Genomic DNA, 57,384 nt, shown 5'->3' on the forward strand with positions numbered 1-57,384 from the left:
CGTCGCCAGCAGGAGTCTGAAGATCTGCTCCTCAGTAACTAGTTTGTTTTTCTAAGAGTTGGTTTGGCCCCGCGCTCTTTGCGAAAAAAGTGCGGGGCAATGCCTTGTTTCCGAAAGGGAAAAAATGGCCGACGCAAGTACATTTGATAAGATTCGTATCGGGATCGCTTCTCCCGATCAGATCCGCACCTGGTCCTACGGCGAGGTGAAGAAACCTGAGACCATCAACTACCGGACTTTTAAGCCGGAGCGTGATGGGCTTTTTTGTGAAAAGATTTTTGGCCCCACCAAAGACTGGGAGTGTCACTGTGGGCGCTACAAGAAGGTCAAGTTCAAGGGCGTCGTCTGTGATCGCTGTGGTGTCGAGGTTACTCGCGCTAAAGTTCGCCGTGAGCGCATGGGGCACATCGAGCTCGCCTCGCCCGTCTGCCACATCTGGTATCTGAAAGGCGTGCCCTCGCCGCTGGCTCTCCTGCTGGACATGACCCCACGTCCTCTGGAGAAAGTGCTCTACTTCGCCAGCTACATTGTCACCGATATTGATAAGCAGCGCATCAATGCGGGGATGGAGCAGTTCCGTCAGGCCGTCGAGCAGGAAATCCAGCAGATCGAGGAAGACCGCGATGTCGCCATTATCGAGTGGCGTGAAGAAATCGCCCGTGAGATCGCGCTGGGCCGCCCTGTCAATCCGGAGCGGATGTACAACGAAGAGGGCGAAGAGCTAGAAGTTGAGCGCGTCCCATACACGGAAGAAGAGATCGCGGGCAAGTACAAGTATCTTGAGGATCGCATCCAGCAGGAAAAGAAAGACGCCGAGGAGCAGGCGTTGCTTCTGCGTGCTAGCCTGGATAGCCTGCCCAAGGTCGAGAAGAAGATGCTCGTGGCTGAGGACGACTGGCGCGCTATTGAGCGCCTTGTCGAGGTTGTCAGCCGCCGCGTGGACGAGAGCCTTGAGGACGTGATTCTGGCGGGCCTTGGCGGTGCTGCGATCAAGAAGCTGCTCATGGAAATTGACCTTGAGTCGCTCCAGCGCCAGCTCAAAAAAGAGATTGAGGAGACGCAAGGGCCTAAGCGGTTGCGTGCCATCAAGCGCATTGAGGTGGTCAATGCCTTCATTGACTCCAAGAGCCGCCCCGAGTGGATGATCCTGGACGCCGTTCCCGTGATCTCGCCGGAGCTACGCCCGATGGTTCAGCTCGATGGCGGGCGTTTTGCGACCTCGGACCTCAATGATCTCTACCGCCGCATCATCAACCGTAACAATCGCCTGAAGAAAATTCAAGAGATCCGTGCTCCGGAGAGTATTGTCAACCACGAAAAGCGGCTTTTGCAAGAGGCCGTGGATGCACTGATTGACAACGGTCGCCGTACCCGCCCCGTCACGGGAAGCAATGGCCGTGCGCTGAAGTCGCTCTCGGACATGCTCAAGGGCAAAGAGGGCCGCTTCCGCAAGAACTTGCTGGGCAAGCGTGTGGACTACTCCGGTCGCTCCGTGATCGTGGTCGGGCCAGATCTGCACCTTCATGAGTGTGGTCTGCCCAAAGAGATGGCGCTGGAACTCTTCAAGCCGTTTGTGATGAAGACGCTTGTGGAGCGTGGTTTCACGAGCAACATCAAGACCGCCAAGCGCATGATCGAGCGGATGCGTCCCGAGGTCTGGGATGCCCTGGAAGAAGTCATTAAAGAGCATCCGGTGATGCTCAACCGTGCGCCCACCCTCCACCGTCTGGGAATCCAGGCATTTGAGCCTAAGCTCGTGGACGGTAAGGCCATTCAGCTACACCCGCTGGTCTGTAAGGCATTCAACGCGGACTTTGATGGCGACCAGATGGCCGTCCATATCCCGCTGTCGCCGTCGGCGCAGGCCGAGGCGCGTATCTTGATGCTCTCGACTCACAACTTGTTCTCACCTGCCGACGGCTCCCCGATTGTCTCGCCGCAGCAGGACATCGTTCTGGGAGCGTTCTTCCTGACGATGGACAAGCAGACCGAGACGCCTATCAGCGGGGACATGCAGGAGCACATCGGTCGGGTCGTGGCAACCGACATCATTGATAAGAGCACCGGCGCGGTTCTTGTGAAGGCAGGGCGCTACTTTGGCCCTGATACCGCAGTGGCTATCGCGACGGCACCGGAGAACTTCGCTCCGATGATGCTGGGTGCAACCCACGCCCCGTTTGCGGGTGCGGTGGATGCGATCCAGGCCTACGACAATGGGCTACTGGACCTGCACGACTACATCTCCGTTCGGCTCAAGCGGGGTGAGGGGCTGACGGCGATTACCGTGGGCCGCCTGATCTTCAATGAGATTGTCCCTGAGGCGGTGCAGTTTGTGAATGCCGCGCTGGACAAAAAGACCATCACGAGCACCATTGCGGCGGTCTACCAAAAGTGCGGGCACGAGCGGACGATTCAGTTCCTCGACGATCTGAAGGCAATTGGCTTCAAGTGGGCAACCAAGGGAGGCATCTCCTTCTCGCTCACCGACATGAAGTCGCCGGAGAGCCGGGCGCGTATTCTGAAGAACACAGAAGATGCGGTTGTTAAGACCAATACTCAGTACCGTCGTGGCGTGATCTCGCCCGCCGAGCGCAAGCAGAAAGTGCTGACGCTCTGGACGGATGCGACGACACTGATCGGTGATGAGATTGTTAAGGCCATTGAGCCGTTTAACCCAATCTCGATTATTACCACCAGTGGTGCTCGTGGTTCTAAAAAGCAGATCTCGCAGCTCTCAGGGATGCGCGGTCTGATGGCCGACCCTTTTGGAAATATCATTGACTCGCTTCCGGTAAAGTCAAATTTCCATGAGGGGCTGACAGTTCTTGAGTACTTTGTGACCACGCACGGAGCCCGAAAGGGACTGGCCGATACCGCGCTTCGAACCGCAGACGCTGGGTACCTTACTCGCCGCCTTGTTGATGTGGCGCAGGACGTGATCATTCGTGAGATTGACTGTGGTACCGAAAACGGGATCTTTATCGGGGAGATCGCGGATGGAAAAGATGTCATCGAGTACCTGTGGGAGCGTCTCAAGGGCAGGACATCGCTTGAGGATATCCATCATCCCGAGACGGGCGAGCTCCTTATCAGTAAGGGATCTATCTTTACGGATCGCCTCTCCGAGAGTGTGGGCAAGTGTGGTGTCAAGCGTATCGGGCTGCGCTCGGTACTGACGTGTGAATCTCGGCAGGGAGTCTGCGCAACTTGTTACGGCAAGGATCTGGCGATTGGTAAGCTGGTGGAGATCGGGGTGGCGGTGGGGATCATCGCGGCTCAGTCCATTGGGGAGCCGGGTACTCAGCTGACGATGCGAACCTTCCATACGGGAGGGGTTGCCACTGCGCACTCCCTAACCGGTGTAGCAGGAACCAAGCGTCAGCGCACTCAGAACCTGGAGACCCTCTTCCGCGATCAGCAGAGCGGCCATATCTCCCTCGACACCGAGGCGGGCACCGAGCGCGAAAAAGCGCGTCAGGTGCAGGCGCTGCTGAAAGTGGCCGAGGAGCAAGTGGGTGGTCTTTTGCGCGTTGTCGAGCTCTTCGAGGCACGAAAGCCCAAGGGCCAGGCGATTATCTCCGAGTTTGGCGGCACGGTGGCAGGCGTCCCGATGGAAGGTCTGCGCAAGGTCGTCATTCACTCACCGCTCAAGGTGGGAGAGGACAACAAGCCGCTCACCAGCCAGGTTGCCGCGATTGCCATTGTCAATCCCTCAACCGGCGAGGAGATCGTCCCCGCCGGCAAGGAGCAACTGACGGATCGCGATCTGCGCAAGATCCGCGAGGCTGGTATCGAGAGCATCTTAGTTCGCAAAGAGATCGTCGTGCCTTACCGTGGGGAGCTCAAGGTTCAGGAAGGCGATGTCATCGAGCCTGGTGACCGTCTGACCGATGGCCCGTTGGATCCGCAGAAAGTTCTGGAGCTCCAGGGCCTACGCGGTATTCAGGAGTATCTGGTTCGTGAGGTACAAAAGGTCTACAAGCAGCAGGGTGTGGACATCAACGACAAGCATATCGAGGTGATCGTCCGCCAGATGCTCAAGAAGCGCAAGCTGGTGGAGCCGGGCAACAGCGAGTACCTGCACGGCCAGCTTGTGGACCGCTTCCAGATTGAGGATGTCAATCGCAAGATCGAGAAGCGTGAGCAGGAAGCCGGAGTGGTTGGTAAGCCTGCCACCTCGATTCCTGTGCTGCTTGGAATCACGGAGGCTTCACTGGCGACGGAATCCTTCCTGTCGGCGGCGAGCTTCCAGAAGACAACCCGTGTTCTTACTGAGGCAGCGGTGCGTGGAAAGCGTGACCACCTGGTCGGCTTGAAGGAAAACGTCATTATTGGGCGTCTGATTCCTGCCGGAACTGGGCTGGCACAGTACCGTGCGCTGGAAGTGACCAGTGCCGATGGCAGCGCGATTGGGCTGCTTGAAGTTCCTGACTCTCTTCTAGGTGGTGGCACAGAGAGCCCAGCACCACGAGCAGTACGCGGCCTGGACGATGCCCGACAGCTTCTCGGAGGAGATCTAGGCGGCACTACCGAGACAGCCAAAGAACTCGCGTAGCGGGTTTGCGATAGGAAACGCCCCGCTCCCAGGAACAATTCCTGGGAGTGAGACGGAAAGGATTTGTAGATGATTCTGAATTTGACTGTTGCGCTACTCGTTGGTATGGCACCCCAAGGGGCAAAGACTCCCCCTGTGAAGCCCGCCAAAGTGGTGGCAATGCCTGCAAATGTGGTTGCCCGTTACAACGGGGTGGATATTACCCTTGAGGCACTGAAGGCTCAACTTAACGCGACTATGGCCCGTAAAGTGGTTCCTGATCTGATTCAGCAGATTGTGATTGAAAAACTCGCCAAGACTGCCGGTGTGACAATCGCTCCCGCTGAGCTTGCGGCAAAAGTCAAAGAGGAAAAAGCGAAGATTGTCGGACAGATGGCGCAGAACGGGGCGATGATGGAGTTTAGCCAGATCACCCGTGAGTTTGGCCTGACGGAGGCGGAAGTGACGCAGACCGTTCGTCTGAACCTTCTGGCTCGAAAGGCATTTGAGAAGTCCATTGCCAAAGAAGTTCGTGGCCTCGACGGGCAGCTCAAACTTGCTCATATCCTTCTTGCCACCGTTCCGCTTGCGCCTGGTGCGGATGCGCAACAACCCCTGACCCCTGAGCTTCAGAAGAAGAGGGAAGAGGATCAGAAAGTACGTATTGACCAGATGCTCGTGGACATCAACGCGGGAAAGCTCAAGTTTGAGGATGCTGCCAAGCAGTTCTCTGATGACAAAGGCAGTGGTGCACAAGGCGGGGATCTGCCCTGGGCAAGCAAAGGAACATTTGTCCCGGAGTTTGAGACTGCCGCTTTTGCGCTTCAGAAACCTGGGGATATCTCGGCTCCGATAAAAAGCCAGTTCGGCTGGCACATTATCAAGCTTGTCCAAAAAGGCGTGAATGCGAGTCCGGCGGAGAAGGCAAAATTTAAGAAAGAGCAAATTGATCTGCGTGTCAATCAGCCTAACGCGGTGCAGCAGTGGCTGGGCGGTATGGCACGAGGCGCAAAGATCACGTTCAACACGAACTCCAAGCTCTTTAAGTAGAGTAGAGCGCATGAACACAAAACAGCCCCGCGACAAGACTTTTGTCGCGGGGCTGTTTTTTTAGTTGTCAGTAACCCGTGGGCTATTTAATAGCGTCGAGCTCCTTGAGCTGCTTGTCAACCATTTCGATTGTCTTTTGTGCCGTGAGCTTGCGGCTGATCAGCCCGGCTTTGGTGACGGTTTTGGTCTTGGCGGCATCATCTAGCTTCTCAAAAGCGCCTTTGCAGTTTACACAGCAGAAAAGTACTTTCTTGCCATTGAACTCCACCGACTCGGCCTTGGCCGGGGTCTTGAGAGCTTCGCCTTTCATAGCGCAGACCTGGACGGTATTGCGGCCCTGGCCACCACCCGCACGCTGCTGTGCCGGTTTGGGAGCGGCATCCTGAGCAACGGCAGCGACGCCGAGACTGAAGGCAGCGATTGCTGCTAGAAACGTAAGTTTGGTCATGGTTGTATTCCTTGTTTTTTTGGGGAGCGCCCCAAGGCATTGTACCCCACTCCGAGCAGGGATATAATCGCACAGACGATGACACGCGGGCAACTGTTCACTCAAAAGAAGGAAAAGGCACTGTCGCCTCTGGTTGAGGTACGCCTCGGACGGCGTACTAAGGTTCTGGCCCCGACACTGACCCCGGGTTGCCTTGTGGTTTTAGATCACCCTGACCTAGATGCAGTTGCCGCGCAGATGCTGCTGAGAGTACGCCCGTTTGCAGTTGTGAACTGCCAGCCCTTCGTGACTGGGCGCTATCCGAACCGGGGGCCGGGGGTGCTACTAGATGCAGGTATTCCACTCTATGAAGCGCCTGATAGTGAGCTTTTTACGCTCCTAAAAGATGGCGAGAGACTCTCTCTTGAAGATGTGCGCTTGAAGCTGCTGGCTCCAATGACACGCGCTCTGCTGGACGAGAGGCTGACTGCGGCACGGCAGAACCTGGACACTGAGCTTCAGCACTTTGCTCAGAACACTCTCCAGTTCCTCCAGAAACCAGAGGAGCGGGCGCTCTTGCTGGAGACGGGGGCGCTTCCAGAGCTCAAAACCAATCTCATGGGACGGCATGTTCTTGTGGTGGTGCGTGGTGAGGGCTACGAGGAAGATCTGGAGCGACTCTCGTTTTATCTGCGTGAGCAAAAGCCCGTCGTGATTGCGGTAGATGGGGCAGCAGATGCGCTGCTGGCTCTAGGCGTGCGGCCCGAGCTCGTGCTGGGGGACATGGACTCGGTGAGCGACTCGGCGTTGCGCTGTGGTGCCGAGATCATTGTCCATGCCTATCCCGACGGTCGCGCCCCTGGCAAGGAGCGTGTCGAGGCGCTAGGCGTGCCTGTCACACTCTTTCCCATGGCGGGAACCAGCGAAGATGCCGCGCTGCTCCTGGCCTACGAGAAAGGTGCTGATCTCATCGTGGCGGTCGGGACGCACTCCAACCTTGAAGATTTTCTGGACAAGGGCCGTGGGGGGATGGCGAGCACGTTCCTGGTACGCCTGAAAGTGGGCAGCCGCCTGGTAGATGCACGCGGCGTCTCGCGGCTCTACAGTAACCGACGTTCCTCCATGCCTCTGTTCATCTTTTTGACCCTCTCTGCACTTTTCCCCGTGATTGTGCTTGCTGCCAGCACCCCTTGGGGCCAGAATGCCTGGAAATTAGTCAGCTTCTGGGTGCGCTCTCTCTTTCGATAAACACACGGTAAACATAATGAAATTTATCTTCGATCATGTCGCGCAGGTTGTCCCCAATATCGCCGAGGCGGTAGCCTGGTATCAAGAACATATTGGGGCGACGGTACTTTATCAGGATATGAGCTGGGCATTTATGGAAGCGGGTGGGGCACGGTTGGCCTTTGTGGTCAAAGACCAGCACCCCAATCACCTCGCTTGGCGCGTCTCTGGCGAGGAGCTTGAAGCGCTCGCCGCAAAATACGGCAAAGAGATCAAGATACACCGAGACAACACCCGCTCGTTTTATCTAGAAGCGCCGGGTGGGACGCACATTGAGATCATCCATTGGCCCGAAATTACGTCGTAAGCGTCCAGCGGTTGTCGAAGAAGCCTGCGTCGAGTACGCCGCTCATGCCTTCGGTGAGCATTTTGGGGCCAAAGACGCACCAGTCGGGGTAGGGGGTGCCGGAGGTGAAGTAGGGCACGCGCTCGGTCAGGCGCAGACCAGGGACCCCCGTTCCGCCAATCGCACCGATGAGGCCCACGTCGGAGTCTGGGCGTGGGTAGACGAAGAGACAGGCTAGATCTGGCTGGCGCAGGGCTTTGCTCTTATTCCCAAAGATAATGCCGTCGCGGCGTACCTGAATGGGGCATTTCCCCAGAAGCTGCTTCCAGAGCCGGTTGGTGTCCGCGTTGCCGTAGAGAATCACACTGCGATCTCGCTCGCGTTTTGTGTTGAACTCCGTGTCGGGGAGCAGGTCCGGGGAGGCATTGCCACGGTAGAGAAACTGCTCGGCATCGAAGCGGGCTTTGGCGTAGCTCCACGCGTTCTCCTCGGGCGTGCCTGCCGTGCCATAGACCAGGATAAAGCGCTGGGTGAAGGCCTGCTTGAACGGCCCGGAGCGGCGTGCGCTTTTCTCTGCCGTAGGGACGGGCTTGCGGGTGGGCCTCCACTGCCCTCCGATTTTCTCCAGAGCCAGTGGGCTGCCATTATGCGTGAGTGGCTGGCCATCAAGAGTCACTTCCCGAATTCCCGAGAGTGCGACCGAGAGCCGCGCAGTATTTTTTGTTGTCCCTGTCAGCCGCGCACCCTCGCGCCGCAACTGGAACGAGGAGACTTCTAGAGGAATTTCTTGTTGCTCCATTGTCGCCCAAGCATTCGTGGCGCTGACGGCGGGGTTCACCGTCACCAGCGACACGCTCTCCGGGTTCTCAGTGCGGCGACACGCGGCAAAAAGTCGGTTCATCGGGGGCCAGTCCACACAGGCCGCCCCAGGGATTTTCGGGTCATTGTCCCACCAGTGGCCCGCCCCAGGCTCCTCGTACCAGAGCAATCTCGGATGATTGACTGCCTCCAACTCCTTGCGCATCGTGCGCGCCTCAGTCACGGGGACATTGTCGTCGGCATCTCCGTGGAGCACGTAGACTGCGGCTTGCTTGAGATTCTCTTTAAAGAGCAGCGTGTCGTACTGGTTGGCGGCTCGGCTGAAGACGGCAGTGATAGGGTTTGTACTGGCGGGGCGATTGGCCCCGCCGTAGGTGCCGAAGCTGATCCACCCCGCACTGGGCCCGATGGCGGCGAACTGACCCGGAAAGAGCGAGCCCACGGACCAGGTGCCATGGCCGCCCATCGAGTGGCCGGTGAGGTAGCGCTGAGTGGGGTCGTTCGGGTAGCGCTTAGCGGCATCGGTGAGCACTTCAAAGGCATCGAGGCGACCCCAGTCCTCCCAGTCGAAACCATAAGGGCGACGGTTGGTTGCGGCAGCGAGCGTGGCTCCGTCTTTGGCACCGTAGGCCTCGGCTTGACCTTGCGCCTGCACACTGGCACCGTGTAGGGAGAGAATCAGCGCGTTGTCGCTGGCGGGTTTCTGCGCCGGGTTCACGGCATAATACTGCACCGAGCCGTCTATTTGGCTGACAAATGTCCGCTTGTGTGTGAGTGTGGGCTTGCGCACGCGCATTGAGAAGCTTGCCTTTGCGCCGCCGATTTCCAGTGTCACGGGCAGCTCGTCGCCCGTGAGCTCACGGGGGGGCAGGAGCTGAAACGCCGCCTTGCGAACTGAGAAGGGCGGTAGCGGGGGAACCGCCGTGGCGCGGCCATTGGCGATGAGCTTAAGGCCACGTTGCATCTTTTCGCTCGCATTGACCACTACGACGCTTCCCCAGAGCGGGCCGCTCTCACCTAGAACCACATCGGGCTGTGTCAGCTCCGCCGTGTTGATCGAGAGCTCGGTGGTAATGGGAACGAGCTTTCCGGCAAAGCGCCCTCGCCCCACCGGGAAGAGAAACTCGTTCTTGCCCGCTTTGAGCCGCACGGGCACGAAGATACGATTGTCACTATAGACATCCCCGATGCGCGGCTCTCCATTGACATAGGCCATACTGTGCCCACTTGCGGCCAGCAAGAATGTCTGAGGCGCAGGCAGCTCAACCATAAAACGCAGCACGCCCAGGCCGCGCCCCGAGAACTCGCCCCCTTCACTCGAGGTGATCGGTGCCCACGGAAGGCTCTCGACCTCACTGGAGGCAATCTTCGCCTGAATCGTGTCTGCGGAAAAGGCAAAGCGCCCCCCGCGTCCTGTGGGAGCGACGACCTGCCCCGTGCGAAACTCAATGATCGTTTGCTGGATGTGCTTCATGCATCCCATTGTACCTGTGCGGGCACGCGTAAAATTATTTCCATGAAGAGCTTGGGGCCACGATTTGGCGATGGGCGCGAGGGGTTAAGTATTTCTCAAACCACTCCGACATCACAATCAGCTCTTTTTCGACGCCTACCCAACCGTGCGCTTTGCCTGGCTTGACATCAAGGCGATACGGGACATTTTTCTCTTTCAGCAGAGCCGCGAGTCGTACGGATTGTTGTAGCGGCACGAGTGGATCGGCATCGCCCTGGATCAGAAGCGTCGGGGGCATCTTCTCCGTGACTCCATAGTACGGCGAGAGTTTCTTCAGCAGCGCAAGCTGCTCGTCGCGGCTCGCACTGGCGGGAACGCCAAATGCTGGGCGGAAGACCTGGAGCATGGGGTTATCGAGCGAGATCGCGCCCTCTTTGCCAAAGTTGAGAAAATCTGTCGGGGGAAAGAGCGCGGCGACACACTGCACGGCGCTGGAGGCGCGGTCCACGGGATCTTTTGCATCGTCTTTGCCAGGGCCACCAAAGGCCCCCATCATGAGCGAGAGGTGCCCGCCTGCACTTGCCCCACAGATTCCCAACCGATTGGGGTTCACGGAGTACTCACTGGCATGGGTGCGGATAAAGCGCACGGAGCGGTTGATGTCCTCCAGAATCTCGGGGAGCGCAAACTTGGGCTGACTGCCGTGCACCACTTGAAAGACAGTCAAGCCCCGGTCGGTCATGAGCTTTGCCCAGCCGGGGTTGATGGAGTTGTGGTTGGAGACCCAGCCGCCGCTCACCATCCAGATCACGCCGATTCCGTTGGGCTTCGCGGGTGTGAAGACATCCATGGTCAGTGCGCACCCCAGCTTGTGGCCGTAGACAACATCCACTTTATGCTCCTGCGCTTTCACGGCGCAGGGCAGGAGCACCAGTGCGGTGAGCCCTGCGAGAAATCCTCTACGATTCATGAAAAATACTCCTTCGCCCCCCGTTCCTGGGGGCGAGCATAAACGCGGGGCGATTTACTTTCCCAAAAAGAGATACAGCCCGCTCTTGCCGGGCGCGATAATATCTAGTTTACGGTCCTGGTTGATGTCCTGCACAACTATTTGCAGTCCGGTGCCTGTCTGGGTTCCTGAGTCAATCACAAACTTCTGCCAGGTCTTCTTTTTCCTGTCGAACTGGTAATAGTAGAGGCCCAGCGGCTCCTCCGCGCCAGGGTCGTGGTCGTGGGCCTTGTAGCGCTTGCCGGTGAATACTTTATCCCCGACTAGCACCAGTGTGTGAAACTGTGATGCCGATAGGTCTATCGCAAGCTGCTCCCACTTGCCACCGCCTAGATTATGGAGCCAGTAGAGCCCAAAGCTGTGTCCACTGCCAAAGACAATGTCATTTTTACCATCGCCGTCGAAGTCGTAGACAGGGGTGGAGATGCTAAGATCGCCGGGCTTGCACACAAACTCCGGGTGCCAGGCCCACTTGTCATTTCGCGCATCGAGGTTCTCCCACCAGCCACTGGGCGTGATGAGATCGCACTTGCCATCGCGGTTCACATCGCCAAAACCAATGCCGTGGCCTGCACCCTGGCTACCAACTTTGTGCTCGATCCACTGGCCGGCGCGCAGCTCATACCAGACCACTTGCCCGCCGCAGTTGGGCAGCACGCTCTTGTCGTTCTTGCCCAGAAGCGGCGCAAAGACCGTGGTCTCCGCACTGCCTGGCTTGGCAATCGAGTGGCGTGACCAGTTTTCCGTGAGGCTGCCGTTGTTCTCGTGCCAGAAAAGCTCGGCGCTCGCATAGTCCGACGAGACAATATCTAGCTTGCCGTCGCCGTTTACATCTAATGGAAGCTCTGCAAAGCTCGCGCGGTAGCCGCTGGAGTCCGGCCCGCGCCCCCAAACCCCAATCTCACGAAATTTATGGGGCATCCAGCGCGGCGCTTCGTACCAGGTGTCGCCGGAGACGATATCCAGCTTGCCGTCGCCGTTGATGTCGGCCGCACCCGCCGCCTCAAAGTCCGAGCTGGCATTGATCACGATCTTCTCAAACTTCAGCTTAGAGGGCTGCGTGGGAGGGACGACGGTGGCATTTTTTTGCTGCGTGGCAGCAACCAAAAAGAGCAGACAGAGCGGCAGCGCGTGGGCAAATAGCTTCATAGCACTGGGATTATACCCGCATGTGACCGAAGCGGCTCACGCAAGAATCGTCTTGATGACCTCGCCGCTGACATCGGTGAGGCGCATGTTTCTGCCGCTGTAGGGATAGGTGAGCTTGGTGTGATCCATGCCCATTAAGTGCAAGACCGTAGCATTGAGATCGTAGACCGTCTGGACATTCTCCGACGCGATATACCCCAGCTCGTCCGACGCGCCGTAGATCGTGCCGCCTTTGATGCCCGCGCCCGCCAGCCAGACCGAGAACGCCTTTGGGTTGTGGTCGCGCCCCGTGCCGCCCTCCGTGAAGGGCATGCGGCCAAACTCGGTATGAAAGACGACTAGAGTGTCGTCGAAGAGGCCGCGCTGCTTGAGATCTTTGAGCAAACCGGCGACGGGAACATCAATCTCGCGAGCGCGTTTTTCGTGGTTGGCAACCATCCCGTTGTGCGCGTCCCAGCTCTGGTCAAACACCCCGCCACCGGAGTAGATCTGCACAAAGCGCACGCCGCGCTCGACCAGCCGCCGCGCTAGAAGGCACTGCCGCCCGACGATCTCCGTCTCGGGCTTATCCATTCCGTAGAGCGCTTTGGTGGCCTCAGTTTCTTTACCGAGATCAACGGCCTCAGTGGCTTCGGACTGCATGCGGTAGGCCAGCTCGTAGGAGCGAATACGCGCCGCTAGCTCTTGTTCCTGGGGTCGCTCGCGAAGAAACTCATCGTTGAGCTGGTGTAGGAAATCCAATTGCTCGCGCTGCTTTTCGGGCGAGAGGCCCGTGGGCGGCTTAAGATTGAGCACCGGCAGGCCTGTGCTGCGAAACTGGACTCCCTGGTAGTTACTCGGCAGAAACCCCGCGCTCCAGTTACCCGCACCGCCACCGACCAAGGCACGCGGATCGGTCATGACTACGAAGGCGGGGAGGTTTTGGTTTTCGGTGCCTAGGCCGTAGCTCACCCAGCTTCCCAGCCCGGGACGGCCCGCCAGAATCGAGCCGGTGAGCATGTGGTACACAGCGGGCACGTGGTTGTTGCTCTCTGAGCGCATCGAGCGAATCAGTCCCAGATCATCGGCGCAGGCTCCGATACGGGGCAGCAAGTCCGAGACCGGCATCCCGCACTTGCCGTAGTGTTTAAAAGCCCACGGGCTCTTCATCAGCTTGCCGGGTGCGCTCCGCCCACCCGTGTCGAACTCTTTTCTGCCTGCCACCGAGACACCATCTTGCTTGATCAGCTCGGGCTTAGGGTCAAACGTGTCCATGTGCGAGAGGCCGCCAAAGCAGAAGATAGAGATAACACGCCTTGCCTTCGCGGGAAAGTGCGGCTTTTTAGGCGCGAGCGGATCCGTACCTTGTGCGCGGCCTGCATCGGCCAGTAGCGTGTTGAGAGCCAGTGCGCCAATGCCACCCCCTGCACGGGTGAGGAACTCACGTCGGGGAAGATAGCCAGATTTCATGAAAGTAGGATTCTTTCCATAAGCTGATAGATTTGGGTGCCCGGAAAGATGGGGATGGGAGTTGTATGGCTACCCGGCAGTGCTTTAGCCCGACGAATCGCCGTTTCCATGTAGGGATGGAAATCTTCAACGGGTAAATTTGATTTATTGTAGCCTCCGAGCCTAGTTTTTAAGGCCATTTCTAGCTGGCTACACGTCTTCTGGTTTATATCTACTTCCTCCAGATGAAGCCAGAGCCAGAGCTCAAAGCAGGGATTACTAACAGCTAGGTGATAACCCTTTTGCCTCGCTCGCTGACAGACTTCCTGAAGGGCATGGTGGCGATCTACATCGAGGACAAGCCAGAACTCCCCGCCCTCTAATCCGCGATTGGTTGCCAGAAAACTATCCATTCGCTTCTCAATGTGCTGAGGGGCGGAGAAGCCATTTTCGGTGGAGAGGATTTCGAGGTCGATTTTACCATCGCGTAACGGTTTGAAATACTGCTCCTCGGTATGCTCCCCTTCGACGGCCAGGACGATCATGAGCGAGTTCGGTTTCCGGGTATTGGCACTACGCGGCAGAATCAGCATCGTTGCCTTCCTCGCGTATCGTGTGGTAAAAGCGACGTGCCCCTAAACGCGGAACACCATTGAACCAGCCGTGCAAGTAGGCTTTCTGGAGATTCGTTCCCGGTTCGATTTTATACTCAACCAACGAAGCCAATTCCGACGCACCTTCTTTATTTTTAGTCACCAACCAAACTTCATCCCGGCGCAAGAGATCATCTTCCAGTAGATTATCATTGTGCGTTGTAAAGATTAATTGGCTCTGATTTCGTGAATTTTGAATCCAATCTTCAATGAAGTATCGGAAAATTTCAGGATGAAGAGACTGATCTATCTCATCAATAGAAAGAGCAAGGGGCGTATGGAAAGACGTAAATGTTATTGGCCAGAGGTTTATCAGTCGTCGTGTTCCTTCCGATTCCTGTTCTGGAGAGAAAGAAACACTATCTTTACCATGAATAGCTTGGAGAGATGCTGCTCCACTGATGGGATCTCTAAACAGATTAATTTCTTTTATGCCTGTATCTGCGGTTCTAAGAAACGAGCCCAAGGTATCAAAAAAATTCTGGGTCAGCCTATTGAAATTTTCTGGAGGTTTAAAAGCTTCTAATGAGATGGATATACCCATCTGAAACCACTCTACTATTTCTAGAGGGTAGCTGACGTTCCTTTCCGCAGCTTCTGTCAAAAAAAGCTGGTTTGACCGAGTTCCTTCTTTAATAAATTGTAGACGGTCGGGGCTACTGCCAAGAAAAGATGCATTTATGACAGTTATAGAGATTTCAGTTTTGATTTCAGTATTTTTTCTGTCAAAAATAACTTCATCGGATGATGCGTCTTTCAGCCACTCATGTAAGATTGAATTATTATCACAGATAAAACCATAGCAAATTGGATGGTTATTTATCAGGAAAACAAACTCAAACTCACTCGGTTTTTCTTGTGTCTCTTGGTCAAGAAGAAAGGGACTGTTCTGAATATTTTCTCCCACTTGTGTCCCGTTGATAATTAGCCTTTGGGCAAAGGCCATGGCTTTTAGGAGATTTGATTTCCCGGAGGCGTTTGCTCCATAGATTGCAGCGACGCGCAGGACGCTGAGGTTGTCGTTGATCTTGACGACGCGATCTTGGTGGCCGGGCTCGTCGGGGGAGGCGACCATGCTGAAGGTTGTCTTCTCCCGGAACGAGAGAAAATTGCCTACGGTGAATTGAATCAGCATGGTTCTTAAGATACGCTCCAAAAATGTAAACGTCAATGGGACTCAGGGGACATAGACAAACTCATTTAGATTTATCAGCGTGTGACAGAACTCGGGTAGTGAGCGCGTCTTGAGAAAATGCAGGCTGAGCTGGCGCTCTTTTTCGGTAGGGCCTCGGCCAAAGCACAGCCGATACGCACGATCTACTTGCGCCCAAGTATCGCCGGAGCGCTCGCGTTTCAGTCGCTCAGCGAAGAGCCCGGCCTGGCGCAAGATCAAGGGATCGTTGAGGAGCATTAGTGCTTGGAGTGGCGTTGTGGTGATATTGCGCTGGGCGACTGTGTAGGTGATCTCCGGGCAGTCGAAGACCTCTAGCTGAGGCAATAGCAGCGAGCGCTTGACTTTCACGTAGACACTGCGCCGCCAGGTCTTAGGACTATCCTCGCCCTCGGGCCAGTTCATGCCCTGGAAAGTGTCGGCGCGTAGGGTGGGATCCACAGGGGGGTAGACTGCCGGTCCACCCATCTCTAGGTTCAGTGTCCCCGCGACTGCGAGCAGGCTATCGCGAACCGCCTCGCCCTCCAGCCGCCGTACGGGCATGCGCCAGAGGAGCTTGTTGAGTGGGTCGGCCTTGAGCGCATCAGTCCGAATGTTGGAGGCTTGCCGGTAGGTTTTCGAGAGAAGCATCAGGCGATGCAACGATTTGATGCTCCAGCCGCTCTCGATAAACTGCTGGGCAAGCGTGTCCAGCAGCTCAGGGTGCGTTGGTAGATCGCCGTTGAGTCCAAAGTTGCTGGTGGAGGCAACCAGTCCGCGCCCAAAGTGGTGCTGCCAGACACGGTTCACTAGGACACGCACCGTGAGGGGGTTCTCTTTGGCTGTCAGCCACTGTGCCAGCGCCGCGCGTCGGCCCGTGGTTTTGGCGTCTGTGAGGGCGGCACCAACTTCCTCCTGACCACCGGGTAGCGAGCAGATAAAGCCGGGCTTGATCTCTTTATCGGGCTGGTAGGCATCGCCGCGCCGGAGCAAGAACGACGGGCCGAACGTGCCCCCTTTATCTGTCACTGCCTGGGCTTTTCCGCCGGGAATATCCACCTCGCGGCGCTCGGTGGGGGCAAAGATCGCGGCAAGCCGGTAGTAGTCGGTCATCTTCACCGGGTCGTACTTATGGTCGTGGCAGCGCGCACAACCAACGGTGAGGCCGAGCACCACGGAGCTCGTGGTAGCGACCAAATCATCTAGCTCGTTGGCGCGGGTGCGGGCGTTGTTTTCCACAATGTCCTGCGGGCCACACGCCAGGTAGCCCGTCGCGATCCAGGCGTTATTATCGCTGGGCATGAGCTCGTCGCCCGCAATTTGCAGCCGCACGAACGCATCGTAGGGCATGTCTTTGTTGAACGCGTCAATCACCCAGTCCCGGTAGCGCCACATCAAGTTCCGGTCTTTATCGCCCTCGAATCCGCCCGAGTCGGCGTAGCGTGCCAGGTCCAGCCAGTGCCGCCCCCAGCGCTCGCCGTAGCGCGGGCTTGCCAGGAGCGTCTCAATGAGGTTCTCATAGGCCTTCGGGTCGGTATCGCGCACAAATGCCTCGACATCTTCCGGCGCAGGGGGTAGCCCCCACAGATCGGCATAGACACGGCGAATGAGTACCCGGCGCGGTGCAGGCGGCGAGAGAGAGAGCCCGGCGGCCTTGAGCTTGGCCGTGATGAAGGGGTCTATACCGGCCCCCTGGCCCCCGCTCAGCGGGGGAAGCGCTTTGAATGACCACCAGACTTGCTTCTGTGCCGTCTCTAGTTTGGCCGAGCTGCCCCAAGGCGCGCCGCCGTCCATCCAGAGCTTGAGGATCTGAATCTCGCTCGCCGGGAGCTTTCCGCCCGGGGGCATCAGGGGGGCGCGGCTTCCGGTGAGGAGCTTGTGCAGCAGGCTTTTCTCGGCACTACCCGGGACAATCGCCACGCCGCGTGTGCCGCCTTTGACGGCACTCTCGCGGCTCCGCAGGTCGAAGTGGGAGAGCTGGATATCTACGCCGTGGCAGCCGAGGCAGTGCTTCTCCAGGATCGGTTTTACTTTGCTCTCAAAGTACACCGCGTCCACTTTAACCACTTTCTCAGCGGGCTTGGTCAGCTTCTGGGCATCGGCGGTGCGCAGGGAACAGAGCCCGAGAAGTGCACTGAGCCCCAGTACCGAAAGCCGTCCTCGCCAGTTCATAGGCTTATTATATCCGAGGGCCACATGGTATCCTGAACCCCATGAACTTGAACTATGTCTTTGACCGCCTGCGGGCGGAGGCGACCCTCGCACTGGTTGCCACGGGGTTGATTGAGACGTCGGCAATTGCGCTGGCGGAGCCTAAAAACCGAGAGCTGGCGGACCTTGCTTGCCCTATTTTCGCGGCGGCAAAAGCTGCGGGTGAAGCCCCTCCGGTGTTTTCGCAGCGGCTCGCCGCCGCCGTTCGTCTGGAGAGCAGCGGGCTACTGGCGACCGTTGAGGCCGCCGGTGGGTTTGTGAACTTCACGGTTCATCCTGAGGCGCTCGCGAGGGCGGTGCTGGAGGAAGTGACGCGCCTGGGCGATGCGTTTGGCAAAGACAGCTCGGTAGGCAGCGGCGAAAAAGTGATTGTCGAGTACAGCTCGCCCAATATCGCCCGAAAGATGCATGTCGGGCACCTACGCTCCACGGTGATCGGGCACAGTCTGCGGCTTATCTTCGAGGCGCTGGGCTACGACGTTATCGCGGACAATCATCTGGGAGACTGGGGGACGCAGTTTGGGATGCTGCTCGCCGCCATTGATCTGTGGAAACTCACGCCCTGGGACGACCCGGATCCCGTGCAGAGCCTGGTGCTGGTCTACGCAAGGTACAACAGCGAGGCCAAAGAGGACGAGAGCCTCAAGGACCTGGCACGGGCCTGGTTCAAGAAACTGGAAGACGGTGATGTGTGGGCGCGGCAGACGTGGCAGACGCTCATTGATATCACGATGGCGGAGTTTAGCCGCACCTACGAGCGGCTCGGGGTGCGTTTTACGACTCAGCACGGGGAGAGCTACTTTGAGGGGATGATGCCCGCCGTGATGGCCGAGGCCGTTGAGAAAGGTGTCGCGTATCGGGACGCGGGCGGCGCACTGGTCGTGGGGTTCGACGACAAGCTGCCGAGCTGCCTTTTGCAAAAGTCCGATGGGGGAACGCTCTACCAGACCCGCGATGCGGCGACCTGTCTGTATCGCCTAGAACACTACGCTCCGGCGCGCAATATCTACGTGGTCGGGGCCGAGCAGAAGCTACACTTTCAGCAGGTCTTTGAGATTGTGCGGCGTATGGGCTACGCAAAAATCGCCGATGTCAGCATCCATATTAGTTTTGGGAAAGTCAGCCCGCCCAACGGCGGACGCTTCTCCATGCGCGAGGGCAATGTCGTCTTTCTGAATGATGTGCTGGACGAAGCCGTGGAGCGTGCCGAGGCCAAGATGCGGGCAAGTATCGCCGACGGACGCTCGGAGATTACCGAGGCGGAGATTCTGGAGGTCTCGGAGATGCTGGGCGTGGGCGCGGTGATCTACGCCGATCTCTTTCAGGGGCCGGATCGAAATATCACCTTCGACTGGGACAAGATGCTGGCAGATCAAGGCAACACGGCGATGTATCTCCAGTACGCCTACGCCCGCTGCCAGAGCATTCTAAGGAAATCTGCCTCACCCCTGCCCCGGGTACCCTCTGGGTGCGGCTTCGCGAAGGGGGATGTATTGGTGCATCCGGCGGAGCAGGCCGTGCTCAAGCAGCTTGCCCGAATGCCGCACGCGGTTCGGGAGGCGGGCGACAAGTACCTGCCCGCGACGGTTGCCGACTGGACTTACCAGCTCGCCAAGGCATTCTCGACATTCTACGACCAGTGCCCGGTGCTGAAAGACGATGTCCCTGAGGAGAATAAGCTTGCTCGGCTGGCGCTGGTGGGCGCGACGGCACAGGGCCTGAGGAACGGGCTGGCGCTCCTGGGGATTCGCGCCCCCGAGCGGGTGTGAAAGGCACCTCGTCCGTTCGGTCTTATCCTCCTCGGAACCGTCCGGAGCTACCGACGAGGGGGAGTGTCACCGGGGTGAGGGTCGGCTGGTTGTAGAGCCGTCTGCGTCCGTGGTAGATTGTCAGGCCCTTGTCACCGTCCTCGTAGGTGTCGGTTGGGTGCGCCGGGTCATCCCACACAATGGTCGTGTTGTGGAAGCCCTGGAGACAGAAGCTGGAGAGCCCCAGAAAGTTATCGGGTGTGAGGGTGAGCACCTCGCCCGTGAAACTCGCTCCCACCAGCCGCTCACGGATGAGTGCATCCCACGCCGGGCAGTCATCGCGCGGCGCATCGAAGTTAGCATCATCAAAACTTGCACGTGGGTCGGTTCCCTTGCTGGTTGGTGCGATCCCGCGCCAACGCAGTGCCTGGCTGTGGGCGAACAGCCGGGTCAGCCACGGGTCGGGGCAGTCAAAGAGAAGCGTATTGCTTGCGCACCAGCGCTCGAAGTACTGCACATGCACGGCTGCAGGGCGGCTCTCAAAGAACCAGCGCGTGGCATTTTTAAACGCCTCCTCTTGCGTGGTCGCCACCGACAGCGTAAAGTTGCGCGCAATGCAGGCATCCGCGGGCAAGTGGATCAGGAGATCATCGAGTGGCGGCATGCAGCGGTGCACCCAGCCCGCCTCGCTCGGCCCGTTTTTGTGGCTCCAGCGGGGCGCAAGCTCGACAAAGACCGTGTCCGAAGAGGGGTTTCTGATAAGTAGTGAAGCGACCTGTGTGCCATCCTGCGCCACGAAACTATCCTGCACGAGCTGTAGTTCTGAAAACTCCGCACGCCCGTAGAGGCTACTATGGCTAGGCCGCCAGTGCCCGTCGGCAGGGAGCAGGGGCTCGTGATTATCGGTAATAATGTCCAACGTGAGTGTGTCTGCACCCCACTTGTCCCGGCGGAGGGGGCGGCGCAGAAGGTCATCGAGGCCGAAGTAGCGGGGATCAAGAATCATGAACCCATTTTACCTGCTAGGGACGAAGCAAAATGGAGGCGACCGTCGGGTATACTGGTAGCTGTCCCATGTCTGCCTTGTTTGCCAGCTTACGCTCCATTGACTTCAAATCGCTCGCACTGGCCGCTCTGGATATAGTCGTTGTTGCCTATATTCTCTACCGGCTGATCCTGCTGGCCAAGGGCCGTCGTGCCTGGCAGATTCTTATTGGGATCGGGGTCTTCTTTCTCTTGCTGCTGCTCTCCGACTGGCTGGAGCTTGTCACCCTCAACTGGCTTCTGCGCTCGGTGACGCCGTTAGGGCCGGTTGCTATTGTGATCTTGCTGTATCCGGAGCTGCGCGAGGTATTAGAGCGTCTGGGGCGCTTAGACTTCTGGGGAGCGCCGCTGAGTGCTGCACGTCAGGAGAATATCACCGAGACCGTTGAAGCGATTGTGACTGCCGCGACTCTGCTCTCGGCGCGCAAGACCGGAGTGCTGATTGTTCTGGCGCGGGAAACGGGCCTCGACGATGTGATTGCGACGGGCACGGTACTGGATGCGGGAGTTACCCCTGAGCTTTTGACGACGATCTTTTACTCAGGGACGGCCCTTCACGATGGTGCGGTGATCTTGCGTAATGGGCGTATTGTCGCGGCAGGCTGCACGCTTCCGCTCTCAGATGCGCCCAATATTGCCACCAATGTCCACATGCGCCACCGTGCTGCCATGGGAGTCTCGGAGAACTCGGATGCCGTGGTCGTGATTGTCTCTGAGGAAACGGGGACAATCTCTCTGTCCATTGGGGGTAAGCTGGACCGGGGGCTTAAGCCAGAGCTCCTGCGGGAGAAGCTCTTGACAGCGTTTGGGAAAGGTGTCAAAAAAGCGCTACCGCGCCTCAGCCTGACGCGACGGGTAAAAGAAATAGACAAGGAGACGTCCGCGCTATGATGGCCTTTCTTCGCCGCAACTGGGAGTACAAGCTCCTCTCGTTGGTTCTGTCCGTCTTGCTCTATTTTATAGCCAGCACGCAGCGAAACCGCAGCCTGAGTAGCACCCAAAGTGTCAAGCCTGAAGTGGTTGGACTTCCTCTGGAGCTGGTAGTCAAGACCTCGCCGTCCCCGGGGCAAGTGACACTCACCGGGCCGCCTGAGGAGCTGGATCGGGTGCGTAAGGAAGGCATTAAGGTTACCGTGAGTGCCGTGGGCGCACGTGCTGGTAAGAATTTCTTGCCCGTTACCTATGTTCTGCCCCGTGAGGCGCGGGGGCGCGTCGCACTGGAGGCACCGCCCACTTTAGAGGTGGAATTGGAAGCACGGCTAACACGAAGTATTCCGGTGCGGGTGCTCTTCCAAAACCAGCCCCCCCCCGGTTTTGAGTACGCCCCACCCTCGTCCCTACCTGTCAAAGTGGAAGCGTCGGGGCCTGCCTCTGAAGTCGCACGGGTGGATCGGGTCGTGGCGCTGCTGGATAATACAGACTCGGGCGAAGCGCTCAGCCGTGAAGTCTCGGTCGTGGCCCAGGATACCAACCAGCAGGTCGTTTCCAGCGTGACCCTACAGCCTACCCAGGTGCGGGCATCTTTAACACTCCGGCAAGCTCCTGCAACCAAAACTCTTGTGCTTTCGGGGGGATTTTCTGGTGAGCCTGCCCCGGGGACACACTTAACAGCCTACACGTTCACTCCCAGCACCGTGGTCGTGCGTGGGGAACCTGCACTGTTAAGCGGGCTTTCGTCACTGAAGGTTCCCGTGAGCGTCGCGGGGCTGGCAAAAAATGAGACGCGCCGGATTGTCCTGACACCCCCGGTGGGCATTAGCCTGTTAGGGCAGCGCACGGCACAGCTAACCCTCACGGTGGACGCGTCTCCCGTCGCCTCCCCGACACCTACACCAAAACCAGCGGGGGACTAGGATAACGATGGCACTGAAGTTTGGAACGGACGGCGTTCGTGGGATCGCAAACACGGAGCTCACCCCCGAGTTCGCACTGGCGCTCGGACGGGCAGCGGCGCAGGCTCTGGGGGGGGGACGCTTTGTGATTGGACGAGATCCCCGCCGCTCGGGTGACTTACTGGAGGCGGCACTGACTGCTGGGCTACTCTCCCAGGGAGCCGACGTGCTCTCGCTAGGGGTTGTGCCCACTCCCGGAGTCTCGTTTGTGACGCGCACAACGGGAGCGAGCGCTGGAGTCGTGATTTCGGCATCGCACAACCCCATGCAGGACAATGGAATCAAGTTCTTCGGTTCCGATGGCAAGAAGCTCCCCGATGCTACGGAGTCTACGATTCAAGGCGCTCTCACCAATGATTTTGACCGACCCACAGGCTCTGGAGTTGGGCGACTCACTCACAATAGTGATCCTATTGCGGCCTACGCTGACTTTCTGATCGGCACGCTCGGCGAGACAACGCTCGCGGGCCTAAAGCTGGTGATAGACGGTGCCAATGGCGCGGCAAGCTATCTCGCAAAGCCCTTGCTGGAGCGTCTCGGTGCCGAAGTTATCGCGATGCACTGCGAGCCCGACGGGGTGAACATCAATGCGCACTGCGGCTCGACACACCCGGAAGCGTTAGCCGCACGCACCAAGTCCGAGAACGCCGATGCGGGCTTGGCCTTCGATGGTGATGCCGATCGGGTGATTCTCGCGGATCGCTATGGGCGCATCTTCGACGGCGATAGAATTCTTTTGACCGGCGCACTCTGGTGGAAACTTGACAGTGTGGTCGGAACTGTGATGAGCAACATGGGCCTGGAGCTAGCGTTGCAAACGGCGCAGGTGCGGCTGGAGCGCGCCAATGTCGGAGATCGCTACGTCGCGGAACTATTAGATCAAACGCGCGCACGGCTTGGCGGCGAACAGTCGGGCCATATACTTTTTCCTGAAATTTCTCCCGCAGGCGATGGCCTGCTCACGGCGCTCCAGATCTTAAAAATAGTGAAAGACTCCGGGCGCGATCTTTCGGTATGGTACGACAACATGACCACACTGCCGCAAAAGCTCATCAATGTCGTCGTGAAAGAGCGCGACGGCTGGGAGAGCGACTCGGCTATCTCCGCTGCAATTACCACCACCGCGAAAGCTCTCGAAGGTCGTGGCCGCCTGCTCGTGCGTGCATCAGGCACCGAAAAATTAATTCGGGTTATGGCCGAAGCCCCCACCGAGGCCGAGGTCGCGGCTGTCTGCGAGCAGGTCGCGAGCGTCATCCGCGAGGTTCGTGGTGCATGATGTCGCGCCGATAAACCGGGGCGATTTATTAGCCCTCTTTCTTGAAAGCCATAGCCCCACCACAATGGCGGCGTACCGGCGTGACTTAGAAGACTTCGCCGCGTTCTGTGAAAGCCCAACAGAACTTGCCATTGCGGAATTACTGACACTCTCGGCAGGTGAGGCGAACCGGCGGGCGCTGGCCTACCGAACGCATCTGCGGCAACGGAAACTCTCCCCGGCTACGATCAACCGGCGACTCGCTGCGCTGCGCTCGCTGAGTAAGCTCGCACGGCTCCTTGGGCAGACGGTGTGGGTGCTGGAAGTGACCAATCTCGCCAGCGAGGCGTATCGGGATACCCGTGGCCCCGGCAGAGAAAATGTCCAGAAGATGCTGGCGCTCGCCGAGCAGAGCCCACGGGATCACGCGATTCTGCGCCTCCTCTATGACTTAGGACTGCGCCGGGCGGAAGTCTGCTCGCTGGACGTCGCTGATTTCGAGACCACGCGGCTCTGGGTTTTGGGCAAAGGACGGCTGGAGCGCAGCCCACTGGAACTGCCCCTTCCCACGCGCCAGGCGCTCACGGACTGGCTGGCGGTGCGCGGAGACGAGCCCGGCGCACTCTTCATCAATCACGATCGAAGCCACAAAGGCGACGGGCGGCTCTCGGGGCGCAGCATCCATCGCATTGTCGCCAAGTACGCCGCGCCACTGGGAGTCTCAGCGCGGCCCCATGGTCTGCGTCATACCGCGATCACGGAGGCGTGTAAAGCAGCAACAGCGGCAGGCATTGGGATTGAGGAAGTCCTAGACTTTTCCCGCCATAAAAGCCTTGCCGTCCTCATGCGCTATCGTGACCGGGAGCGCAACGTGCAAGGGACACTGGCGGCGCTGGTTGCCGCGCCGCCAGGAACAGACTAGACGCTCACTCACTCGTTTTTCAGATACTCATCTACAGTACGCACGCCCATCTCTTCGCCTCGGTTATACGCTTCAAGTGCGGTGAGAAGCGCTCGCGCTGTGTCGAGGCTGGTAAGGCAGGGCACGGAGCGCTCGACACTGGCGCGCCGAATCAGTGCGCCCTCTTGCTCGATCCGTCGGTCTTTGCTAATCGTGTTGATGAGTAGCCCGATCTCGCCGCTGTAGATCAGGTCAATTAAATCGGGCTTGCCCTCGCTGATCTTATTGACGGGCGTCGCTGCGACACCGCTCTTGGCAAGATACTTCGCGGTGCCTGCCGTGGCGTAGATCTGAAAGCCCTGTGCCACGAAGTCTTTGAGGAGCGGTAGCGCTTCGGCTTTATCGGTATCGGCGAGGGTGGCGAGAACGGCTTTCTTCAGCGGCAGGTTGATGCCACTGGCAACGAGCGCTTTGAAAAGCGCACGGGGATAGTCTAAGTCTTGACCCAAAATCTCTCCTGTGGACTTCATCTCGGGGCCGAGGGTGTTGTCCACCCCGACCAGCTTCTGGAACGAGAAGACAGGCGCTTTGACCGCCGGGTTCGCCTTCTCCGGAAAGAGCCCGTTCTCGTAGCCCTGACTCTCTAGGCTCTTGCCTAAAATACACTGCGTGGCGGCTTTGACCATGGAGATGCCAGTGATCTTTGAGAGATACGGCACCGTGCGGCTGGAGCGCGGGTTCACCTCAATCACGTAGGGAATCTCACCCTCGCAGACGAACTGAATGTTCATTAGGCCGACCACGTTCATTGCCTTGGCGAGCTTAATGGCATACTCGGCGATAAGATCTTTTGTTTTCTGCGAGACGGTCTGGGGCGGGTAGACAGCCATTGAGTCGCCGGAGTGGACGCCTGCGCGCTCGATGTGCTCCATGATCCCGGGTAAGAGGCAGCGCACGCCGTCGGAGATGCAGTCCACCTCCAGCTCTTTTCCCACAATATAGCGGTCCACCAGAATCGGGGCCTTGGGCGAGACATCCACGGCGTAGAGCATGTAGCGGGTAAGCTCCTCGTCGCTCTGAACGATCTCCATCGCGCGGCCACCGAGAACGTAGCTCGGACGCACTAGGCACGGATACCCAATCTCCCGCGCCACTTCCAGCGCCGCCTCGGCACTCACCACGGCGCGGCCCTCGGGCTTGGGAATCTCAAGCTTGCGCAGAAGCTTTTCAAACTGCTCACGGTCTTCCGCCAGATCAATGGAGTCCGCCGACGAACCGAGTATCGTCACGCCCGCCTCGACCAGTGGCCGTGCCAGGTTAATGGCCGTCTGCCCCCCAAACTGGACAATTACGCCCTCAATGGGAGCCTCGCGGTCAATCACATTGAGAACATCTTCCGTGGTCAGGGGCTCAAAATAAAGCTTATCGGAGGTGTCGAAATCCGTGGAGACCGTCTCTGGGTTGTTGTTGAGAACAATAGCCTCGTAGCCCGCCTCACGCAGCGCCCAGACACAGTGAACCGTGCAGTAGTCAAACTCAATACCTTGACCGATGCGGATCGGACCCGACCCCAAAACAAGAATCTTTTTCTTCATGCAGACCTCAAAAAATCGGCCCGCCTCGCTGCTAGCCCCGCGAACCCTGACATTGTACCGCATTAAACTTAGGGCTGGATCCAGAGGAGCATGATGTCGCGCCATTCTCCCGCCCACTTCAGGCGCTTGGCTTCCGTCCAGATCGTCCAGCCGTCGGCCTCGCGTTTCTCCAGAAACTCCAGGGCGGCGGGGCGTAGGGGATCGGCGAGCAGAATTTTATCGCCGAGCTTTGGAAGAAGTGCAGTGAGCTGGGAGTGAAGAGAGCGCTCGTAGAGAATGTCCGCGCCGATAACCAGATCAAAGCCGACAAGCTCCTCGGGCCAGTCACGCCAGTCTCCCTTGCGGACAGTGAGGTTGGTGATGCCGTTGAGCGCGGCGTTGCTGCGGCAGAGTGCCAGGCAGTCTGGGTGGTAGTCGGTCTGCACTACCTGTGCGGCCCCCAAATGGGCAGCGACCAGGCCAACAAAGCCCACACCCGCTCCGATCTCAAGAACGCGCTTGTCTTTCACGAGCGCCGGTTCGAGCGCCAGGCGACTCACCAGCGCCTCCGCCGCCGCCCAGAGCTGCATGCCAAAGGGGAAGTTCACTAGGTCCTCGTTGGTGTGCACACCCTCCATGAGCGCGTCTAGATCCGTCACGCTGCTAATCTCCCAGCGGCGACCTGCTGCCTGGAGAGTTTGAGGGACAAGTGGATAGCGATCGAGCATAGTCTAGTGAATGTGTTCCCTGGCACCGAAAATGCAGGAGAGAGTCCTGCAATGCGAGATACCTACGATGTTATTTTGGCTGTGGTCGTCGCCCTCGGGCTGGGGGTCTTCTGGGGCATGCCGCTGGGCTAGTGGTCGTCGCGCAGGGTCGCGCCGCTACCAAGCACAAAGGCCAGTAGATCGGCTTCGTGCTCTTCCAGTCCTGCGGGGGTGCGTGCTTCTACATTGAGCCGCAAGACCGGCTCGTTCTGGCTCATGCGAAGATTGCAGCGCCAGTCGCTCTCGGCAAGAGAAACCCCGTCTACCTGGCTTAGCTGGGCATCGGGATGGCGTGCCTGGAGCGCGGTGATAATCCCTTTGGCGTCCTCCGTGATGAAGTTCATCTCCTCGCTGGCCGGATAGTTTTTCTGGTAGGTGTCTAAAAGCGCGGAGACCGTTCGCCCCTGCCGAATATGCTCAGCGAAGATGCCCAGCACCGTTAAAAACGTAATGATTCCATTGTCGCAGTACCAGAAATCTCGGTAGTAGAAGTGCCCGGAGTTCTCCCCGCCAAAGATCGCATTTGCCTGGCGCATCGTCGCTTTGATAAAGCCGTGGCCCGTGCGGCTGGTAACCGCTTTGCCGCTTCCCTCAGCCGCTGCGGCCTCCGTTGCCCAGATCTGGCGCGGCTCGATCACGACGGCTGCGCCCGGCTCAATTTTCAGGAAGTGCTCAATAAGCACCGCATTGATGTAGTAGCCCGAAAACGAGCGGCCTTTCTCATCGTAGAAGAAGCACCGGTCGGCATCGGCATCCCAGGCCACGCCAAAATGCGCGTTCTCGGCGACGATGCGCTCGCTGACTTCTTTGCGGTTGGACGGCAGCAACGGGTCGGGTGTGCCCTTGGGGAAATTGCCATCCTCGTTCCAGTTTAGCCGAATCATCTCAATGGGATGAGTGGCAATTGTGGCGTCAACGAACTTGCCATTTGCCCCAAAGTTGACATTGCCGACGATCTTCAGATGCGGCAGATTTGCGGGTACGTAGCGCTGGAGGTACGCGGCGTAGTTTTCTAGCAGCGGCGTCGGAGTGACCGTGCCCGGTGTCGCCACTTTCTGGGGGACACTGGCCTCGATATCCGCGTAGATCTCGCCCAGCTTGCCCTCGCGAACGAGCGGCTGGCCTTTTTTGCCGACGAACTTGAAGCCGTTCCACTCACGGGGGTTATGGCTCGCCGTGAGCGCGAATCCGCCGTCTATGTCTAAAATCCCCGAAGCAAAATACAGCATCTCGGTACTAATCACCCCTAGATCCAGCACCTCGACACCGAGGTCTACCAGTCCCTGAATGGCGGCCTGCTGCATAGACGCGCCACTGGTGCGCACATCGCGGCCCACCGCAACGCGCTTGGCACCCATCACCCGTACAAATGCCTGGGCACAAAGATAGGCAAATTCTTCGTTGATCACCGACGGGTAAATTCCCCGAATATCATAGGCACGGTAAAGCGATTTATCAAAAGGCATGTTCAATTCTCCAAGTAATAGGATACCAGACGTCGCCAACCCTTGACAGCACCCAGGGGGCGCGATAGAATCTCTCTCGCTTGCTTGCAAGCTTTCCCTCAGTTGCCCAGGTGGCGGAATTGGTAGACGCGCATGGTTGAGGGCCATGTCCCGCAAGGGGTAAGGGTTCAAGTCCCTTCTTGGGCATAAAAAAAGTCAGAGGCTCTCCGTAACATTCGGAGGGCCTTTCGCGTTTATAGAGAGGAGATCGGGTATAGTGACCCGTCTCTTACTATTTTCAGGAGTTTGTCATTGAACCGTACTCTGCCCCTCTCCGCGCTTATTTTTGCGCTCACTTTGGCCCCCAGCACGCCGACGACGGCACAGGGAGTGCCCCCGACTGCCCCGCCCGTGGTTCCGACGCAGCCGCCTGTTGCCGCTCAGAAAGTCTTGCTTGCCAATAAAGCCCAGGCAGGGCTTGTTAAGAAAATCAATGCGATTGCGGTATTTTCCGTGGACGGGCCAGGCGGGCAGAAAGTCACTCTGGAGTTTAAGGAACAGGACCGGATCAACTACACCGCCGTAGCGGCCAGCGGGGAAATAACCTACGAGAGCCGTACGGATTCCATTCAGCAGTTTCTCAATGGGATGAAACTCCCTGATGATCCGGAGCTTGGCAAAGACGTGGACACGTTCACGATCAAGCCCGACGGTACCCTGGTGAGCTACAAGAGCAGCAAGACCGAAAAAGATGAAGACCACAGCGACCAGCGGCTCTATGTTGCCACGTCTATTGGCTTCTCCGATAAAGCGGTCTCTCCGGGTGAGAAGTGGGTGCGCGAGTACAAAGCCGATGCCAACCTCGGGCTGGTAGAGGGCAAGGGCGAGTACGAGTTCCAGGCACTGGAGGAGAAAAACGGGACTCTGTGCGCCCGTATCGGGATTACCTACACCGAGAATAGCGGCAAGAACCCCATCTCGACCAAGGGGCTAATCTGGATCGAACCCGCCAGCGGCGATGATGTGGCATCGGATATTGTTGTCTCGAACATTCCGTTTGGGGATGGTGATGTGGTCAGCGCGAGCTTTAAGTCCAACCGTGAGAGCGGCGGGCCGCTGCCTGAGGACATTGTCAAGAAGGCCCAGGCCAGTCTCAAGCCGGAGCAGAGCAGTATTAAGGCGACTCCCCCGAAAGTGGAGCCGACGAAGCCCAAGACTATTGACGAGGTGGTCAAGGACTACGAGAAACTCCCTGGCGTCTTGACCCTCTGGCGTAAGCGCGAGGAAAATGGCAAGGACACGATCTACGCTGAGGTTCGCGAGGATCAGCTCGATAAGCTCTTGATGCTCCAGGCGACGTTTAGCACCGGCGATGCGGATCATGCGATTGCGGGCGACCCGATTGCGGACTTTGTCTTTCAGCTCACCAAGAGCCCGGATGATAAGCTCTATCTAGCCGTTCCCAATTCGAACTTCCAGGCCACACCTGGCTCCCCGACGGAGAAGGCACTCAAGCGCTCCATGCCGCCGCTCTCGTTTTTGCAGACATTTAAAATTGAGGCCAAGCAGACCGATCGTAAGAGCTTACTGATTGATCTGTCTGAGTTCTTCAAGAGCGATTTCCTAGGCATTGGGTTCGCGTTCTCCGGGATGCCCTCCATTCCTGGACTGACGGCGGCACCTGCTGGTGGGGGAATGGGGTTGGACCGCGAGAAGACCTATGTTCTGTCCGTAAAGAACTTCCCGGAGAACTTAGTGGTGACCAGTCAGTACCACTTTGTGCGCGGCCTCTCGCCCCTGATGACCGGCTCCGCGACTCTAGGCGATCCGCGCAGCGCTCCGGTTCAGGTGACCTTTAATCTCTCGGCTCTGCCTGTAGATAATGGCTATATCCCGCGTCTCAACGATCCCCGGATCGGCTACTTCACCACCGACTACCAGTCGCTGGAGCGCGACGACAAGCTCGATCTGACCAAGCGCTTCATCCTCCGCTGGGATCTGCGCAAGAAGAACCCCGAGGTCGCCGTCTCCGAGCCCGTCAAGCCGATTGTCTTCTGGCTCGACAACGCGATTCCTGAGGAGTTCCGCAAGCCGATGGCCAGTGCGATTCTCTCCTGGAACCCGGTGCTGGAGAAAGCGGGCTATAAAAACGCCATTCAGGTGCAGCAGATGCCCGATAAGCCCACCGACGACGAGGTGAAGAAGGGCCTGGTTCCCACGGACACGGCGGACATGCGCTTTAATGTGATCCGCTGGGTGATCTCACCCAATCCTAGCGATACCTATGCCGTGGCCGTGGCGCTCTTTCGCCCCAACCCGCTGACCGGGCAGATTCTCAGTGCGAGCATCACGGTGGACGCGGGCATGACACAGCTTACCAAAGTGGAATTTAAAGACATGGTCTCGCCGGCGCAGGCCTTCTCCGACGTGGCGAACTACGAGGCGCATGAGGCGAAAAACAACAGCAAGCTTCGCTGTGAGTACGGGCATCTGGCTCGTGCCAACGCCTGGTTTGGGTTGACGGCGGTGAACCTGGTGGCGGAGGGCAAGATCAGCCAGAAAGACTACGTCGCCCAGTTCCTCCAGGACGTTGTCGCGCACGAGTTCGGGCATATTCTAGGGCTGCGCCATAACTTTGTCGCCTCAACCCAGTACACTCTGGCCCAGCTCGGCGATCCCAAGATTCTCTTACCCGGCAAGCCTATCTCCGCATCGCTGATGGACTACAACCCCATGAATATCGCCGCGCTTAAGGCACCTGGGGTTCCGTTCTTCTCGCTCAGCCCTGGGGTCTACGACTACTGGGCGCTGGAGTACGGTTACACGCCGGTTCCCACCGCTAAGAAGCCCGACGATGAACTGCCGCTGCTCAAGCAGATCGCGCGCAGGAGTGGGAGCCCTGGCCTGCTCTACAACACCGACGGTGAGGCGGATGCCTTCGACCCGACCATCACCCGCTTCGATAGCTCGGCCAACCCGCTCGACTACTGGGAGCGGGTCATGCAGACGGCGCAGGCGATGCTGGGTAAGCTGGACAAACGTGTTAAGCCCGGCGAGAGCTATGTGGAGTTCTCCCGGCATGTCCAGATGATTGTGAGCATGATGGGATCTGGCTCAGGTCAGGCGAGCCGCTTTATTGGAGCGCAGCAGGTTCGGCGCAGCTTCAAGGGCGATGTCGGGGAGAAACCCAACCTCAAGCCGGTGGATGCGCTGCAGCAGAAACGTGCTCTGGACATGATTGCTAAGTATATTCTGGCACCTGGGGCACTGAAGCTGCCGCAGAGCTATCTGGAAAAGCTCACCGTGGATCTTGCACCCATTGAGTCACGGCCCTCTGAGTTCTTTATCGGTGAGGCGATTGCCAACCTGCAAAAAGGCGCAGTGCGCCGCCTACTGTCCACTGCGACCATCATGAGGGTGTCGAGCAACGAGTATAAGACGGCGGATCTAAGCAAGGCGCTGACTCTCCCCACACTCTTCAAGACGGTCGGGGATGCGGTCTGGGGCGAGCTGGTCACCAAGCAGAATGTCGGCTTCCAGCGGCGGCAGATCCAGCGCCAGCATGTTGAGTCGCTGATCACACTCGCGAGCAGCAATAGCACCGATGACAGCCGGATGCTGGCGGCGGCGCACCTGAAAATGCTTCGTGAGAAACTCAAGCTGGCTCAGGCAATCCCCACCCTGGATGAGTACACCCGCCTGCACTACACTGATCTTGCGGAGAAAGTCCAGCGTCAGTTGGATGCTAAAGTCAATATCGGTGGCGGTGGCGGTGGCTTTAGCTCTCTGTTCGGTCGCCCTGGCAAATGACCCCCGTGTCGCGACCATTCCCCCTTGCCCTACTGGGTGGGGGGGTATTGGGATTGGGAACTCTGCTTCTCTTCGCCGAGGTGGTGTTCCGGGGGCGGGTTTTCTTTTACGGGGATTTGTCCCTCTATTTTCTCCCCCAGCTCGACTTCCAGCGGAGCGAGCTCCTGGCAGGGCGCATTCCGCTCTGGAACCCGTACGTGAACTGTGGTCAGCCGTTTGTCGGCAACCCGCAGACCTGGCCGCTTTATCCGTCGTCGTTGCTTCTTCTCATTTTTGAAACCGCGCGCGCCAACGCAATTTCAACACTTGTGCATGTCCTCTGGGCCGGGCTTGGGATGCTTATTTTTTTGGGCCAGCAGAAGCTCGCGCCCGTCGCGGCGACTCTGGGCGCGGTGGCGTTTGCATTTGGCGGGGCGTTTGTTTCCAAGGCTCAGTTTCCCAACATGCTCCAGGCCATGAGCTGGCTTCCCTGGCTGCTCTGGGCCTCCGAGAGAGTGATCGAGCGCACGGTGCCAGGCCGCGTCGCCCTGCTCGGGCTGTGTGTGGGGCTAGCACTCTTGGCGGCGCATGCACAGGTCACTCTGATGCAGCTCTATCTGGTGCTGGCCTGGGTACTCTTTCGCCTTGTGGGGCTTCCGCGCTCGGCACGCCTGCGGCCTCTGAGCGCACTGGCACTCGCGGCGCTCCTCGGGTTGGCTCTCGCGCTTGCGCAGCTTCTTCCGGTGTTTGAGCACGCCCTTGCCTCCACCCGTCCGCAACTGAGCCTCGTTGCAGCAAATCGTTTCTATCTGCCCTGGCGCGAGCTGATCTTACTGGTTGCTCCCAACGCCCTGGGTAATCCCGCGCTACCGGGCGGCTGGCACGGAAAGGCCAACTTCTGGGAGCCGTGCTGCTACCTTGGTTTGGTTCCCCCGGTGCTTGTTTTTTTTGTTCGGGGCAACAAACTGCCTGAGCAGAAGGCAGTGATTACTTTTTGGCTCTGGGGGGCGCTTCTGAGCTTCTGGCTGGCACTGGGCCGCTACGGGGGGCTGTACGTTCTGGCGTTTTATGCGCTTCCCGGCGTGAAGCAGTTCCATGATCCGGCGCGCTGGCTCTACCTAGGGACATTTGCTCTTTCTGTTCTGGCTGCGTACGGGCTAGAGAGGCTACGGCTGCGCGAAGTGGGGAAATGGGCTCTGCTGCTGGGGGCGATGGGGGAGCTGCTCTTTTTTTCCCGCACGCTGAATCCGACATGTCCCCCCGAGGCACTGCGTGTTGTTTCAGCCTCCACGATCTCGCCTGTTGGGCGCGTGTTTGCATTGCAGCCCTACACGCAGTGGAAGCTTCTGGCACCCTATAAAAACTATCAAGGGCTACCTTCTTCGTCTTTGGCGATGCGGATCGCACCAAACTTGCCGCTCTTTCAGCGCTGGCGGCAGGCGGGCGGCTACGAACCCGTGATGCGCCGCGATGTGAGCGAAACGCTCAAAGCGCTGGGCCCACTCCCGACGGATCCTGCATCGCTCTCGGGAGAGCAAGTGCAGCAGCTTGAGGCGCTAGGCGTGGGGCTCGTGGAGGGAAGTGACGGCACACGTGTCTTAGCAAGTCCTGCCGCGCTGGTTGCCGGAGGACTTGTCGCGAGCGAAGTTCCTGGCCGCATTGAGATTATGCCGATGAGCACCAAAGTCATTCTACGCGAAGTGCATGCTGCGGGGTGGCGGGCATGGGCGGATGGGAAGGCACTGGAGATAGAGACAGCTCCGCCGATTTTTATGAAAGTGCAGGTTCCCGCTGGCACAAAACGGGTACTATTTCGCTACGATCCTCTGTTTTGGCGGATCGGACTGTTTCTTTCATTGACCGCAGGGTGTATACTGGTTGGGCTTATGTTAAGTACACTGAGGGGAAAATCATGGCGGAGTTGACTATTCAAACGACAATTCAGGAAGGGGTTCCGCTTGTCGCGCTCACAGGCGAGCTGGATGCCTACCATGCCCCCCGACTGAAAACCGAGCTGGAGAATCAGCTGGGCGGATCGCCCAGAATTTTAGTGATTAGCTTGAAGCGTGTCTCCTACGTTGACTCGACCGGACTGGGCGTCCTGGTGGCCGTCCGGAAGCAGGCAGAGCCTGCGGGAGTAAGCCTCCATCTGGTCATGAGTCCGGAGAGCGCGGTGCGGCGGACGTTTACGATTACGGGCTTACTGCCTGTATTTTCGATTTTTGACGATGAGGCGGCGGCTCTTGAAGCGGCTGCATTTAAGGAAGGATAGCAAGATGCAGAAATTTTCCCGAGCGGCGCTCCTGAAGGCGCTGATTCCTGGTTTGGTTCTCTCTCTGAGCCTGACGGGCTGTAAAGATCCCAACGCGGGCAAGTCCGCAGATGCCTCTGGCAATGGTTCTACGACAACCTCAACGGCAGCCGTGCAGGACACGACGGGTGATACGATTAATGTGGGACAGTACGCTTCGTTGACTGGGGAGACATCTACGTTTGGTGTTGAGTCCAATGCTGGTCTGACCTTCGCTGTTGACGAGATCAATGCGGCGGGTGGCATTGATGTGGGCGGGAAGAAGATGCTGGTTAAAGTTGAGACTCAGGACGATCAGAGCAAGGCGGACGAAGCCAAGACCATTGCGGTCAAGTACGCCGGAGATGCCAAGATTGTTGCCGTGATCGGGGAAGTCGCTTCCAGCCGCTCCAAGACAGCCGCTCCAGAGTTTCAAAGAGCGGGCATTCCGATGATCTCCCCCAGCTCAACCAACCCGGATGTAACCAAAGTCGGCGACCATATTTTCCGTGTTTGTTTCATTGATCCATTCCAGGGCTATGTTATGGCCAAGTTTGCTACCGAGGAGCTCAAGCTCAAGAAAGTGGCGATACTGCGTGATCCGTCCCAAGACTACTCCGTGGGCCTAGCGGATGTGTTCAAGGAAGAGTTCACCAAGATGGGGGGCGAGATTGTCGCTGATGCCTCGTACAATGCCAAGGACTCCGACTTCCGCAGCCAGCTCGGGCAGATCAAGACGGCAGGCGCTGACGGTATCTTTATTCCGGGTTATTACAACGAGGTCGGGACAATCGCACGTCAGGCGAAGGAACTCAGTATCACGGTTCCACTGATGGGCGGCGACGGCTGGGACTCCGAGAAACTGGTCGAGGGCGCGGGCGGCCCCGGGAAGGCTCTGGAAGGCGCGTACTTCTCGACGCACTACTCCAAGGACTCCAAAGACCAAAAAGTGCAGGACTTCGTCAAGGCCTTTACCGCGAAGAACGGCAAAGCCCCCGCCAGCCTCGTGGCCCAGGGTTACGACGCTATGATGATCCTCGCCGACGCGATCAAGCGCGCAGGCTCGATCGAGCGCAAGAAAGTTCGTGACGCGCTGGCTCAGACCAAAGACTACGTCGCGGTGACGGGCAAGATCACCATTGACGAGAACCGTAACGCCAATAAAAGCGCGGTGGTTCTGCAGATTAGTGGCGCTGAGTTTAAGTATGTCAAGACCGTTGATCCGAAGTAGATAAAGTAGGCACGTGGACCAGTTCTTACAAAATATAATCAATGGTGTCCAGATCGGCAGCATCTACGTGCTGATCGCTCTGGGCTACACCATGGTCTACGGAGTGCTCCGCCTGATCAACTTCGCCCACAGCGATATCTTCATGGTCGGGGCTTACGTCGGCTACTTTGCCTCGCGCTGGCTTAAAGTCAAGCAGCAGGTGACGGTCTGGGCAGGGCTACTTCAGCTCCTGCCTGTTCTTTTGATCTCGATGGCGGCCTGTGTGACCCTCGGGCTGATCATTGAACGTCTGGCCTACCGGCCCCTGCGCCGTGCGCCGCGCCTGACGGCGCTCATCACGGCCATTGGTGTCTCTCTCTTTCTGGAGGGTATGGCACAGCTCCCGTTTGTCTTTGGCGTGGACCCTAAGTTCTACCCCGAGATTCTTCCCAGTGGCCCTGAGGCTACGCTGCATCTGGGTAATCTCACGATCTCACAGAACCAGCTTGTCTTGGTGATTACTGCGTTCGTGCTCATGGCGATTCTCTGGTATATCGTCCAGCGCACCAAGATGGGCAAGGCCATGCGCGCCGTGAGTCATGACTTTGACGCGGCGGCGCTCATGGGAATCAACACAGATGCCGTGATTTCCTTTACGTTTGGTCTGGGCGCGGCGCTCGCCGCAGCTGGGGGCGTGCTCTTTGGCGCACTGACATTTAAGAGTATTCTGCCTCTGATGGGCGTGCAGATAGGCATTAAAGCGTTTGTCGCTGCTGTGGTGGGGGGCATCGGCTCGATTCCGGGCGCGATGCTGGGCGGGCTCCTAATGGGCCTCTCCGAGTCTTTTGTGAAGAGTGCGCCGCATATCAAGCTAGGCTCCTACGACTTTGACCCGTCGCGCTGGGTGGATGCACTGGCCTTTGTGATCTTGATAATCGTGCTCCTGGTTCGACCTGCGGGGCTTCTGGGTAAGAACGCACCGGAGAAAGTATAGCCCCATGCAGAAGACAATGTTAAAGCGGCTGGGCGGGGCTGCGGTGGCTCTTGCAGTGCTGATGGCGGGCTCGCTGCTCTTCCCGCTTTACTTGCAGGACGTGGTCTACCGGGTGGTGATGCTCTGCGGGATCGCGATCATCATGGCGGTCTCTCTGAATCTGATCAATGGGTTTACCGGGCAGTTCTCGATTGGGCACGCGGGCTTTCAAGCCGTGGGAGCCTACGTGGCGGCGGCGCTGACGGTCTACGGTCACAACAGGCTCTTTTCGTTTATTCCCAAGAACGGGGATTTTTCCTCGCCACTCTACTCGCTACTCTCAGGCGGCCCGGTAATGCTACTCTCGATGCTTGTGGGGGGGCTGGCGGCAGCGGGAATTGGGTATCTTGTTGGTTTGCCAAGCCTACGACTGCGAGGGGATTATCTAGCGATTGTGACCCTGGGATTCGGGGAGATTATCCGGGTTGTGGTCGAGAATTTAGATGTGGTCGGCGGGCCACGCGGCTTCTCCGGCGATTTGAATTCCGGGGTGCAGGTTCCGGCACTGACGAACTTCTTCTGGGTCTACGGCACAGTGCTGGTCGTGATCCTGGTGTCGCGTAACTTGCGCTTCTCGGTTCATGGGCTCTCGTATCTGTCGGTGCGCGAAGATGAGATTGCGGCGCAGGCAATGGGGATCAACACAACCACAGTCAAAGTGAAGGCATTCGTGCTGGGGGCTTTTTTTGCGGGGGTTGCCGGCGCGCTGTTTGCACACTACGAGCGCACTATCTTGATCACGTCGTTTAACTTTGTCCGGTCGTTTGATTTCGTGACGATGGTGGTCTTAGGAGGACTGGGTTCGATCACGGGAGCGGCACTCGCAGCAGTTGTGCTGACGGCGCTTCCCGAGGTTTTACGTTACTCGTTAGGACAACAGGCGAACCAGTACCGTCTGGTAGTGTATGCACTAGCACTGGTAATTATGATGCTTGTACGTCCACAGGGGATCTTTGGCAGAGGAGAACTCTCTCCGAAGCGTTTTTTTAGAAAAAAATAGAGGATTGTGAAAATTGAATAGACCATTTATTTCTGAGGGTGATAAAAAACACCGTGTTGCAGTATTTATAGATTTTGAAAATGTAAAACGTTCTATAGATGATTTTTTTGAGAATGATCATGTAGATTTCAAGCTGATTTTAGATGAGATTGTCCGGATGACGCAAGGGCGAGTTCTTTTGAAACGTGCTTATGCGGACTGGAGTGTCTTTAAAGAGTATCGGTCTGACTTGCTTGATAATGCCGTTGAGCCGGTGCAGACCTTTCCACTGACGCAAAAAGGTAAAAATGGAGCCGATATCCGGATGGCGGTGGATGTGATTGAGTTTGTCCTCCGGCAACCGGAAATCACCCATGTCGCGATTATCTCTGGAGACTCAGACTTTACGCCACTGGTCATGAAGCTACGTGAGCTTGGGCTCCATGTCCTTGGGCTCGGAGTGCGCTCGAACACGGCGAACTATCTCATTAAGGCCTGCGATCGCTTTGTTTTCTACGATGATCTTCGGGAAGCACCGACGGCGGACCCTGTGGGGCTCCTCACACGGGCCCTAACTGTCATGGGGAATCGTCCCGTTCCCGGCTCAGCACTTAAGATCCAAATGCGGCGGCTCGATCCCCTCTTTGACGAGACACGGTTGGGCTATGGCTCGTTTCTTGAGTTCCTCCGAGCGCATCTGGATATTGTGGACGTTCATAAACCACAAGTGGGCGATGTTACGGTTGCTCTTCAGGGGACACTAGAGCTGGAGGACGGGGCCATCTACACGCCTCCGACGGCAGGGGATAAGCTTCGTTCCTGGCTGCGGGAAAATAACTTCCGCTATGTGACGTGCGAGGAGCGACACCAGATAATTGTGGCACTCTACGATATTTTTGCCAAGGCCGAAGCGAGCGGAGGCGTCTCGCTTAAGGAGGCAAAGGATCAGCTTCACGCGTCGGTGGAGGAGCACTTCCCGACGATTTCCTGGGACTCGGTGAACTCCGCGGTTTACCATCTGTTCTATACGTGGTGCTTCTACTTTGATCGCGGGGATGAGACCGATAGCAAGCAGCTCTGGGATCGGAAAACCTCGCTCCAACCTGATATTTTGAGTGCGGATGACCTGATCGAGAAGACGGAGCGCGGGATCGCTCGCAAGCTCTGGGAACGGGATCGTGAGGGGGTAGATGCGGAAGCCCTCAATGAGTGGCTCTACGATGGTAACCCGGAAGACCTAGAAAGTGTCAAGGAGCTAATTGAGATTGTCTCCGCACCGGACTACACGACCGTGGGCCGCAGTGGAGGCGGGTAGGAGCGTCACGCTGTGAGTGTTGTCCAAATAGAGAGTGTTGCAAATCAGGCCTGGAGCTTTTGGCGGATGATGAGTGAGGTCTCTCCCCGCGTGATTCGCGAGGAGATGACCCGTGACTTTCGGCTGAGCATTGTGGGCGCGGAAGAGGATCGTCTGTGGTTTCTGGATCGTCTTCTTCCCCTCACGGCCACTCGGGTCGAGCGGGAAGATGGCAAGGAGCGCTTCTACTTGCTGGACAGCCCGCCCGAGGAAGGCATCTCTGAGGTCTGCGCGGCAACTTTCTACGTACTCGGCCCCGAGGAGCCTATCGGTGTACGGGGCGTGAAGTGCGCTCCGTTTGTGGGGGATTTCGAGGAAGTCATCCGCTGGATCGCTCAATCTCGACCCATGCAACTGGTGGCCTTTGGGCGCTATCTGCCCGGGATGCGGCCTGTCGTGGCGCAGCGCCTGATTCTCAACGCGAGCGCAAATAATGCACGCTTTGCTTTTCTTTCTGCTCTGCCCTGGATCTTGCCCGTGAGCCTTCCGTTTTTACCCGCGTCGTCCGCAGTGGATGTCTTTGTCCTCACCAAGAACCAGGCGATGCTCGTGATGCGGCTCGCAGCCGCTCACGGTCATCCGCCGGGATATACCCAGCAGGTCAAGGAGATTCTGGGAACGGTCGCGGGGGCGATGGGCTGGCGCTTGCTGGCGCGTGAGCTTGCGGGGATGATCCCCGCAGGCATTGGGGTGGCAGCGAAGACTGCGATTGCTTACTCCGGGACTATCACGGTGGGCAAAGCGGCCCTCTTTTACTATCAAAAGGGCCGTCAGATGAGCGCGGAAGAGATTCGTGAGGTTCACAAAGAGAGCGAAGCCGCCGCTAAAGTCGAGGCGGAGCGGGTAATCGCAAACCCACCCACTCCCGACGAACTCACGGATTCAGAGCTGTGACCCCGCTGGGAGCTTATGTCCCGGGGCGGCGGATCATCTGGCGCAGCTCGGTGAGGTTTCCGGCGGCTGCCATCGCGTCGTCTTCGGAGATAATCCCGGCCTTGTAGTAGCGCGTCAGGCACTGGTTCATGGTCTGCATGCCCCAGAACCCGCCCTCTTGAATGGCGGTGTAGATATTGCCTGTCTTGCCCTCTTCGATCAGTTTCGCGACAGTGGGTGTGGCGATCATGATCTCGACGGCAGCGACGCGCCCGACGGTATCCACTCGGGGCAGGAGCTTCTGGGCGATAAAGCCGCGCACTGACTGGCTCATACGCATACACAGGAGCATCTTGTCTTCCGGAGGGAAAAGGTTGACGATACGCTCCAGGGTTTCTGCGGCACTGGAGGTGTGCAGAGTTCCAAACACAAGGTGGCCCGTTTCCGCAGCTTGTAGCGCCACGGAGACAGACTCGACATCTCGCATCTCACCGATCAGAATAATATCGGGGTTCTGACGCAGCACGTACTTCAGTGCGTCCGAGAAGGAGTCCGTGTCAATGCCCACCTCGCGCTGCGAGATGATGCATTTCTTGTCCGGGTGCACAAACTCGATCGGATCCTCAATCGTGACAATATTCTTAGACTGCTCCTCGTTGATCTTGTTGATCATACCCGCGAGCGTCGTGGACTTGCCCGAGCCCGTGGGGCCGGTGATGAGCATCAGTCCCTGGCGCGCCTTGGTGAGCTCCCCGACGGCGGGAGGCATTCCTAGCTGCTCCAGGGTGTAGAGTTTGAGGGGAACCAGTCGGCTCACCACTCCGATAGTGCCGCGTTGCTGGTAGATATTGGTGCGCACGCGGGTCAGACCATCGAGCTCCCAGCCAATATCCAGCTCGTGCCGGTGCTCGAAGCGCCCGATCTGCTCGTGGCTCATGATCGAGTAGGCCATGCGCCGTGTTTCGTCCCCCGAGAGCTTCTCGGTGCCTTCTACTGCCAAGATACGCCCGTGCAGGCGGAGCATTGGGGGAGAGTCGGCCTTGATGAATAGGTCCGACGCCTTTAACTCGTAAGCCTGTCTGATGAGGTCGCGAATATCATACATCGTCTTTAGAGATGTCCTCGTCTGAGTATTATCAGTGTCTCAAGTGTCTATCGGTGAAGAAAGCGCTGTGCAACGGCGTAGGCGATGCCTGCGATTCCCAGTGCCAGCAGTGCTACCAGGCCCGTTCCCAGCAAAAGCTTGCGAGCGGGTGCGCTAGTATTCTCCGCCGCTCGGTAACTTTCCTGCTTGGCCACCTCTTTTGTCGGGAGGTTGAGCTGCTCGAACTTATGATCCTTGAGTAGGGTCTGGTAGGTAAAGGCACCTTCGTGGGCCGAGAGCGCGATCTCCACCCGATTATCGGTAAACTGCCGTGGTCCTCGGTAGGTAAATGGGCCTGAGATGAGATAGGTCACATTCACTCGGTTTTGGTCTCGAAAGGCGCGAAGGAACGGCTCCAGTGCCAGAGTCCCCTGCGCGGGATCCACCAAATTCGCCGAGGTCTGGAAGCTGACACTGCTCATCACGGGAGCGGGGCCGACGTTCTTGACTGCCTTCTTGACGTCGGGGTCATGGGAGTCCATTGCGTTACGGTCCAGGCGCTTGTCCTCAAACTCTAGTTTCTCGAACTTCCAGCTTGTGATGGTGCTTAGGCGCTTCAGACGTGCCTCCGTTTCGGCATGTGGTACCTGGCGCGGATAGACCACTGCCACTGTCCAGTTGCCCAGACCCGGCGCGACCATGATCTGCACATCGGGCATGTTCATCTGCGCCCGCGCTGCACCTGTCAGTGTCAGAGCGGCGACCAGTGCCAGAAGTTGTCGTTTCATCTTTCGTTTTCCTTCACCCGCAGTTTAGAGATTTATAGAGAGCCAGAGCCTTGGTGCGCTGCTCACTGTGCTCTACAATACGCGAGGGGTAGTCCCGCCCCAGAACACAGTGTACCGCCGCTTGCTCGTTTACGGAAAGCTCCCAGGGTTTATGAACCCATTTTGAGGGGATAGGCTTCAATTCTGGGCACCAGCGTTTTACATAGTCACCCTCGGGATCGAATTTTTCACCTTGGCTCACGGGGTTGAATATCCGAAAATAAGGCTGGGCATCGGTGCCCGTGCCCGCTGCCCACTGCCAGCCGCCGTTGTTGGCCGCCTGATCGCCATCAAGCAACTGCTGCATGAAATAGTTCTCCCCGAGCCGCCAGTCGCAGAGCAAATCCTTGGTCAGAAACGAGGCCACTGCCATGCGTGCGCGGTTGTGCATCGTGCCCGTTTGGGCAAGCTGGCGCAGGGCGGCGTCTATAAACGGATAGCCCGTCTCGCCGCGCTGCCACGCCGCAAAAAACGCTTCGTCGTTGTGCCACGCGAGAGCATCGAACTGCGGCTTGAAGCAGCCCGTGGCGACATGGGGAAAGTGCCAGAGGATCTGGTAGTAAAAATCCCGCCAAGCGAGCTGCCGAATCCAGGCATCGCGCCCGGCGCTTTTAGGTTGCTGGCGGGTGGCTTCCAGCGCACGGCGCGGGGAGAGCATCCCAAATTTCAGGTACGCCGAGAGCTGCGACGTGCCTGGCTCCGCCGGAAACTCCCTGCCCGTATCGTAGTGGGAGAGCGCTGTGTGCCTAAACGCGGTGAGCTGGGCCCGCGCCGCAGTTTCCCCTGCGGGGAGCGCCGCACTGCCGGTTGGGAGCGGATCGGTGGCGATTCCCAGCGGTGTGGCAATGCGCTCGGGAGCAGAACGAGGCACCGCAAACGCCTGCTCTTGCCAGGCACGAAAGTACGGAGTGAAGACGGTGTACGGCGTTCCCGTTTTGGTTTTTACACTCCCGGGCTCGCTCAGCAAATGATCCAAACACGCGTGGCTCTCCAGCCCCAAGGCGGCAGTCACGCGCACATCGCGTGCTCGTCCGGCGGGCTCGTATTCCTGGCTGTAGTAGAGCGCCGTTGCCCCCGTTTCTCTTGCCAGCCGCCCCAGCTCCTCCGCCGGGTCGCCGTGCTGAAGCACCAGATAGCTCCCGCGCTCGCGGAGCGCCGCATCGAGGGCGTGCAGGCCGTCGTAGAGAAACGCAACGCGTCGCGCTCCGGTGTCGGGGCGTGACAGAATCACAGGATCGAGGACAAAGACCGGTACGATCCGCTCATTCTCCTCAAGTGCGGTGCATAGTGCCTCGTTATCGTCAAGGCGTAGCGTGCGTCGAAACCAGACAAGCGCGGTTTTAGGGGGCATAGGGGCAGGAACAACGACCGTGCGAACAAAGTTCCCAGAGGAATTCGCTTGTCGGTGCCGAACTTCTCCCCATGCCTACTGCCGCTTCTCTCACCCTCTCCGAGTTCGTCGCCCGCTGGAGTGCTGCAACCCTTACCGAACGAGCGGGCTACCAGGAGCACTTCCGCGACCTGTGCGCCCTCTTGGGGCAGCGCACGCCCGCCGAAGCCGATCCCACGGGCGCACACTACGCGTTTGAGAAAGGGGTGCGCAAGAGCGGCAACACGTCGGGGCGCGTGGATGGCTTCGCCGATGTCTGGCAGCGGGGACACTTCGCGATTGAGTACAAGGGCAAAAAGAAAAATCTCTCCGACGCTTACCAGCAGCTTCTGGCCTACCGAGAGGATCTGGAGAACCCGCCGCTGCTCGCGGTCTGTGATCTGAATCGCTTCGAGGTGCATACGAACTTCACGGGCACCGTCAAGCGTGTCTTTGCCTTCGATCTGGCGGAGCTGGAGGCAAACCAGACAACACAAAATTGTTCCCTGCCGCCGCTGGAGGTTCTGCGGGCGCTCTTTGAAAGCCCTTCTAGCCTGCGCCCGGAGCAGACCACAGCGGCGGTTACGGAGGAAGCTGCAAAGACCTTCGGGCTGCTCGCACGCTCGCTCACGGTGCGCGGACACGATCCACACACCGCCGCGCACTTTCTGATTCGCTTGCTTTTCTGTCTTTTTGCCGAGGACGTGAAGCTCCTGCCCGAGGGACTCTTTACCAAGCTGGCCACGAACTACCAGAAAGACCCAGCTCGCTTTGATCGTCAGCTACAGCAGCTCTTTGGAGCAATGGCAAGCGGTGGAGACTTTGGCACCGATGCGATCAAGCACTTCAACGGCGGACTCTTTGACGATGCGCTCACCATTGCCCTGATCGAGAGTGAGCTGGCAGTGTTGGCAAAGGCGGCGGCGCTGGATTGGTCAAGCATCGAGCCCAGTGTCTTTGGCACTTTGTTTGAACGCTCGCTCGATCCCGCCAAGCGCAGTCAGCTCGGAGCGCACTACACCAGCCGCGAGGACATTGCGCTGATCGTGGAGCCGGTCGTGATGCTTCCTCTGCGCCGGGAGTGGGCACTGATTCGGGCGCAGGCTGAGGTGCTGGCCCAGGAGCGCGACACCGTGATTCAGGAGCAGGAGGCCCGTGGTGCAAACCTGACTCCCCCGGAGCGAGCTGCCCTGGTGCGTCGTCGCACGGAGAAGGAGAGTGCCCTCACACGCCTTCTTGCGGGCTTCACGGAGCGCCTCGCCGATATGAAGGTGCTCGATCCTGCCTGTGGGTCAGGGAACTTTCTGTATGTCGCCTTGCGCTCGCTGCTGGATCTGGAGAAGTCGGTCATTCAGATGGCGGCGCACTGCGGCCTGATGGGCTTTTTCCCCCGTGTCGGTTCCGAGCAGATGCGCGGGCTGGAGATCAACGACTACGCCCACGAGCTTGCCCCGATCACGGTTTGGATTGGCTACATCCAGTGGCTGCGAGAGAACGGCTTCGGTCAGCCTGAGGAGCCGATCCTACGTCGCTTTGAGCTAATCAAGCAGCAGGACGCGATCCTGAACGCGGACGGCACCGAGGCACAGTGGCCGCAAGCGGACTTCATCATCGGCAATCCCCCATTTCTGGGAGGTAGCAAGCTCCGGCGTGAGCTGGGCGACGAGTACGCCGAACGCCTCTGGAAGTGTTATGCAGGGCGCGTGGAGGGCGGCGCGGATTTGGTGACTTACTGGTTCGAGAAGTCCCGTGCGCTGATTGAGTCTGGGCAAGTGAAGCGAGCGGGGCTGATCTCTACCAACTCCATACGCAACGGAGCCAGCAGGAAGGTTCTGGAACGTGTTCAGGAGACGGGGGGCATTTTCGATGCATGGGCGGATCGTGAGTGGGTTCTTGCTGGAGCTGCGGTCAATGTCTCGATGGTTTGCTTCGATGCTGGGAAAGAGAACGAGAAGCACCTTGACGGCAAGCCTGTCGCCACAATTAATGCAGACCTCACAGCACAAAAGGCTGATGTGACGACAGCAAGAATATTATCGGAGAACTCAGGATTAGCCTATCAAGGGCCAGATAAATCTGGTTCCTTTGATCTGGAGTCTGCGGAAGCTTTGGCCATGTTGTCTTCTAGTGGAAACCCAAACGGCAAGCCTAACAGTGATGTAATCCGTCGTCGCCTTGGTGGACAAGATGTTACTGGACGAGATCGGAAGGGCTACGTGGTGGACTTCGGCGTGGATATGAGTGAGGATGATGCCAGTCTCTACGAAGCACCTTTTGAGTACGTTCGACGGGTGGTTAAGCCAGAGCGTGATAAAAACCGTGATGCCAGCCGTCAGCGGCACTGGTGGCGATTCGGACGCACGGGTGCTGACATGCGCAAGGCCATCAAAGATAAAGAGCGGTGCATTGTCACCCCAGAGGTATCAAAGTACAGAGTCTTTGCCTGGATGCCAACCGGCACCGTGCCGGATAAGAAGCTCCATGTATTTGCCCGTGATGATGATTACTTCTTCGGGGTACTCCACTCGCGGATTCATGAAGCCTGGTCACTTGCAACGGGTTCCACGTTGGAGGATCGCCCCTCATACGCCTCGCGCACGACCTTCGGCACTTTCCCCATGCCCTGGCCCCCTGGACAAGAACCCAGCGAGGACGATTCTCCTACTGTCAAGGCTATTGCGGACGCCGCCCGCCGTTTGGTGGAATTGCGGGGTAACTGGCTGAGTCCGCCCGATCTGCCCGACGCGGAGCTGAAGAAGCGCACGCTCACAAACCTCTACAACGCCCGGCCTGCGTGGCTGGCGACGGCACACCGGAAGCTCGACGAAGCCGTGGCCGCCGCGTACGGCTGGGATTGGCCGCTGGAAGGCGACGAGATTCTGGAGAAGGTGCTCGCCCTCAACCAAGCCCGGTGCCAGAGCGGCTAGCGGTTCACACAAAACAAAAGACGCCGGGAAATTTCCCGGCGTCTTGCTTGGAGTGGAGGATAGCGGGATCGAACCGCTTACCTCTTCAATGCCATTGAAGCGCTCTCCCAGATGAGCTAATCCCCCAAGGTCGCGAGGGGAATTCTATCGCAGAAAAAAAAACTCCGCAAGTGGCAAACGTAAATTTGCTACGTTGGGTATAATGGTGCCTGGAGGATTTTTCATGAAAAAATCAATTGCCGCTATACACCTCTCGGTGGAAGCGCTGAAGAAAGCAACGGCGGAGCTAGGGGACAAGGCGAGCTGGTCGCCCTCAGATAAAGGCCGCACGGCACTGGATCAAGTGGCGGAGTGTGCGCTGATCACGGGGGCGTGCACCGGGATCATTCAACATAAAGCGGTTCCTGAAATTGACTGGGCTGTCTTTTCTGAGAATAAAATCAAGCTGGCCGCCGATGCCGATGCCGCTCTTGCCTCTCTGACGAGCAATACCGAGGGGTTTGCTGCTGCGCTGGAAGGGCTCTCGGCGGAAGACGCCGCCATTGAAGTGACAATGCCCTGGGGCGCGACCTACACTCTGGCCGGGCTTGCGGATGTGGTGTACTGGAACAACACCTACCACGAAGGCCAGATCAACTACATCTCGACCCTCGTTTAGCTTAGTGTCTCTCTGGAGGCAGTGTACGGACGGTATCTGCCTCCAGAGAATGCCGGAGAGTCTCAATCCTGCCGGAAGAAATCACCCAGGAGCCAGCCGACAATAAAGCTGATGAAGATCACATTGCCTCCCCAGAGGAGCGTCTGCACGGTTCCCCCCTGCACGGTCCGGGAGATGGCGAAGAAGCAAGTGAGTAGCGCGACTGCCCCATATAGACGTAAACGAGATGCCGTGAGAGCCTCCTGGAACAGAGAGACTCCCAGATGCATGAGGGCGGCTACCCAGAAGAAGAGTAACCCCACCACAATGACGAGGATTCCAAAAGGAGGGGCGTGAGGGCCAGCGGACCCCGAGAGAATCAGGTCGTCCTCGATGCGACGAACGGCCCCTGTAATGGTCATGGTCGCCCCGAGCAAAGCACCCGCAAGCGCCATACAGCTCACGTAGGGCCAGCTCCAGGAAGTCACAATTGGCAAAACATAGGTGGAGGCCGATGATTTGTCCAGAGCGAGACCGGCAAAGATCACGATCAGAAAAGTGCCGAAATAGCCGAAAAAACCTATCAGAACCAGGGTTAAAGAGCGCTTGTCGGGCGGCATATCGGCCGTTAGTGGGGCGCGTGGGCGGGCGGTGTACTGCGGTGGTCGTTGGCGTGTGGGCGTGTTGGGAGTGTAGCCACCAGCGCTGCTCTGCGGCCCGACCGGCTGGCGGGCGATCCGCTCAATCTTTTGCTGGACACTGGCACGCCGTGGATCGTGCTGGCTCGCCATCGTGTAGTGCCGGAGGGCATCCGTGTAGCGTTCCTGGTTGCGGCTGACATCGCCCATGACTTCCCAGGCGGCGGCGTTTTTCTTGTTGTAGTGCAGCGCCTGCTCCGCTAGGCTACGCGCCTCGGCCATTCGATTGCGGCTAAAGGCGATCTGGGCTTGCTGAAGAAGCCGGTCCGACTCCTGGGTGGCGGTCGTGGCACTTTGTTGCTGGGGCGGGGAAGAGGCGGGGCGGGGGCCTGCGGGGTGATTGACGGCACCTGCGGACTTGAAGTTGGTTTGGCGTTGCCGCAGCGTGCGCTCGGCATCGTAGACACGGCGCGACTCGGAATCGTTGAGCACGCGGTAAGCCTCGGCAATTGCGGAAAACTGGAGTGCAGCGTGTGGGCCTGAGTTCACATCCGGGTGATGCTTGCGCGCGAGAGCCCGGTACTGCTTCTTGATTTCTTCAAGGGAAGCCGTCTCCGGCAGACCTAGAACTTCGTAGTGTGTTCGCTCCGGCATAGATATACTAAAGACAATTATACCCCGGGAGCGACGCAATTTTTAGGGGAAGTGCTGCGACACGCGGGCCGTACTCCTTATGGCTGCTGCTTCCGCCCTGACCAGGTTCGAAGCCGACCCGCTGCCGTGCAATTATTCTACCGCTCTAAATGAACTTTTTCCAGACAATGTTTGTAGTTACTCGTATGACGCGAAAAAATTTACTTTTATCTGGCGAGCAAGTCCCTGAGCTGATCGGTGCCCCCAAGGACTGGATCAATGGCAAACCGGTGAAGATGGCCGATCTCAAGGGCAAAGTGATTGTTGCTTTTTATTGGACTTTTCAGTGAGTGAACTGCACGCGGACCATTCCCTACTGGAACAAGTGGGTGAAGAGGTACGCAGACAAGGACGTCGTCTTTGTTTCTATTCATACCCCTGAGGTGGACGCTGAGCGCGTTGTCGAGAATGTCAAAAAATACATCGAAAAAGAAAAGCTCCTCTTTCCTGTTTTGATTGATAATGATAAAGCGAACTGGAAAAAATGGCGCAATCAGTGGTGGCCCTCTACCTACTTGATCGATAAAAAAGGTCAGGTTCGTGGCCGCTGGGATGGCGAGCTAAACTACAAAGATAGTGGTACTTTCCGAGATGTTGAGCAAGGAATCGAGCTACTGCGTCGCGAAAAATAAACTATGGCCCACATTCAGAAAAAACACCCGCTGGCGATCCGCTGGTTCCACTGGGTCAACTTCCCTATTCTGGCGCTGATGATCTGGTCGGGGACACTGATCCTGTGGGCCAACGATGTCTACGCCACGGATCTTTGGCAGACGGGCTACCGCGTGCTGCACTCCGGCAAAGAGGATGAGACGCCGCCTCGGTGGCTGCGCGTGCCAGATCGAATGGTGCTGCGGCCCGACCTACGTGTGCTCTACTCTGGCGACACCCTTCCGGACAACTACCCCGAGCCAGACAAGCGTACCGAGATTCTCACGGGCTCGCGTTTGGCCGAGGGAATGGCCTGGCACTTTGCGCTCGCATGGTTCTTCGCGCTCAATGGCCTAGCCTATGTTCTCTTCCTTACGGCCAGCGGTCAGTGGCGGCATCTTGCCCCCCGGAAAGACTCACTGAAGGAAGCCGTAAAAGTCGCGGTCAAAGACCTGGCGTTCTGGAAGCGCATCGAGGCCGCACCGGCAGGTGAAAAGTACAATCACGCCCAACGGCTCGCTTACTCGGGCGTGGTGGTGCTAGGCATACTCATGCTTGTCACGGGGCTGGCGATCTCCAAACCGGCGCAAGTGGCGTGGCTAGCGATTCCCTTTGGCGGCTATCAGGGGGCGCGGCTCTGGCACTTTATCGTGACCTGTCTCTTCGTGGCATTTTTCTTCGTCCATGTAGGGCAAGTCGCTCGGGCGGGTTGGAACAACTTCCGAGGCATGATCACGGGCTGGGAGCAAATTTCGGAAACGCCAGAGCCACAAAAGACGTTAGTAGAAGTGTTAGAAGACGAACCGATTGAGGAAATGGACAATGAACCTGAATCAGCCACCGATGGAACTGACGCAACCGATAGAACTGACGCAGAAGGAGCTTAAGCGGCTCTCACGGCGCTCGTTTCTCTGGGCGGGCGCGGGGGTAACCGGGAGCCTGAGCCTGCTCTCGCTCTTCAACCACCGGGCCAAAGATGATGGCACGGGGATCAAGCAACTCTTCCGCGCGACGCATCTGGGCAACGAGGCGATTGCGACGACGCTGCTTTCTGGCTACCGTGCGCCGGAGTTTCCCGCCGCACGTGCCATTGAGCCACGCAACAACTACCACGGCGCGACGCCCGAGATTGACACAGAGGCCTGGCGCTTGAACCACGGCGACTTGCAGCTCACGCTTGCGGATCTTAAGACACTGCCCGAGGTCTCGCTGACAACGGAGCTAAAGTGTGTGGAGGGCTGGAGCGCGATTGTTACCTGGACAGGCTGCCGCTTCGCCGATTTTGCGAAAAAGTACCCGCCGATGCCCGATAGCAAGTACGTTAGCTTGCGCTCCGAACCCGTCGGATTTGAAGACACCTGGTACTACGTCGGCCTGGATATTGAGAGTATGCTGCACCCCCAGACACTGCTGGCGTGGGGCATGAACGGTCAGCCGCTCAGTACAGAGCACGGTGCACCGCTTCGGCTGGCGATCCCTACCAAGTACGGTATAAAAAACATCAAGCTCATCACGCACCTTAGCTACGAGGCCGAGCGCCCTGCCGACTTCTGGGCCGAGCGCGGGTATGATTTCTATGCAGGACTTTAAACGTAAACTATGAAAAACGAAAAACACACCCTTGTTGTTACGGCAATGGCGCTGCTAATTGGTGGCGTAGCCTGGGCACACCAGCAGAAACCGGCGGTTCCCGCGCGTGCAACTAAAGAGACCGACTGGAAAAAGCTGACCGATGCGCAGTGGCGCAAGCGACTGACGACGACCCAGTTTAATATCTTGCGTAAGGCCGCCACCGAGTTTGCCTTTCGCAACGAGTACCACGACAACCATAAACCTGGAATCTACCGGTGTGCGGGCTGCGAGCTTGAACTCTTCACCAGCGCGGCCAAGTTCGACTCGGGCACGGGCTGGCCGAGTTTCTACCAGCCGCTGAAGAAGACATCGGTTGCCGAAAAGCGCGACCCAGACGGCTCTCGTGTCGAGATTCTCTGTAGCCGCTGCCTGGGGCACTTAGGCCATCTTTTCGACGATGCCAACGGTAGCTTTGGCATCCCCAAAACCCCAACCGGCCTGCGCTACTGCATGAACTCGGGTGCGATGAAGTTTGTTGCCAAAGCCGCCGGGCACTAGAATCCCCCCAACAATGACTAGGCGAAATATTGTGGTTCTGGGCTCGACGGGCTCGATTGGAACCCAGACATTAGACATCTGCGAGCGGCTTGGGGGGGAGCGGGTGGCAGTGGTGGGGCTCGTGGCGCGGCGGGACTCGGCGCTTTTGGCTGAGCAGGCGGCGCACTGGGGGCTCTCGGGCGAGCACGTGGTGGCCGTGGAGCGCGAGGGCAGTGAGGCGATGACGCGCTTGGCGGTGCTTGAGGAGGCCGACACGGTGGTAATCGCCGTGGCGGGCGCGGCGGGGCTCGCGGCCACACTGGCGGCGTGCGCGGCGGGAAAGCGGGTCTGCATCGCCACCAAAGAGGTTCTTGTGGCAGCGGGTGCGCTGGTGACGCAGGCGGCCAGCGACGGCGGCGCGACACTTCTGCCGATTGACTCCGAGCACTCGGCGCTCTTTCAGTGCCTAGCGGGCTACGATTTTTCACAGATTGACAAGCTCCACATCACGGCATCGGGCGGGCCATTTCGCACCTGGACAAAAGAGCGCATCCAGAACGCAACAGTCGAGGAGGCGCTGAATCATCCGACCTGGCGCATGGGCGGCAAGATCACGATTGACTCCGCCACCCTCATGAACAAAGGGCTGGAGATCATTGAGGCATGCTGGCTCTACGGCGTCGGCGAGCAGAAAGTGGAGGTGGTCGTGCACCCGCAGTCCATCATCCACTCGTTTGTGGAGCTACGCGACGGAGCGCTCCTTGCCCAGCTCGGCCTGCCGGACATGCGCCTGCCGATTCAGATCGCGCTCCTCCACCCCGAGAAAGTAGACACGGGAATCCCGCGCCTGAGGCCCACCGAAATGCGAGATCTGACTTTTGAAGCACCCGACCACGAGCGCTTCCCCGCGATTACTTTGGCGCGGCAGGCGTTTCGCGTCGGAGGAACCGCGCCCGCTCTCCTCAACGCCGCCAATGAAGCTGCTGTCGGGGCGTTTTTGGAAGGGAAGCTCCGCTTTGGTCAGATCCTAGAGCGGGTCGCGGATGCCCTGGGTAGCATTTCTTCTTCTGAAGCGGATACACTGGAAAAAATTGTGAGCGCAGATGCTGCGGCACGCCGCTTTATTGCGGAGAATCTGTAGGAGAGAGCATTGCTGCATAAACTAGAGACCTTGCTGACGTGGGCGGTTTTATTTGGCATCCTGATTTTTATTCATGAGCTGGGCCATTTTCTGGCTGCCAAGGCGTTTAAGTTCAAGGTCTACGAGTTCGCATTTGGTTTGCCGTTTGGTAAAAAATGGCGCTACTGGTACGACGGCGAGACGGAGTACACCATCCGTGCGGTTCTTCTCGGGGGCTTTGTGGGGTTTGCCGAGGCGGAGGCGGACGATGAAACGCGCGACAGACAGATGGCGGATTTCCATGCTAAGCCGATCTACCAGCGCTTGATTGTGATCCTAGCTGGGCCTATCGCCTCGTTTTTATTGGGCTGGCTCGCGTTTGTCGCACTGGTGGGAATGCGTGGCGTCGAGCTGCCTGCTCCTCACAAAATGATGGTAAGCGAGAAGAGTGCCGCTGCGGAGGCCGGGATTCGTACCGGCGATCTGCTGGTCAAGATTGCGGGCGCCCCCATCGCTGATTTTAATGCCATGGCGACCAAGGTGCGTGGCTCGGCAGGGAAGCCTCTCGAAGTTGAGGTCCTGCGCGACGATAAGCCGCTGACGCTGACAGTGCAGCCGCGCGAGGTGCTTGAGGGACGGGAGAAGCTCTATCGAATCGGAGTCGGGCTACAGCCGCGCACAAGGCCCGCACAGGTTCAAGAAGTGCTCGGTGAGGCCAACCGCCTGACGGGGACATTCCTGAGCGCTCTAGGCAAGCTGGTCTCGACGCCGCGTGAGCTCGGGAAAAACATCGGAGGCCCGATCGCCATCGCGGGCGCTGTCTCCGAAGTGGTCAAGCTGGACTGGGCCGACCGGGTGCTGGCACTCTTCTCGCTCATGGGACAGCTCTCTCTCTCCCTGTACGCAGCCAATCTCTTTGTACCCATTCCCGTTTTTGATGGCGGACAGGTGGTACTGCTTCTCATTGAGGCGATTCGGCGACGGCAGCTCAGTAAAGAGCAGCAGATGGGGGTCGCACTGGTGGGCTGGGCGCTGGTGTTAGTCCTCTTTGTGAGTGTGACATTTAATGACATCCTGAAACTGCTCGGAAAAAGCTAGCAAACGTGGAAACGTCCGCGAAAATGAGGATACAGCGACTTGCTCTCGCTTTGCCGTTGTTTGCTCTGATGGCACTTATGCTAGGGGCGCAAAAGGCGGATAAACCCCGTGAGGTGGGCAAATCGAACTTGGTATCCGATCCGACTTCCGATCCAGCACCGCATTTTGTGGCGCTTCTGCCCGAGAGTCGAGTGCTGGTAACGGAGCGCGGCACGGATTCGGTTGCTTTGCTTGATCTATTAGCGGGACGACTCCTTCAGCGAACCTCAGTAGGCGACGAGCCTTTTGCGCTGGCGGTTCGAGGGAGTGTGGCAGTGGCATCGAACGTCGCCTCCGACAGCATCAGTGTTCTCGCGCTTGCGGGAAATACGCTAACGGTTGTGGCGACGATTCCCGTGGGCGATGAGCCGCGCGGCGTGGCGCTGAGCCTGGATGGCAAGCGAGCCTACGTCGCGCTGGGCGGTGAGAGCGCTGTGGTGGTGGTGGAGCTGGCGAGCCGGAAAATCACTCAGCGCCTCCCGACGGGCTTGGAGCCCTGGCAGGTGGCGCTCACACCCGATGGTAAGCGGCTCACGGTGGGCTGCACGCGGGCGCGGACGCTCTCGGTCTATGCGCTGACCACCGGCGAGGAGCTCTACACCGTTCCGCTCAATGGCCGCAATGTACGCAGTATCGCGATCTCCCCGGATGGCAAGCAAGCCTTTGTGCCGTTTATCAATGAGCGGCGCTTCCCGGCGACAAAAGACAATATAGACCGGGGCTGGGTGGTCGGTAATCGTCTGGCACGCGTCCCGATCACGGAGGAGGGCCCACGCGAGGCGATTGCACTCGACACACAGGGCGATGCACTAGGCGATGTGGACGGCTGCACGCTCTCGCCCGATGGTCAGACCCTTGCGCTGACGGCAGGGGGCACGCATGAGGTTGTGCTTTTCTCTAAGATTGCCGGGCTCCCGTTTGTAGCCTTCGGTGGCCCGGAAGACTACTTAGAGCCAGAGTCAATCGAGCGGGTTCGACGCATCAAAGTGGGGGGCAGGCCGCTGGGCGCACAGTTCTCCGCCGATGGCAAGCAGCTCATTGTCGCCAATGACTTTCTCAATGCCGTGCAGGTGCTTGATGTTGCCTCTGGCAAAGTGGCGAAGACGATTGCGCTAGGTGGCCCGGCTCAGCCCTCGCAAGTGCGCCTTGGAGAGCAGATTTTCAACGATGCCAAGCGCTCGTTTCACTCCTGGTACTCATGCGCCTCATGCCACACGGAGGGGCACACCAACGGCGGCAACTTCGACACCAAAAACGACGGCGGTTACGGCAAGCCTAAGAAGACCCTGAGCCTGCGCGGCGTCGCGCAAACCGCGCCCTACACCTGGCACGGCTGGCAGAAAGATCTGCGGCAAGCCATTGTCGAGTCATTCACCAAGAGTATGCAGGGCGACGAGCCCACGTCTGTTGAAGTGGACGCTGTTGAAGCCTACTTAAAAACTCTGGACTGGAAGAAATCCCCGTTTCCTGAAAATCCCGCAGGCCAGAAAGTCTTTGTGGCGAAGGGCTGCGCGAGCTGCCATGGCGGCGCGACCTACGCCACGCCGACGATCACGAAAACCGGCCTGGAGGAGCAAAATGATGTCTATGTGGGCTACAACCCGCCGCCGCTGCGCAATGTCTACAGCCGTGCTCCGTACCTGCACGATGGCCGATCTCTCACGTTGGAGGATGTGCTAAGCCAGTTCCACCGACCCAGCAAGCTCACCGGCGCATCGGATTGCACCCCTCAGGAACTCAAAGATTTGGTTGCGTTTCTGAAGAGTCTGTGAGGCTTTACTCCTCTGGCACCGTGTGGCACTGGCGGCAGCGCGCTTCGTAGTGTTCGGTGGCTCCAATCAGAACCGTGGGGGCGCTGGCGGGGGCGGGGTGGCCGTTGATGAGTCGCTGGGAACGCGCGGCGTCGCCGCCGCAGACGGCGCAGATGGCGCGTAGCTTCACGACGTTATCGGCGACGGCGATTAAGTGAGGCATGGCTCCAAACGGAGCGCCGCGAAAGTCCATGTCCAGACCCGAGACAATCACGTCTTTGCCGTCGTCGGCGAGCGCCTGGCAGACCTCGAAGATTCCCGCATCAAAGAACTGCGCTTCCTCAATGGCAATCAGCTGCGTCTCCGGAGCAATCGAGAGATAGAGAGTCGCGCTATTTTCGGCGGCCTGCGCTTCATGGAGCGCTCCGTTGTGCGAGCGAATCACGGTGACGGGATCTCGGGTGTCGAGTGCGGGTTTGAAGACTTGGACGGTGCGCTTGGCGTAGAGCGCACGGCGGACAAGGCGGATCAGCTCTTCGGTCTTGCCAGAGAACATGGAGCCGCAGATCACGGTAAGGGAGCCAGTGGGCATACCGGCCATTTTACCGCGTCGCGAATCGCTCTAGCGCTAGCAGTGCCTCTTTGCGCGCCAGCCCGCCGCCGTAGCCGGTGAGTTTGCCACTTGCTCCGATCACCCGATGGCACGGGACGACAATCGAGAGGGGATTTTTCCCATTGGCGAGTCCGACAGCGCGAGAGGCTTTAGGGTTGCCGATGCGTGCTGCCAGCTCGCCGTAAGAGAGCGTCTGGCCGTAGGGGATTTTTGCCAGCTCCGCCCAGACCGTTTTTTGGAAGTCGGTGCCTGAGGTGGCAAGCGGCAGATTAAAGACTGCGCGTGTGCCTGCAAAGTACTCTGTGAGCTGTGCTTTGGCTGCCATAAACACCGGCAGGTTCGACGATTCTTGCCAATTGGCTTGATGCGTTGGTGCGTGGCGGTGATCCGGGGGCAGATAGATTCCCGTGAGCGCCTCGCCGTTGGAGGTGAGGAGCAGCGTGCAGAGTGAGGTTTCGAAAGAAGTAAAATAGGTCATTGTTTTGTCTCCAAAGAACGCCATAGATGCATCGTGGCGTAGGCGCGCCAGGGGCGCCAGGCGTCGGCGATTTCTAAGATTTTAGCGGGCTGGGTCTCGCCCAGCGCTTTCTTGACCCCAAGATCGGTGTGGGGAAAAGCATCGGGCCAGGCCAGAGCACGCATCGCGATGTACTGCGCCGTCCACTCCCCGATTCCCGGAAGTGCGACTAAGGCTTTTAGTGTGGCCGTCCGATCCCCGCCCGGCTCCAGGGAAATTTTGCCCTCGGTGACGGCCTGCGCCAGTGCCAGAATCGCAAGCGCACGGGTTTCAAGAATGCCCAGTGCGATTAGCTCCTGCTTGGGGGTATGCGCCACACACTCCGGCGTCGGGCTGAGATGCGTGAGGTTGGGGTAGGGCGTTGCGACTGGCTCGCCAAGCGCGGCGGCAAAACGACTGGCAAGCGTGGTCGCGGCCTTGACACTCACTTGCTGGCCTAAAATCGCACGCATTGCCGTCTCAAAGCCGTGGAACGCACCGGGCACCCGCAGGCCGGGGCAGTCGGTGGCAAGCACGCCGAGGACATCGTTAATGCGATGCGGACTCGCGCCCAGGTCAAAAAGGCACTTGATGCGGGCCAGAATCGGTGGCAGTGCCTGCACCAAAGAGTGTGAGAGGGAGATTCTGAGAATACGCTCGTTCTCCCTCGCGCAGGCACTGAACCAGCCTGTGTGTTCCTGCCAGCGGACGGTTCGTCGGTAGGTATCTCCGTCAATGTTTTCCACGCCCGCCAGAGTGCGCGATTTCAGGAAGCCCAGCAGACCCGACCAGTCGAGCGGGGGACGGTAGGTCAGCGTGATGTTGAGAGTTTGCTCGGTCTGCGTAGGGAGTGCCTGGACGTTTTTTCGTAGCGCGGTTGGTGTCAGGCGGTAGCGCTCCTGAAAGACACTATTGAAGCGCCGGACACTTTGGAAGCCGCTGGCAAAGGCGATCTGGGTGATGGGCAGCGCGGTGTCCGTGAGCAGGCGCTTGGCCAGAAGTAGGCGCTGTGTCTGTGCCAGTGCGTGGGGCGAGACTCCAAACGTACTCTCGACGGCACGGCGGAGGTGGCGCTCACTCACACCAAGCTCAGCGGCCAGCTCGGACACGCTTATCTCCGAGAGCACTCCGTCCTCGATCCGGCTGGCCGCGCGCTGAGCGAGATCGGCGATCGCATCCACCGACGCATTGCCTGGAGCCAGCTCGGGGCGACAGCGCAGGCACGGGCGAAATCCTGCCTGCTCAGCGGCAGCGGCGTGGGCATAGTAGACACAGTTCTCTTCCCTTGGTGTCTTTGCAGGGCAGATCGGGCGGCAGTAGATCCCCGTGGTGCGCACTCCCACAAAGAAAACCCCATCGAAGCGGGTATCGTGAGTGAGCAGCGCCTGGTAACAAGAAGTGGCATCATGCAAGAGCATACGCGTATTATCCCGTATGTTGGACCCAAGGACTCGCCGTTTTCGGACGACGAACCAGAGAGGATTTTTCAGGGGAGATGTCGAACCGTGCCACGATGTTCGCACTAAATTTTTATAATACGCTCTATGGCGATGTTCTGCGTAAAGGCCGCAAGTCGGCTACCATTCGCTTGGGAAATAAAACCGCTAAGTATCAGTCGGGGCAGCTTGTCTGGGTGACCGTTGGTCAGCGTTTCGGGCGGCGGCACAAGCTGTTCACCGCGATTCTCGATATGGTTGAGGTCAAGCCCATCAAGGAGCTGAC

At 58.4% G+C, this 57,384-nt stretch carries 49 protein-coding genes, 2 tRNA genes and 1 other RNA gene (2 of these 52 running past the window's edge); 31 read left to right on the forward strand and 21 right to left on the reverse strand.

The window, feature by feature from the left end; translation table 11 throughout:
- From rpoB to ACH2ED_RS09995, 3 genes are all read left to right on the forward strand, one after another.
- Window positions 1-42: the final stretch of a DNA-directed RNA polymerase subunit beta gene (gene rpoB, locus ACH2ED_RS09985; RefSeq protein ID WP_395090660.1), read on the forward strand. Its footprint begins 4,005 nt before the window's first position; only the last 42 of its 4,047 coding nucleotides appear in the window; its start codon lies beyond the left edge, outside the window; the stop codon is at window positions 40-42.
- An 82-nt stretch (window positions 43-124) separates the two neighbouring features.
- The gene (gene rpoC, locus ACH2ED_RS09990; RefSeq protein WP_395090662.1) at window positions 125-4,555 is read left to right on the forward strand and encodes a DNA-directed RNA polymerase subunit beta'; all 4,431 of its coding nucleotides are present in this window, start codon (window positions 125-127) and stop codon (window positions 4,553-4,555) included.
- 69 nt (window positions 4,556-4,624) lie between these two features.
- Window positions 4,625-5,584, forward strand: a complete 960-nt coding sequence (locus ACH2ED_RS09995; protein ID WP_395090664.1) for a peptidylprolyl isomerase — start codon at window positions 4,625-4,627, stop codon at window positions 5,582-5,584.
- A gap of 82 nt (window positions 5,585-5,666) precedes the next feature.
- Here the strand turns inward: ACH2ED_RS09995 and ACH2ED_RS10000 are convergent, their stop codons facing one another.
- Window positions 5,667-6,032, reverse strand: coding sequence for a hypothetical protein (locus ACH2ED_RS10000; RefSeq protein ID WP_395090665.1), 366 nt, complete (start codon window positions 6,030-6,032; stop codon window positions 5,667-5,669).
- Between the two features lie 78 nt (window positions 6,033-6,110).
- On the opposite strand from ACH2ED_RS10000, the gene steA reads away from it, so the two are divergent.
- Both steA and ACH2ED_RS10010 read left to right on the forward strand, forming a co-directional pair.
- Window positions 6,111-7,259 carry a putative cytokinetic ring protein SteA gene (gene steA / locus ACH2ED_RS10005; RefSeq protein ID WP_395090666.1) on the forward strand — a complete coding sequence of 383 codons (1,149 nt, stop codon included), beginning with the start codon at window positions 6,111-6,113 and terminating at the stop codon, window positions 7,257-7,259.
- A 16-nt stretch (window positions 7,260-7,275) separates the two neighbouring features.
- A complete protein-coding gene (locus ACH2ED_RS10010) occupies window positions 7,276-7,605 on the forward strand; it encodes a VOC family protein (RefSeq protein WP_395090667.1) in 330 nt (109 codons plus the stop codon).
- On the opposite strand, the gene ACH2ED_RS10015 is transcribed toward ACH2ED_RS10010, so the two are convergent.
- The 7 genes from ACH2ED_RS10015 to ACH2ED_RS10045 are packed head-to-tail and all read right to left on the reverse strand — an operon-like array spanning window position 7,595 to window position 17,417.
- The gene (locus ACH2ED_RS10015; protein ID WP_395090668.1) at window positions 7,595-9,877 is read right to left on the reverse strand and encodes a prolyl oligopeptidase family serine peptidase; all 2,283 of its coding nucleotides are present in this window, start codon (window positions 9,875-9,877) and stop codon (window positions 7,595-7,597) included. The genes ACH2ED_RS10010 and ACH2ED_RS10015 overlap by 11 nt on opposite strands.
- A 34-nt stretch (window positions 9,878-9,911) precedes the next feature.
- Window positions 9,912-10,826, reverse strand: a complete 915-nt coding sequence (locus ACH2ED_RS10020; protein ID WP_395090670.1) for an alpha/beta hydrolase fold domain-containing protein — start codon at window positions 10,824-10,826, stop codon at window positions 9,912-9,914.
- Window positions 10,827-10,880: 54 nt separating this feature from the next.
- Window positions 10,881-12,014: an FG-GAP repeat domain-containing protein gene (locus ACH2ED_RS10025; RefSeq protein WP_395090672.1), complete on the reverse strand. Its 1,134-nt coding sequence runs from the start codon at window positions 12,012-12,014 to the stop codon at window positions 10,881-10,883.
- Between the two features lie 36 nt (window positions 12,015-12,050).
- Window positions 12,051-13,463 (reverse strand): DUF1501 domain-containing protein, encoded by a 1,413-nt coding sequence (locus ACH2ED_RS10030; protein ID WP_395090674.1) that lies wholly within the window; start codon window positions 13,461-13,463, stop codon window positions 12,051-12,053.
- Window positions 13,460-14,035: an RloB family protein gene (locus tag ACH2ED_RS10035; protein WP_395090675.1), complete on the reverse strand. Its 576-nt coding sequence runs from the start codon at window positions 14,033-14,035 to the stop codon at window positions 13,460-13,462. Before ACH2ED_RS10035 ends, ACH2ED_RS10030 begins: the two co-directional genes overlap by 4 nt.
- Window positions 14,016-15,230 (reverse strand): ATP/GTP-binding protein, encoded by a 1,215-nt coding sequence (locus ACH2ED_RS10040; protein ID WP_395090676.1) that lies wholly within the window; start codon window positions 15,228-15,230, stop codon window positions 14,016-14,018. Before ACH2ED_RS10040 ends, ACH2ED_RS10035 begins: the two co-directional genes overlap by 20 nt.
- A 42-nt stretch (window positions 15,231-15,272) precedes the next feature.
- Entirely contained in the window at window positions 15,273-17,417 is a 2,145-nt protein-coding gene (locus ACH2ED_RS10045; protein ID WP_395090677.1) for a PSD1 and planctomycete cytochrome C domain-containing protein, read from the reverse strand.
- A 41-nt stretch (window positions 17,418-17,458) separates the two neighbouring features.
- On the opposite strand from ACH2ED_RS10045, the gene argS reads away from it, so the two are divergent.
- On the forward strand, window positions 17,459-19,225 hold the full coding sequence (gene argS / locus ACH2ED_RS10050; protein ID WP_395090679.1) for an arginine--tRNA ligase: 1,767 nt from the start codon (window positions 17,459-17,461) through the stop codon (window positions 19,223-19,225).
- 22 nt (window positions 19,226-19,247) lie between these two features.
- Here argS and ACH2ED_RS10055 read toward each other — a convergent pair whose 3' ends face one another.
- Window positions 19,248-20,210: a hypothetical protein gene (locus ACH2ED_RS10055; protein ID WP_395090680.1), complete on the reverse strand. Its 963-nt coding sequence runs from the start codon at window positions 20,208-20,210 to the stop codon at window positions 19,248-19,250.
- A 68-nt stretch (window positions 20,211-20,278) separates the two neighbouring features.
- On the opposite strand from ACH2ED_RS10055, the gene cdaA reads away from it, so the two are divergent.
- From cdaA to ACH2ED_RS10075, 4 genes are read left to right on the forward strand one after another with little or no spacing between them, the layout of a single operon-like run.
- A complete protein-coding gene (cdaA, locus tag ACH2ED_RS10060) occupies window positions 20,279-21,139 on the forward strand; it encodes a diadenylate cyclase CdaA (RefSeq protein ID WP_395090681.1) in 861 nt (286 codons plus the stop codon).
- On the forward strand, window positions 21,136-22,101 hold the full coding sequence (locus ACH2ED_RS10065) for a YbbR-like domain-containing protein (RefSeq protein WP_395090682.1): 966 nt from the start codon (window positions 21,136-21,138) through the stop codon (window positions 22,099-22,101). The genes cdaA and ACH2ED_RS10065 overlap by 4 nt, the downstream gene beginning before the upstream one ends.
- 7 nt (window positions 22,102-22,108) lie before the next feature.
- A complete protein-coding gene (glmM, locus tag ACH2ED_RS10070; RefSeq protein ID WP_395090684.1) occupies window positions 22,109-23,416 on the forward strand; it encodes a phosphoglucosamine mutase in 1,308 nt (435 codons plus the stop codon).
- A complete protein-coding gene (locus tag ACH2ED_RS10075; protein WP_395090686.1) occupies window positions 23,409-24,317 on the forward strand; it encodes a tyrosine-type recombinase/integrase in 909 nt (302 codons plus the stop codon). The genes glmM and ACH2ED_RS10075 overlap by 8 nt, the downstream gene beginning before the upstream one ends.
- 8 nt (window positions 24,318-24,325) lie before the next feature.
- Here ACH2ED_RS10075 and carB read toward each other — a convergent pair whose 3' ends face one another.
- Window positions 24,326-25,891 (reverse strand): carbamoyl-phosphate synthase large subunit, encoded by a 1,566-nt coding sequence (gene carB / locus ACH2ED_RS10080; protein WP_395090688.1) that lies wholly within the window; start codon window positions 25,889-25,891, stop codon window positions 24,326-24,328.
- A 68-nt stretch (window positions 25,892-25,959) separates the two neighbouring features.
- Complete coding sequence (locus ACH2ED_RS10085; RefSeq protein ID WP_395090689.1) at window positions 25,960-26,598, reverse strand: class I SAM-dependent methyltransferase; 639 nt, start codon at window positions 26,596-26,598, stop codon at window positions 25,960-25,962.
- A 6-nt stretch (window positions 26,599-26,604) separates the two neighbouring features.
- On the opposite strand from ACH2ED_RS10085, the gene ACH2ED_RS10090 reads away from it, so the two are divergent.
- Complete coding sequence (locus ACH2ED_RS10090) at window positions 26,605-26,730, forward strand: hypothetical protein (protein ID WP_395090691.1); 126 nt, start codon at window positions 26,605-26,607, stop codon at window positions 26,728-26,730.
- Here ACH2ED_RS10090 and ACH2ED_RS10095 read toward each other — a convergent pair.
- Window positions 26,727-28,103, reverse strand: coding sequence for a phosphomannomutase/phosphoglucomutase (locus tag ACH2ED_RS10095; protein WP_395090692.1), 1,377 nt, complete (start codon window positions 28,101-28,103; stop codon window positions 26,727-26,729). The two genes, ACH2ED_RS10090 and ACH2ED_RS10095, sit on opposite strands and share 4 nt — an antisense overlap.
- Window positions 28,104-28,207: 104 nt before the next feature.
- Between ACH2ED_RS10095 and ACH2ED_RS10100 the strand changes: the two genes are divergently transcribed.
- From ACH2ED_RS10100 to ACH2ED_RS10140, 9 genes are all read left to right on the forward strand, one after another.
- Window positions 28,208-28,289 (forward strand) — tRNA-Leu (locus ACH2ED_RS10100).
- Window positions 28,290-28,394: 105 nt separating this feature from the next.
- Window positions 28,395-31,892 (forward strand): zinc-dependent metalloprotease, encoded by a 3,498-nt coding sequence (locus ACH2ED_RS10105; RefSeq protein ID WP_395090693.1) that lies wholly within the window; start codon window positions 28,395-28,397, stop codon window positions 31,890-31,892.
- Between the two features lie 53 nt (window positions 31,893-31,945).
- On the forward strand, window positions 31,946-33,796 hold the full coding sequence (locus ACH2ED_RS10110; protein WP_395090695.1) for a YfhO family protein: 1,851 nt from the start codon (window positions 31,946-31,948) through the stop codon (window positions 33,794-33,796).
- Window positions 33,784-34,143: an STAS domain-containing protein gene (locus ACH2ED_RS10115; protein ID WP_395090697.1), complete on the forward strand. Its 360-nt coding sequence runs from the start codon at window positions 33,784-33,786 to the stop codon at window positions 34,141-34,143. The genes ACH2ED_RS10110 and ACH2ED_RS10115 overlap by 13 nt, the downstream gene beginning before the upstream one ends.
- Window positions 34,144-34,147: 4 nt before the next feature.
- Window positions 34,148-35,392, forward strand: a complete 1,245-nt coding sequence (locus ACH2ED_RS10120) for an ABC transporter substrate-binding protein (protein ID WP_395090699.1) — start codon at window positions 34,148-34,150, stop codon at window positions 35,390-35,392.
- 13 nt (window positions 35,393-35,405) lie between these two features.
- On the forward strand, window positions 35,406-36,365 hold the full coding sequence (locus tag ACH2ED_RS10125) for a branched-chain amino acid ABC transporter permease (RefSeq protein WP_394795712.1): 960 nt from the start codon (window positions 35,406-35,408) through the stop codon (window positions 36,363-36,365).
- A 4-nt stretch (window positions 36,366-36,369) separates the two neighbouring features.
- Entirely contained in the window at window positions 36,370-37,404 is a 1,035-nt protein-coding gene (locus tag ACH2ED_RS10130) for a branched-chain amino acid ABC transporter permease (protein ID WP_395090701.1), read from the forward strand.
- Window positions 37,405-37,417: 13 nt separating this feature from the next.
- Window positions 37,418-38,698: an NYN domain-containing protein gene (locus ACH2ED_RS10135; protein WP_395090703.1), complete on the forward strand. Its 1,281-nt coding sequence runs from the start codon at window positions 37,418-37,420 to the stop codon at window positions 38,696-38,698.
- A gap of 12 nt (window positions 38,699-38,710) precedes the next feature.
- The gene (locus tag ACH2ED_RS10140; protein WP_395090704.1) at window positions 38,711-39,631 is read left to right on the forward strand and encodes a hypothetical protein; all 921 of its coding nucleotides are present in this window, start codon (window positions 38,711-38,713) and stop codon (window positions 39,629-39,631) included.
- Between the two features lie 13 nt (window positions 39,632-39,644).
- On the opposite strand, the gene ACH2ED_RS10145 is transcribed toward ACH2ED_RS10140, so the two are convergent.
- Genes ACH2ED_RS10145 through ACH2ED_RS10155 form a run of 3 tightly spaced genes read right to left on the reverse strand, consistent with a single transcriptional unit; the run spans window position 39,645 to window position 42,872 of the window.
- Window positions 39,645-40,715 carry a type IV pilus twitching motility protein PilT gene (locus ACH2ED_RS10145; RefSeq protein WP_395090706.1) on the reverse strand — a complete coding sequence of 357 codons (1,071 nt, stop codon included), beginning with the start codon at window positions 40,713-40,715 and terminating at the stop codon, window positions 39,645-39,647.
- 47 nt (window positions 40,716-40,762) lie between these two features.
- Entirely contained in the window at window positions 40,763-41,482 is a 720-nt protein-coding gene (locus tag ACH2ED_RS10150; RefSeq protein ID WP_395090708.1) for a hypothetical protein, read from the reverse strand.
- 13 nt (window positions 41,483-41,495) lie between these two features.
- Window positions 41,496-42,872: a cryptochrome/photolyase family protein gene (locus ACH2ED_RS10155; protein ID WP_395090709.1), complete on the reverse strand. Its 1,377-nt coding sequence runs from the start codon at window positions 42,870-42,872 to the stop codon at window positions 41,496-41,498.
- A 71-nt stretch (window positions 42,873-42,943) separates the two neighbouring features.
- Between ACH2ED_RS10155 and ACH2ED_RS10160 the strand changes: the two genes are divergently transcribed.
- Window positions 42,944-45,817: a class I SAM-dependent DNA methyltransferase gene (locus tag ACH2ED_RS10160; RefSeq protein ID WP_395090710.1), complete on the forward strand. Its 2,874-nt coding sequence runs from the start codon at window positions 42,944-42,946 to the stop codon at window positions 45,815-45,817.
- A 53-nt stretch (window positions 45,818-45,870) separates the two neighbouring features.
- Here the strand turns inward: ACH2ED_RS10160 and ACH2ED_RS10165 are convergent.
- Window positions 45,871-45,943 (reverse strand) — tRNA-Ala (locus ACH2ED_RS10165).
- Window positions 45,944-46,040: 97 nt separating this feature from the next.
- Between ACH2ED_RS10165 and ACH2ED_RS10170 the strand changes: the two genes are divergently transcribed.
- Entirely contained in the window at window positions 46,041-46,475 is a 435-nt protein-coding gene (locus ACH2ED_RS10170) for a hypothetical protein (protein ID WP_395090712.1), read from the forward strand.
- A gap of 62 nt (window positions 46,476-46,537) precedes the next feature.
- On the opposite strand, the gene ACH2ED_RS10175 is transcribed toward ACH2ED_RS10170, so the two are convergent.
- Window positions 46,538-47,746, reverse strand: a complete 1,209-nt coding sequence (locus ACH2ED_RS10175) for a DnaJ domain-containing protein (protein ID WP_395090714.1) — start codon at window positions 47,744-47,746, stop codon at window positions 46,538-46,540.
- A gap of 44 nt (window positions 47,747-47,790) precedes the next feature.
- Window positions 47,791-47,882: signal recognition particle sRNA small type (gene ffs, locus ACH2ED_RS10180), an RNA gene on the reverse strand.
- Between the two features lie 49 nt (window positions 47,883-47,931).
- Between ffs and ACH2ED_RS10185 the strand changes: the two genes are divergently transcribed.
- From ACH2ED_RS10185 to ACH2ED_RS10220, 8 genes are read left to right on the forward strand one after another with little or no spacing between them, the layout of a single operon-like run.
- A complete protein-coding gene (locus ACH2ED_RS10185; RefSeq protein ID WP_395090716.1) occupies window positions 47,932-48,075 on the forward strand; it encodes a hypothetical protein in 144 nt (47 codons plus the stop codon).
- Window positions 48,076-48,417, forward strand: coding sequence for a redoxin domain-containing protein (locus tag ACH2ED_RS10190; protein ID WP_395090717.1), 342 nt, complete (start codon window positions 48,076-48,078; stop codon window positions 48,415-48,417).
- A 3-nt stretch (window positions 48,418-48,420) separates the two neighbouring features.
- Window positions 48,421-49,323: a cytochrome b/b6 domain-containing protein gene (locus ACH2ED_RS10195; protein WP_395090719.1), complete on the forward strand. Its 903-nt coding sequence runs from the start codon at window positions 48,421-48,423 to the stop codon at window positions 49,321-49,323.
- Window positions 49,280-50,026, forward strand: a complete 747-nt coding sequence (locus ACH2ED_RS10200; protein WP_395090721.1) for a molybdopterin-dependent oxidoreductase — start codon at window positions 49,280-49,282, stop codon at window positions 50,024-50,026. The genes ACH2ED_RS10195 and ACH2ED_RS10200 overlap by 44 nt, the downstream gene beginning before the upstream one ends.
- A gap of 9 nt (window positions 50,027-50,035) precedes the next feature.
- Window positions 50,036-50,566 (forward strand): peptide-methionine (R)-S-oxide reductase MsrB, encoded by a 531-nt coding sequence (gene msrB, locus ACH2ED_RS10205; protein ID WP_395090723.1) that lies wholly within the window; start codon window positions 50,036-50,038, stop codon window positions 50,564-50,566.
- Window positions 50,567-50,579: 13 nt separating this feature from the next.
- Window positions 50,580-51,686 carry a 1-deoxy-D-xylulose-5-phosphate reductoisomerase gene (gene dxr, locus ACH2ED_RS10210; protein ID WP_395090725.1) on the forward strand — a complete coding sequence of 369 codons (1,107 nt, stop codon included), beginning with the start codon at window positions 50,580-50,582 and terminating at the stop codon, window positions 51,684-51,686.
- A gap of 9 nt (window positions 51,687-51,695) precedes the next feature.
- The gene (locus ACH2ED_RS10215) at window positions 51,696-52,763 is read left to right on the forward strand and encodes a M50 family metallopeptidase (RefSeq protein ID WP_395090726.1); all 1,068 of its coding nucleotides are present in this window, start codon (window positions 51,696-51,698) and stop codon (window positions 52,761-52,763) included.
- A 23-nt stretch (window positions 52,764-52,786) separates the two neighbouring features.
- Entirely contained in the window at window positions 52,787-54,574 is a 1,788-nt protein-coding gene (locus ACH2ED_RS10220; protein ID WP_395090727.1) for a c-type cytochrome, read from the forward strand.
- Between the two features lie 4 nt (window positions 54,575-54,578).
- Here ACH2ED_RS10220 and ACH2ED_RS10225 read toward each other — a convergent pair whose 3' ends face one another.
- The 3 genes from ACH2ED_RS10225 to alkA are packed head-to-tail and all read right to left on the reverse strand — an operon-like array spanning window position 54,579 to window position 57,080.
- A complete protein-coding gene (locus ACH2ED_RS10225; protein WP_395090729.1) occupies window positions 54,579-55,145 on the reverse strand; it encodes a thymidine kinase in 567 nt (188 codons plus the stop codon).
- A 10-nt stretch (window positions 55,146-55,155) separates the two neighbouring features.
- Window positions 55,156-55,644 carry a methylated-DNA--[protein]-cysteine S-methyltransferase gene (locus ACH2ED_RS10230; RefSeq protein WP_395090730.1) on the reverse strand — a complete coding sequence of 163 codons (489 nt, stop codon included), beginning with the start codon at window positions 55,642-55,644 and terminating at the stop codon, window positions 55,156-55,158.
- Complete coding sequence (alkA, locus tag ACH2ED_RS10235; RefSeq protein ID WP_395090731.1) at window positions 55,641-57,080, reverse strand: DNA-3-methyladenine glycosylase 2; 1,440 nt, start codon at window positions 57,078-57,080, stop codon at window positions 55,641-55,643. Before alkA ends, ACH2ED_RS10230 begins: the two co-directional genes overlap by 4 nt.
- Before the next feature lie 77 nt (window positions 57,081-57,157).
- Between alkA and ACH2ED_RS10240 the strand changes: the two genes are divergently transcribed.
- Window positions 57,158-57,384 carry the 5' portion of an ASCH domain-containing protein gene (locus ACH2ED_RS10240; protein WP_395090733.1) on the forward strand. The gene runs 157 nt beyond the window's last position, so 227 of the gene's 384 nt are visible here — the first part of the coding sequence; its start codon is at window positions 57,158-57,160; the stop codon falls past the right edge of the window.

The organism is Armatimonas sp. (assembly GCF_043757465.1).
In the GTDB taxonomy this organism is placed as follows: domain Bacteria; phylum Armatimonadota; class Armatimonadia; order Armatimonadales; family Armatimonadaceae; genus Armatimonas.

Bases quoted from the DNA above. Each gene is read 5' to 3' on its own strand.
- rpoC (WP_395090662.1), top strand. From the start codon at position 125: ATGGCCGACGCAAGTACATTTGATAAGATTCGTATCGGGATCGCTTCT.
- ACH2ED_RS09995 (WP_395090664.1), top strand. From the start codon at position 4,625: ATGATTCTGAATTTGACTGTTGCGCTACTCGTTGGTATGGCACCCCAA.
- ACH2ED_RS10000 (WP_395090665.1), bottom strand. From the start codon at position 6,032: ATGACCAAACTTACGTTTCTAGCAGCAATCGCTGCCTTCAGTCTCGGC.
- steA (WP_395090666.1), top strand. From the start codon at position 6,111: ATGACACGCGGGCAACTGTTCACTCAAAAGAAGGAAAAGGCACTGTCG.
- ACH2ED_RS10010 (WP_395090667.1), top strand. From the start codon at position 7,276: ATGAAATTTATCTTCGATCATGTCGCGCAGGTTGTCCCCAATATCGCC.
- ACH2ED_RS10015 (WP_395090668.1), bottom strand. From the start codon at position 9,877: ATGAAGCACATCCAGCAAACGATCATTGAGTTTCGCACGGGGCAGGTC.
- ACH2ED_RS10020 (WP_395090670.1), bottom strand. From the start codon at position 10,826: ATGAATCGTAGAGGATTTCTCGCAGGGCTCACCGCACTGGTGCTCCTG.
- ACH2ED_RS10025 (WP_395090672.1), bottom strand. From the start codon at position 12,014: ATGAAGCTATTTGCCCACGCGCTGCCGCTCTGTCTGCTCTTTTTGGTT.
- ACH2ED_RS10030 (WP_395090674.1), bottom strand. From the start codon at position 13,463: ATGAAATCTGGCTATCTTCCCCGACGTGAGTTCCTCACCCGTGCAGGG.
- ACH2ED_RS10035 (WP_395090675.1), bottom strand. From the start codon at position 14,035: ATGCTGATTCTGCCGCGTAGTGCCAATACCCGGAAACCGAACTCGCTC.
- ACH2ED_RS10040 (WP_395090676.1), bottom strand. From the start codon at position 15,230: ATGCTGATTCAATTCACCGTAGGCAATTTTCTCTCGTTCCGGGAGAAG.
- ACH2ED_RS10045 (WP_395090677.1), bottom strand. From the start codon at position 17,417: ATGAACTGGCGAGGACGGCTTTCGGTACTGGGGCTCAGTGCACTTCTC.
- argS (WP_395090679.1), top strand. From the start codon at position 17,459: ATGAACTTGAACTATGTCTTTGACCGCCTGCGGGCGGAGGCGACCCTC.
- ACH2ED_RS10055 (WP_395090680.1), bottom strand. From the start codon at position 20,210: ATGATTCTTGATCCCCGCTACTTCGGCCTCGATGACCTTCTGCGCCGC.
- cdaA (WP_395090681.1), top strand. From the start codon at position 20,279: ATGTCTGCCTTGTTTGCCAGCTTACGCTCCATTGACTTCAAATCGCTC.
- ACH2ED_RS10065 (WP_395090682.1), top strand. From the start codon at position 21,136: ATGATGGCCTTTCTTCGCCGCAACTGGGAGTACAAGCTCCTCTCGTTG.
- glmM (WP_395090684.1), top strand. From the start codon at position 22,109: ATGGCACTGAAGTTTGGAACGGACGGCGTTCGTGGGATCGCAAACACG.
- carB (WP_395090688.1), bottom strand. From the start codon at position 25,891: ATGAAGAAAAAGATTCTTGTTTTGGGGTCGGGTCCGATCCGCATCGGT.
- ACH2ED_RS10085 (WP_395090689.1), bottom strand. From the start codon at position 26,598: ATGCTCGATCGCTATCCACTTGTCCCTCAAACTCTCCAGGCAGCAGGT.
- ACH2ED_RS10095 (WP_395090692.1), bottom strand. From the start codon at position 28,103: ATGCCTTTTGATAAATCGCTTTACCGTGCCTATGATATTCGGGGAATT.
- ACH2ED_RS10115 (WP_395090697.1), top strand. From the start codon at position 33,784: ATGGCGGAGTTGACTATTCAAACGACAATTCAGGAAGGGGTTCCGCTT.
- ACH2ED_RS10120 (WP_395090699.1), top strand. From the start codon at position 34,148: ATGCAGAAATTTTCCCGAGCGGCGCTCCTGAAGGCGCTGATTCCTGGT.
- ACH2ED_RS10130 (WP_395090701.1), top strand. From the start codon at position 36,370: ATGCAGAAGACAATGTTAAAGCGGCTGGGCGGGGCTGCGGTGGCTCTT.
- ACH2ED_RS10145 (WP_395090706.1), bottom strand. From the start codon at position 40,715: ATGTATGATATTCGCGACCTCATCAGACAGGCTTACGAGTTAAAGGCG.
- ACH2ED_RS10150 (WP_395090708.1), bottom strand. From the start codon at position 41,482: ATGAAACGACAACTTCTGGCACTGGTCGCCGCTCTGACACTGACAGGT.
- ACH2ED_RS10155 (WP_395090709.1), bottom strand. From the start codon at position 42,872: ATGCCCCCTAAAACCGCGCTTGTCTGGTTTCGACGCACGCTACGCCTT.
- ACH2ED_RS10160 (WP_395090710.1), top strand. From the start codon at position 42,944: ATGCCTACTGCCGCTTCTCTCACCCTCTCCGAGTTCGTCGCCCGCTGG.
- ACH2ED_RS10170 (WP_395090712.1), top strand. From the start codon at position 46,041: ATGAAAAAATCAATTGCCGCTATACACCTCTCGGTGGAAGCGCTGAAG.
- ACH2ED_RS10175 (WP_395090714.1), bottom strand. From the start codon at position 47,746: ATGCCGGAGCGAACACACTACGAAGTTCTAGGTCTGCCGGAGACGGCT.
- ACH2ED_RS10185 (WP_395090716.1), top strand. From the start codon at position 47,932: ATGACGCGAAAAAATTTACTTTTATCTGGCGAGCAAGTCCCTGAGCTG.
- ACH2ED_RS10195 (WP_395090719.1), top strand. From the start codon at position 48,421: ATGGCCCACATTCAGAAAAAACACCCGCTGGCGATCCGCTGGTTCCAC.
- ACH2ED_RS10200 (WP_395090721.1), top strand. From the start codon at position 49,280: ATGGAACTGACGCAACCGATAGAACTGACGCAGAAGGAGCTTAAGCGG.
- msrB (WP_395090723.1), top strand. From the start codon at position 50,036: ATGAAAAACGAAAAACACACCCTTGTTGTTACGGCAATGGCGCTGCTA.
- dxr (WP_395090725.1), top strand. From the start codon at position 50,580: ATGACTAGGCGAAATATTGTGGTTCTGGGCTCGACGGGCTCGATTGGA.
- ACH2ED_RS10220 (WP_395090727.1), top strand. From the start codon at position 52,787: ATGAGGATACAGCGACTTGCTCTCGCTTTGCCGTTGTTTGCTCTGATG.
- ACH2ED_RS10225 (WP_395090729.1), bottom strand. From the start codon at position 55,145: ATGCCCACTGGCTCCCTTACCGTGATCTGCGGCTCCATGTTCTCTGGC.
- ACH2ED_RS10230 (WP_395090730.1), bottom strand. From the start codon at position 55,644: ATGACCTATTTTACTTCTTTCGAAACCTCACTCTGCACGCTGCTCCTC.
- alkA (WP_395090731.1), bottom strand. From the start codon at position 57,080: ATGCTCTTGCATGATGCCACTTCTTGTTACCAGGCGCTGCTCACTCAC.